This window comes from Thalassospira lucentensis MCCC 1A00383 = DSM 14000, assembly GCF_000421265.1.
Classification (GTDB): Bacteria; Pseudomonadota; Alphaproteobacteria; order Rhodospirillales; family Thalassospiraceae; genus Thalassospira; species Thalassospira lucentensis.
Genome location: NZ_ATWN01000014.1, coordinates 1 through 57,671, shown reverse-complemented (window position 1 = coordinate 57,671; position 57,671 = coordinate 1). Strand labels below are relative to the sequence as shown.

54 protein-coding genes (1 of these 54 running past the window's edge) are annotated in these 57,671 nt (G+C 53.3%); 21 read left to right on the top strand and 33 right to left on the bottom strand.

Annotated features, from left to right (window positions below):
• The 3 genes from K355_RS0121925 to K355_RS0121915 form a co-directional block, all read right to left on the bottom strand.
• On the bottom strand, window positions 1–931 hold the 5' end (the start) of the coding sequence (locus K355_RS0121925) for an ATP-dependent helicase (protein ID WP_028791867.1). Its footprint begins 1,421 nt before the window's first position; only the first 931 of its 2,352 coding nucleotides appear in the window; it begins with the start codon at window positions 929–931; its stop codon lies off the left edge, out of view.
• Between the two features lie 165 nt (window positions 932–1,096).
• On the bottom strand, window positions 1,097–2,272 hold the full coding sequence (wecB, locus tag K355_RS0121920; protein WP_022734317.1) for a non-hydrolyzing UDP-N-acetylglucosamine 2-epimerase: 1,176 nt from the start codon (window positions 2,270–2,272) through the stop codon (window positions 1,097–1,099).
• Window positions 2,250–4,043 carry a chloride channel protein gene (locus tag K355_RS0121915; RefSeq protein WP_028791865.1) on the bottom strand — a complete coding sequence of 598 codons (1,794 nt, stop codon included), beginning with the start codon at window positions 4,041–4,043 and terminating at the stop codon, window positions 2,250–2,252. The genes wecB and K355_RS0121915 overlap by 23 nt, the downstream gene beginning before the upstream one ends.
• A gap of 293 nt (window positions 4,044–4,336) precedes the next feature.
• On the opposite strand from K355_RS0121915, the gene K355_RS0121905 reads away from it, so the two are divergent.
• Window positions 4,337–5,581, top strand: coding sequence for a multidrug effflux MFS transporter (locus K355_RS0121905; protein WP_022734314.1), 1,245 nt, complete (start codon window positions 4,337–4,339; stop codon window positions 5,579–5,581).
• Between the two features lie 123 nt (window positions 5,582–5,704).
• Here K355_RS0121905 and metH read toward each other — a convergent pair whose 3' ends face one another.
• From metH to K355_RS0121885, 4 genes are all read right to left on the bottom strand, one after another.
• A complete protein-coding gene (metH, locus tag K355_RS0121900; RefSeq protein ID WP_022734313.1) occupies window positions 5,705–8,350 on the bottom strand; it encodes a methionine synthase in 2,646 nt (881 codons plus the stop codon).
• 38 nt (window positions 8,351–8,388) lie between these two features.
• Complete coding sequence (locus tag K355_RS0121895) at window positions 8,389–9,453, bottom strand: homocysteine S-methyltransferase family protein (protein ID WP_033369264.1); 1,065 nt, start codon at window positions 9,451–9,453, stop codon at window positions 8,389–8,391.
• A gap of 49 nt (window positions 9,454–9,502) precedes the next feature.
• Entirely contained in the window at window positions 9,503–10,393 is an 891-nt protein-coding gene (gene metF / locus K355_RS0121890) for a methylenetetrahydrofolate reductase (RefSeq protein WP_028791863.1), read from the bottom strand.
• A gap of 82 nt (window positions 10,394–10,475) precedes the next feature.
• Complete coding sequence (locus K355_RS0121885; protein ID WP_022734310.1) at window positions 10,476–11,441, bottom strand: ArsR/SmtB family transcription factor; 966 nt, start codon at window positions 11,439–11,441, stop codon at window positions 10,476–10,478.
• A 394-nt stretch (window positions 11,442–11,835) separates the two neighbouring features.
• On the opposite strand from K355_RS0121885, the gene K355_RS0121880 reads away from it, so the two are divergent.
• Together K355_RS0121880 and K355_RS0121875 are read left to right on the top strand one after the other, a co-directional pair.
• Window positions 11,836–12,534 carry an MlaA family lipoprotein gene (locus tag K355_RS0121880; protein ID WP_114091553.1) on the top strand — a complete coding sequence of 233 codons (699 nt, stop codon included), beginning with the start codon at window positions 11,836–11,838 and terminating at the stop codon, window positions 12,532–12,534.
• A gap of 9 nt (window positions 12,535–12,543) precedes the next feature.
• The gene (locus K355_RS0121875) at window positions 12,544–13,185 is read left to right on the top strand and encodes an MlaC/ttg2D family ABC transporter substrate-binding protein (protein ID WP_028791861.1); all 642 of its coding nucleotides are present in this window, start codon (window positions 12,544–12,546) and stop codon (window positions 13,183–13,185) included.
• Window positions 13,186–13,335: 150 nt separating this feature from the next.
• On the opposite strand, the gene ettA is transcribed toward K355_RS0121875, so the two are convergent.
• A complete protein-coding gene (gene ettA / locus K355_RS0121870) occupies window positions 13,336–15,015 on the bottom strand; it encodes an energy-dependent translational throttle protein EttA (RefSeq protein WP_022734307.1) in 1,680 nt (559 codons plus the stop codon).
• A gap of 612 nt (window positions 15,016–15,627) precedes the next feature.
• Between ettA and K355_RS0121860 the strand changes: the two genes are divergently transcribed.
• The 8 genes from K355_RS0121860 (at window position 15,628) to modC (ending at window position 23,652) form a co-directional block, all read left to right on the top strand.
• Entirely contained in the window at window positions 15,628–15,888 is a 261-nt protein-coding gene (locus K355_RS0121860; RefSeq protein WP_022734306.1) for a DUF4212 domain-containing protein, read from the top strand.
• 25 nt (window positions 15,889–15,913) lie between these two features.
• Complete coding sequence (locus K355_RS0121855) at window positions 15,914–17,680, top strand: sodium:solute symporter family protein (RefSeq protein WP_022734305.1); 1,767 nt, start codon at window positions 15,914–15,916, stop codon at window positions 17,678–17,680.
• 141 nt (window positions 17,681–17,821) lie between these two features.
• Complete coding sequence (locus K355_RS0121850; protein WP_022734304.1) at window positions 17,822–19,690, top strand: DUF294 nucleotidyltransferase-like domain-containing protein; 1,869 nt, start codon at window positions 17,822–17,824, stop codon at window positions 19,688–19,690.
• A 5-nt stretch (window positions 19,691–19,695) separates the two neighbouring features.
• Window positions 19,696–20,385 carry an exonuclease domain-containing protein gene (locus tag K355_RS0121845; protein ID WP_022734303.1) on the top strand — a complete coding sequence of 230 codons (690 nt, stop codon included), beginning with the start codon at window positions 19,696–19,698 and terminating at the stop codon, window positions 20,383–20,385.
• A gap of 62 nt (window positions 20,386–20,447) precedes the next feature.
• On the top strand, window positions 20,448–20,966 hold the full coding sequence (locus tag K355_RS0121840; protein ID WP_022734302.1) for a hypothetical protein: 519 nt from the start codon (window positions 20,448–20,450) through the stop codon (window positions 20,964–20,966).
• A gap of 48 nt (window positions 20,967–21,014) precedes the next feature.
• On the top strand, window positions 21,015–21,836 hold the full coding sequence (gene modA, locus K355_RS0121835) for a molybdate ABC transporter substrate-binding protein (protein ID WP_022734301.1): 822 nt from the start codon (window positions 21,015–21,017) through the stop codon (window positions 21,834–21,836).
• The gene (gene modB / locus K355_RS0121830) at window positions 21,833–22,525 is read left to right on the top strand and encodes a molybdate ABC transporter permease subunit (protein WP_022734300.1); all 693 of its coding nucleotides are present in this window, start codon (window positions 21,833–21,835) and stop codon (window positions 22,523–22,525) included. The genes modA and modB overlap by 4 nt, the downstream gene beginning before the upstream one ends.
• The gene (modC, locus tag K355_RS0121825) at window positions 22,522–23,652 is read left to right on the top strand and encodes a molybdenum ABC transporter ATP-binding protein (RefSeq protein WP_022734299.1); all 1,131 of its coding nucleotides are present in this window, start codon (window positions 22,522–22,524) and stop codon (window positions 23,650–23,652) included. Before modB ends, modC begins: the two co-directional genes overlap by 4 nt.
• Window positions 23,653–23,671: 19 nt before the next feature.
• Here the strand turns inward: modC and K355_RS0121820 are convergent, their stop codons facing one another.
• Both K355_RS0121820 and K355_RS24730 read right to left on the bottom strand, forming a co-directional pair.
• On the bottom strand, window positions 23,672–24,610 hold the full coding sequence (locus K355_RS0121820; protein WP_022734298.1) for a 2-hydroxyacid dehydrogenase: 939 nt from the start codon (window positions 24,608–24,610) through the stop codon (window positions 23,672–23,674).
• Between the two features lie 92 nt (window positions 24,611–24,702).
• On the bottom strand, window positions 24,703–25,497 hold the full coding sequence (locus K355_RS24730) for an IclR family transcriptional regulator (protein WP_022734297.1): 795 nt from the start codon (window positions 25,495–25,497) through the stop codon (window positions 24,703–24,705).
• Window positions 25,498–25,666: 169 nt separating this feature from the next.
• Between K355_RS24730 and K355_RS24725 the strand changes: the two genes are divergently transcribed.
• Together K355_RS24725 and K355_RS0121805 are read left to right on the top strand one after the other, a co-directional pair.
• Entirely contained in the window at window positions 25,667–26,806 is a 1,140-nt protein-coding gene (locus tag K355_RS24725; RefSeq protein ID WP_022734296.1) for an extracellular solute-binding protein, read from the top strand.
• Entirely contained in the window at window positions 26,803–27,936 is a 1,134-nt protein-coding gene (locus K355_RS0121805) for a CaiB/BaiF CoA transferase family protein (RefSeq protein WP_022734295.1), read from the top strand. Before K355_RS24725 ends, K355_RS0121805 begins: the two co-directional genes overlap by 4 nt.
• Window positions 27,937–28,019: 83 nt before the next feature.
• On the opposite strand, the gene K355_RS0121800 is transcribed toward K355_RS0121805, so the two are convergent.
• From K355_RS0121800 to K355_RS0121745, 12 genes are all read right to left on the bottom strand, one after another.
• On the bottom strand, window positions 28,020–28,859 hold the full coding sequence (locus tag K355_RS0121800) for a fumarylacetoacetate hydrolase family protein (protein WP_022734294.1): 840 nt from the start codon (window positions 28,857–28,859) through the stop codon (window positions 28,020–28,022).
• A gap of 31 nt (window positions 28,860–28,890) precedes the next feature.
• A complete protein-coding gene (locus tag K355_RS0121795; RefSeq protein ID WP_022734293.1) occupies window positions 28,891–29,628 on the bottom strand; it encodes an SDR family oxidoreductase in 738 nt (245 codons plus the stop codon).
• Window positions 29,629–29,637: 9 nt separating this feature from the next.
• Window positions 29,638–30,840: a UxaA family hydrolase gene (locus K355_RS0121790; protein WP_022734292.1), complete on the bottom strand. Its 1,203-nt coding sequence runs from the start codon at window positions 30,838–30,840 to the stop codon at window positions 29,638–29,640.
• Entirely contained in the window at window positions 30,837–31,151 is a 315-nt protein-coding gene (locus tag K355_RS0121785; RefSeq protein WP_022734291.1) for a UxaA family hydrolase, read from the bottom strand. Before K355_RS0121785 ends, K355_RS0121790 begins: the two co-directional genes overlap by 4 nt.
• Window positions 31,148–31,594 carry a MaoC family dehydratase gene (locus tag K355_RS0121780; RefSeq protein WP_022734290.1) on the bottom strand — a complete coding sequence of 149 codons (447 nt, stop codon included), beginning with the start codon at window positions 31,592–31,594 and terminating at the stop codon, window positions 31,148–31,150. The genes K355_RS0121785 and K355_RS0121780 overlap by 4 nt, the downstream gene beginning before the upstream one ends.
• A complete protein-coding gene (locus K355_RS0121775; RefSeq protein ID WP_022734289.1) occupies window positions 31,587–32,642 on the bottom strand; it encodes a Gfo/Idh/MocA family protein in 1,056 nt (351 codons plus the stop codon). Before K355_RS0121775 ends, K355_RS0121780 begins: the two co-directional genes overlap by 8 nt.
• Window positions 32,635–32,964, bottom strand: a complete 330-nt coding sequence (locus K355_RS0121770; RefSeq protein WP_022734288.1) for an L-rhamnose mutarotase — start codon at window positions 32,962–32,964, stop codon at window positions 32,635–32,637. The genes K355_RS0121775 and K355_RS0121770 overlap by 8 nt, the downstream gene beginning before the upstream one ends.
• Window positions 32,961–34,079: a mandelate racemase/muconate lactonizing enzyme family protein gene (locus tag K355_RS0121765; RefSeq protein WP_022734287.1), complete on the bottom strand. Its 1,119-nt coding sequence runs from the start codon at window positions 34,077–34,079 to the stop codon at window positions 32,961–32,963. Before K355_RS0121765 ends, K355_RS0121770 begins: the two co-directional genes overlap by 4 nt.
• Before the next feature lie 9 nt (window positions 34,080–34,088).
• Window positions 34,089–35,174 carry an ABC transporter ATP-binding protein gene (locus tag K355_RS0121760; RefSeq protein ID WP_022734286.1) on the bottom strand — a complete coding sequence of 362 codons (1,086 nt, stop codon included), beginning with the start codon at window positions 35,172–35,174 and terminating at the stop codon, window positions 34,089–34,091.
• 4 nt (window positions 35,175–35,178) lie between these two features.
• The gene (locus tag K355_RS0121755) at window positions 35,179–36,045 is read right to left on the bottom strand and encodes a carbohydrate ABC transporter permease (protein WP_022734285.1); all 867 of its coding nucleotides are present in this window, start codon (window positions 36,043–36,045) and stop codon (window positions 35,179–35,181) included.
• Window positions 36,046–36,048: 3 nt separating this feature from the next.
• Window positions 36,049–36,945, bottom strand: coding sequence for a carbohydrate ABC transporter permease (locus tag K355_RS0121750; RefSeq protein WP_022734284.1), 897 nt, complete (start codon window positions 36,943–36,945; stop codon window positions 36,049–36,051).
• 102 nt (window positions 36,946–37,047) lie between these two features.
• Entirely contained in the window at window positions 37,048–38,376 is a 1,329-nt protein-coding gene (locus K355_RS0121745; RefSeq protein ID WP_022734283.1) for an ABC transporter substrate-binding protein, read from the bottom strand.
• Between the two features lie 237 nt (window positions 38,377–38,613).
• Here K355_RS0121745 and K355_RS0121740 point away from each other — a divergent pair, with 237 nt between their 5' ends.
• Window positions 38,614–39,453 carry an amidohydrolase family protein gene (locus tag K355_RS0121740; RefSeq protein ID WP_022734282.1) on the top strand — a complete coding sequence of 280 codons (840 nt, stop codon included), beginning with the start codon at window positions 38,614–38,616 and terminating at the stop codon, window positions 39,451–39,453.
• Window positions 39,454–39,897: 444 nt separating this feature from the next.
• On the opposite strand, the gene K355_RS0121735 is transcribed toward K355_RS0121740, so the two are convergent.
• From K355_RS0121735 to K355_RS0121705, 7 genes are all read right to left on the bottom strand, one after another.
• Complete coding sequence (locus K355_RS0121735) at window positions 39,898–41,520, bottom strand: dihydroxyacetone kinase subunit DhaK (protein ID WP_022734281.1); 1,623 nt, start codon at window positions 41,518–41,520, stop codon at window positions 39,898–39,900.
• Window positions 41,521–41,531: 11 nt separating this feature from the next.
• Entirely contained in the window at window positions 41,532–42,527 is a 996-nt protein-coding gene (locus K355_RS0121730; RefSeq protein ID WP_022734280.1) for an ABC transporter ATP-binding protein, read from the bottom strand.
• Window positions 42,520–43,617, bottom strand: a complete 1,098-nt coding sequence (locus K355_RS0121725; RefSeq protein WP_022734279.1) for an ABC transporter ATP-binding protein — start codon at window positions 43,615–43,617, stop codon at window positions 42,520–42,522. Before K355_RS0121725 ends, K355_RS0121730 begins: the two co-directional genes overlap by 8 nt.
• A 3-nt stretch (window positions 43,618–43,620) precedes the next feature.
• Window positions 43,621–43,809, bottom strand: a complete 189-nt coding sequence (locus tag K355_RS0121720) for a hypothetical protein (protein ID WP_022734278.1) — start codon at window positions 43,807–43,809, stop codon at window positions 43,621–43,623.
• Entirely contained in the window at window positions 43,806–44,744 is a 939-nt protein-coding gene (locus tag K355_RS0121715; protein ID WP_022734277.1) for a carbohydrate ABC transporter permease, read from the bottom strand. The genes K355_RS0121720 and K355_RS0121715 overlap by 4 nt, the downstream gene beginning before the upstream one ends.
• Window positions 44,741–45,688: a carbohydrate ABC transporter permease gene (locus tag K355_RS0121710; protein WP_022734276.1), complete on the bottom strand. Its 948-nt coding sequence runs from the start codon at window positions 45,686–45,688 to the stop codon at window positions 44,741–44,743. Before K355_RS0121710 ends, K355_RS0121715 begins: the two co-directional genes overlap by 4 nt.
• Window positions 45,689–45,816: 128 nt before the next feature.
• A complete protein-coding gene (locus tag K355_RS0121705; RefSeq protein WP_022734275.1) occupies window positions 45,817–47,139 on the bottom strand; it encodes an ABC transporter substrate-binding protein in 1,323 nt (440 codons plus the stop codon).
• 186 nt (window positions 47,140–47,325) lie between these two features.
• Here K355_RS0121705 and K355_RS0121700 point away from each other — a divergent pair, with 186 nt between their 5' ends.
• On the top strand, window positions 47,326–48,348 hold the full coding sequence (locus K355_RS0121700) for a LacI family DNA-binding transcriptional regulator (RefSeq protein WP_022734274.1): 1,023 nt from the start codon (window positions 47,326–47,328) through the stop codon (window positions 48,346–48,348).
• Between the two features lie 229 nt (window positions 48,349–48,577).
• On the opposite strand, the gene K355_RS0121695 is transcribed toward K355_RS0121700, so the two are convergent.
• The 3 genes from K355_RS0121695 to uxuA are packed head-to-tail and all read right to left on the bottom strand — an operon-like array spanning window position 48,578 to window position 52,136.
• Window positions 48,578–49,474, bottom strand: a complete 897-nt coding sequence (locus tag K355_RS0121695; RefSeq protein WP_022734273.1) for a sugar kinase — start codon at window positions 49,472–49,474, stop codon at window positions 48,578–48,580.
• Complete coding sequence (locus K355_RS24720; protein WP_022734272.1) at window positions 49,471–50,925, bottom strand: mannitol dehydrogenase family protein; 1,455 nt, start codon at window positions 50,923–50,925, stop codon at window positions 49,471–49,473. The genes K355_RS0121695 and K355_RS24720 overlap by 4 nt, the downstream gene beginning before the upstream one ends.
• On the bottom strand, window positions 50,922–52,136 hold the full coding sequence (uxuA, locus tag K355_RS0121685; RefSeq protein ID WP_022734271.1) for a mannonate dehydratase: 1,215 nt from the start codon (window positions 52,134–52,136) through the stop codon (window positions 50,922–50,924). Before uxuA ends, K355_RS24720 begins: the two co-directional genes overlap by 4 nt.
• 126 nt (window positions 52,137–52,262) lie before the next feature.
• On the opposite strand from uxuA, the gene K355_RS0121680 reads away from it, so the two are divergent.
• From K355_RS0121680 to K355_RS0121660, 5 genes are read left to right on the top strand one after another with little or no spacing between them, the layout of a single operon-like run.
• Window positions 52,263–52,973: a GntR family transcriptional regulator gene (locus tag K355_RS0121680; protein ID WP_022734270.1), complete on the top strand. Its 711-nt coding sequence runs from the start codon at window positions 52,263–52,265 to the stop codon at window positions 52,971–52,973.
• 26 nt (window positions 52,974–52,999) lie between these two features.
• Window positions 53,000–53,977, top strand: coding sequence for a TRAP transporter substrate-binding protein (locus K355_RS0121675; protein ID WP_022734269.1), 978 nt, complete (start codon window positions 53,000–53,002; stop codon window positions 53,975–53,977).
• 56 nt (window positions 53,978–54,033) lie between these two features.
• A complete protein-coding gene (locus tag K355_RS0121670) occupies window positions 54,034–54,543 on the top strand; it encodes a TRAP transporter small permease (RefSeq protein ID WP_022734268.1) in 510 nt (169 codons plus the stop codon).
• On the top strand, window positions 54,540–55,814 hold the full coding sequence (locus K355_RS0121665) for a TRAP transporter large permease (protein ID WP_022734267.1): 1,275 nt from the start codon (window positions 54,540–54,542) through the stop codon (window positions 55,812–55,814). Before K355_RS0121670 ends, K355_RS0121665 begins: the two co-directional genes overlap by 4 nt.
• A gap of 8 nt (window positions 55,815–55,822) precedes the next feature.
• Complete coding sequence (locus K355_RS0121660; RefSeq protein ID WP_022734266.1) at window positions 55,823–56,866, top strand: L-idonate 5-dehydrogenase; 1,044 nt, start codon at window positions 55,823–55,825, stop codon at window positions 56,864–56,866.
• Between the two features lie 51 nt (window positions 56,867–56,917).
• Here K355_RS0121660 and K355_RS0121655 read toward each other — a convergent pair whose 3' ends face one another.
• On the bottom strand, window positions 56,918–57,097 hold the full coding sequence (locus tag K355_RS0121655) for a hypothetical protein (RefSeq protein ID WP_022734265.1): 180 nt from the start codon (window positions 57,095–57,097) through the stop codon (window positions 56,918–56,920).
• 294 nt (window positions 57,098–57,391) lie between these two features.
• Here K355_RS0121655 and K355_RS0121650 point away from each other — a divergent pair.
• Window positions 57,392–57,671: transposase (locus tag K355_RS0121650; RefSeq protein WP_022734264.1), on the top strand; the 280-nt coding region annotated here is incomplete at its 3' end.

The following is a 57,671-nucleotide window of genomic DNA, read 5'->3' as shown; positions in this document are numbered from 1 at the left end:
GGGTTGAACGATAATTTTGTTCAAGTTTGACAACCTTGGCCCCGGGGAAATCAGACTCAAACCGCAGGATGTTGCCAACCTCGGCCCCGCGCCAGCTATAGATCGCCTGATCATCATCACCGACACAGCAAATATTGCGGTGAACCATCGCCATCGCGCGCAGCCAAAGGTACTGCGCGACGTTGGTATCTTGGTACTCATCAACAAGGATATAGCGGAAGGTGTTTTGATACTGCTTGAGCACGTCGGGGTGCTTTTGAAACAGGGTCAGGCAATGCAGCAAGAGATCACCAAAATCGCAGGCATTCAAAACCTTCAGGCGATCTTGATAAATCTGATACAGGTGCTTGGCCCCGCCGTTGGCGAACTCGACACTTTCATTGACGCGCTCAGGTGTCAGGCCCTTGTCCTTCCAGCGCTGAATGATGCCCATCAGCTGCTTGGCAGGCCATTTTTTTGGATCGATCTGTTCGGCGTCCATGATCTGCTTAAGCAGACGGACCTGATCGTCGCTATCAAGAATGGTGAAATTTGATTGCAGCCCGATCAAATCGGCATGACGGCGCAACAAACGGGCAGATAACGAGTGGAACGTTCCCAACCACCATCCTTCAACCGGACGACCAAGGGCCTGTGCGACACGTTCCTGCATTTCCTTTGCCGCACGGTTGGTAAAGGTCACCGCAAGGATTTGATGGGGATGCAGGCGTTCGCTTTGCGCCTTGGTTTCAAGCAAATGCGCAAGCCGGGTTGTCAAAACCCGGGTTTTCCCGGTGCCCGCACCGGCCAGAACCAGCAACGGCCCATCCAGCGTTTCGACAGCGTCGCGCTGCTCGGCATTCAGGTTGTCAAGATATGCCGGGGCCGGAGCGTCTGATAAGCGCATTTCCGGGCTGGCGGCGAATTCATCAATTTCGAAGGGATCATCCATCATGACGGCATATATATCACGCTGTGGTCAGAGGGCCAGTCTTGCATCCCGACCGGGCGACTGAATTTTTTACATATTGCAACAAATCAGGAACATCGGCCAACTCTTTCCCGGCCCAATGACACTTTTTGCGCCCGTTTTGCCGCATCATCCGTGACACACCACTCAGGAACGAGGCATACGCGCAATAAAATCACGGAGAGCCGCAACAACCCGAGTTGCCGCTTTGCCATCCCATAGCTCAATCGGGGAAGCACCTCGCCTTAAGTCATATGGGTCACACTGTTCAATGGTGGAAATCATATTATCCAGCGTCACCAGTTTATTCGTCCCATGGGTGACAGTCACCGGACGTTCCGTCGTATCGCGCAGCGTAAAACAATCAACACCGAGATAACTGGTTTCTTCCTGTAGGCCGCCCGAATCCGTCACAACGAAACGGGCTGTCAAAATCAGACTGATAAAGCCCGCATAGGGCATCGGCTCGCACAGCTGTAAAGCTATCTGGGGATGGGATGGTCGCCACCCAATCAGACGAAGTGCGCTTTGTGTGCGTGGGTGAACAGGAAAGATAATCGGTTGGCGTTCGGCCAGTTTTTCAAGTTCAGCCATGATCGCAATCAGGCGTTTGGGATCATCAACGTTTTCCGGGCGATGCAATGTTACCAGCCCGTAGCCATCGCGTTCCAACCCCAATGCGTGACACATCCGGGCGGCGTCAATAGCCGGGCGTTGGCGTTCCAGACTGTCGATCATGATGTTACCAACACGCACGATGCGGTCCATCGCAATCCCTTCGTGGATCAGGTTTTGATCTGCATCCGGGGATGGTGTCAGCAACAGGTCCGACAAATGGTCTATTTCAATGCGGTTGGTTTCTTCGATCATGCGCGCATCAAAACTGCGCAAGCCTGCTTCGAGGTGGATCAGGGGAATTGCCAATTCATGGGCAACCGTCGCACAGGCAAGAGCGGAGCTAACATCCCCGACGACCAAAACGGCGTCGGGTCGGTCCGCCTGACACAGCGCCTTATAGGCTGCCCTCATTGCATCGTTTGGGAAAGATGGACGTTCTGTGGTCTGGCCTGCGTCCAAGGGCATCAGATGATCGTCCGGTGCGGGCAGACCAAGGTCACGCCAGACCTCGGACGACATGGCAGAATTTGTGTGCTGGCCCGTATGAACAAAGACCGGCGCAATGTCTGACGTATCTTTTAGCGCATGCCAAAGTGGGGCAATTTTCATGAAGTTCGGGCGCGCACCGGCAATCAGATGAAGCTTTGCGGGTCTATGAACCGTCCCCATAAGCGCACCCAGATCAAAACAGCTTCGGCGGGGCATCCCCGCGTTCTTCGCTTTGCAATTCCAAAAGCGCGTTGTTGTAGGCCATCATCGCATCCTTTTCATGGACGAAACCGATCATTTGGCGTTCTTGATCATCATCGAGAACCGGCAAATGTTCTTCGCCGGTTTCTTCCATTAAACGAACGGCTTTTTCGATGCTATCGGTGCGATAAAGCACTGGTGGCTTGGAACGCGCAACCTGGCCCGCCGTCACTTCATCGCCCAGATTGAGATCAAACGCCGCGTGGCGCAAATCGGTCAGTGTGATCGTGCCGTGCAGCTTTCCGTTTTCGTCAACGACAAACAGTTCGGAATAAGGCGCATTAATCAGCTTTTCGCGCACGGCTGGCAGGCCGTCCGTCAGGGGAACTGTTTCGTATTCGCGTTTCATGATGTCAGCGACCTTCATCATGCGCAGAAGGTTGACCTCCCGGCCCCAGCGGGTCGAAAGGCCGCGACATTTAAGCTGCCACTGGAAGAACGAACCGCCATTGAACTGATCCATGATCACCGATGCCAGAACGGACGCCAACATCACTGCGACCGTTAATTCATAATCGCCGGTCAGCTCAAAGATGATCAGGGTTGTCGAAATCGGTGCGCCCAGAACGGCGGCCGCCACCGCCCCCATCCCGACAAGGGTATAGGCCCCATGCCCGGACGACAGATCAGGAAACACATGGGTCGCAAAAATACCAAACGCGCCGCCCAACATCGCCCCAAGGAACAAGGACGGACTAAACATGCCGCCGGCAAAACCAAGCCCCATACAGATCGCAACGACAAAAGCCTTGGCAAACAACAAACCGATCAGGAAAGCCAAGCTATAGGCTTCATACAGCGCATCATTCATTGCACCGTAGCCAACCCCAAAGACTTGTGGGAAGCCAAGGCCAACAACGCCAACAATCAAGCCGGCAATTGCCGGACGCAGCCAAAGCGGTGCGCGCCCCCGATCAGCAACCTTTTGCACAACGGCGATAGCGCGCACAGTCAGCATTGCCGCAACCCCGGCCAAAAGGCCCAACAGGGCGAAGGCCGGGAATTCCCAGAATGACTGGATTTCATGGGACGGAATTAAAAAGGCAACGTCGGAACCATAATAAAGACGCGTAATCACAGTCCCCATCACCGATGACATGACAATCGGTGCAAATGAGGTCCGGGCATAGTGACCAAGGGCGACTTCATGGGCAAAGAACACCCCGGCCAATGGCGCATTAAAAGAGGCCGCCACCGCCGATGCCACACCACATCCCAAAAGCGTTCGCGCAGCACTGCGGCGTAGATGCAGGATACGCGCAAGCCATGCGCCAAAGGATGCCCCCATATGGACAACCGGCCCTTCACGGCCAAGCGATGCCCCGCTGCCCAGTGACACCGCACTGGCAAGCGCACTTTTGATCCCGCAGCGCGTCGACATGCGCGCATCGTGAAAGGACGCTGCATCAATCACATCGGCCACACCATGCGCCCGCCGTTCGGGTAGAAACTTGTAAATGAAAATACCGACCAAAAGCCCACCCGCCGTCGGGCCAAGGATCAGATGCCAGTTGCTCAGTCCCTTCATATGCTCATGAAGGGACTCTTCACCCCAGCCATAGACAAATGACTGCACAAGTAAAATCCCGTCGCGAAACAGGATTGTCCCGCCGCCAGCCAAGGCACCAACCGCCAAGGCCAGTATCGACAAAACCAATTGCTCGCTTTTAGCCAAACGGCGCATGCGGCTGAGCAAAATATTTGATTTGATAAGTTTTTCAGCCATTTCCGCAACACCGGCGAGCAAATATTGAAAGAACAAGGATCATAGGATCGGTGATTGCTGCGAATAAAGGGTAAAGACCGTAAACACCATGTCTAATTTAGCGTTATGGCATCACCGGCAGCATATATTTTGCGTTTTATGGCGTCGCGCTATTTGGCAGGAAAACACGCATGGCCGCATCGCGTGTTTCAAAAAACGATCATTGCCATCTATAAGTGAAATACGCCATGCTGTGGCCTGCAAACGCAGATATAACTGCGCCACCCCAAACCGTTTCTACGGAATTTCGAATTATGAATGAACCTCAACCAACGGGTGCCCCTCCGGCGCGTCCGCTGCCCGGATTTGCTGAATTTGTCTGCCTGATGGCGATCACCATCGGGCTTGTCGCCCTTTCAATTGATAACCTTTTGCCTGCCTTTGGCCCGATCGCCGACGATTTTGGCATTGAAGACGGCAATCGCATGCAGTTGCTGATTTATGTCTTTATGATCGCCTTTGGCCTGATGCAGATTGTGTATGGCCCGCTTGCCGACAGTTTTGGCCGTCGTCCAACGCTCATTGTCGGACTGGGCATATATTGCGTTGGCACGATCATGGCGATCTTTGCTGACAGCTACGACCATTTGCTGATCGCCCGCTTTGTTCAGGGGCTTGGAGCCGCGGCACCACGCGTTCTGACCATGGCAATCACGCGTGACTGTTTTGAAGGTCGGGAAATGGCCCGTGTCATGTCTTTTGTCATGATGGTGTTTATTATCCTTCCGGTATTTGCACCGGCATCGGGCAGCCTGATCCTTGCGCTTGCCAACTGGCATATGATTTTTGTCAGCACGCTGGTTCTGGCGATTGCCATTGCCTGCTGGTACATGCTGCGTATGCCCGAAACCCTGCATCCGGAATACCGTCACAAATTATCCGTCCGCCGGATTGCACGGGACATTAAAACCACGGTCACCAATCGTCAGACGCTTGGTTATTCAACCGCAATGGGAATGATGTTTGCCTGCCTGATGGCCTATATCGGTTCCGCCCAGCAGATATTTGAGACGGAAGTCTATGGTCTTGGCGTTTGGTTCCCGCTGGCGTTTGGCATGATCGCAGCCTGCATGAGTTTTTCGTCGTTCGTTAATGCGCGACTGGTGCGTAAGCTTGGTATGCGCAAAATCTCGCACGTTGCACTCTTTGTCATGGCGCTTAGCAGCCTGATCAATGTTGTGATTGCGATTGCCTTTGATGGCCAACCACCCCTTCCGGTGTTTGGCATTGGTTTGACGGTGACATTGTTCTGCTTCTCGTTGACCATGCCCAACTTCAATTCGCTGGCGATGGAGCCAGTTGGTGCGATTGCAGGAACCGCATCTTCGATGATTGGTGTTTACAGCACGATCATTGGTGTGGTTGCCGGTGGCATCATCGGCCAGCAATTTAACGGGACCGTTACCCCGCTTGTCGGCGGCTACCTGTCACTTGCGCTGATTGGTATTTTGATTGTTGGCATCACAGAACGAGGTCGTTTCATGGAAACGACAAGATAAACTGAGACTAGACAACCTGAGACTGGATAAACTGAGGCTGGCACCATTTTCATCCGGCCCCAGAGAACGTAAAAACCCCGCAGAGTGCAGTCTGCGGGGTTTTTCATTGCGACCGGTTGGGCTTTACGCCCGACGCGGATCGTAATTCAGGTTCGGTGCCAACCAACGTTCGGCCTCGGTCATGGTCATGCCTTTACGTTCGGCATAACTTTCGACCTGATCGCGTTCGATCTTGCCAAGGCCAAAATATTTGGCTTCGGGGTGGGCGAAATAGAACCCGCTTACCGACGATGCCGGGGTCATGGCACAGCTTTCGGTCAATTCAACGCCGACATTTTTATTGGCATCAAGCAGCTGCCACAACGTGCGTTTCTCGGTATGTTCTGGGCAGGCCGGATAGCCCGGCGCCGGACGGATACCGCGATATTTTTCCGAAATCAGATCGTCATTGGCCAGCGTTTCATCCGACGCATAGCCCCAAAGGTCCTTACGCACATGTTCATGCATGCGTTCGGCAAAGGCTTCGGCGAAACGGTCCCCCAAAGCCTTAACCAAGATCGCATTGTAATCGTCATGCTCGGCTTCAAGCTTGGAAGCGATTTCTTCAACCTGCGGACCGGCGGTGACGACAAAGCCGCCGATATAGTCGGTTTTGCCGCTGTCTTTTGGTGCGATGTAATCAGCAAGTGCGCGGTTCGGACGTTTGTTGTTCTCGCGGAACATCTGTTGACGTAAGGTCCGCAGCATCACCGGTTCATTGTGATCAGGTGCCGGGGTTACCTCGATATCGTCATCGACCGAGTTGGCCGGCCAGATGCCCACAACAGCGCGCGGCTTGAACCATTTTTCATCAACAATGCGTTTGAGCATCGCCTGCGCGTCTTCATAAAGGCTGCGCGCGGTTTCACCGACTTTTTCGTCCTTGAGAATATCAGGGAACCGACCATGCAATTCCCAGGTTTCAAAGAACGGCTTCCAGTCAAAGCGCGACACCAGTTCGGCCAGATCGAAATCTTCAAACACGGTAATGCCGGGTTTTGCCGGAGCAGGAACGTCATAGGCGTCCCAATCAAGTTGCACCTTGTTGGCACGTGCATGGCCAATCGCAAAACGCTTTTTCTGCAACTGCTGGGCCGCGTGCTTTTCCGCCATGGCAAGATACTCAGAACGAAGATCCGCGGTAAACTGCTCGCGGCGGGTTTCTGACACGAGATTGCTAGCAACGCCCACCGCACGCGACGCATCAATCACGTAGACCACTGCGTTGTTATAATTCGGTGCGATCTTAACGGCGGTATGAACCTTGGACGTTGTCGCCCCGCCAATCAAAAGCGGGATGTTCAAACCCTCACGCTCCATCTCGGCTGCGACATATGTCATTTCTTCGAGTGATGGCGTGATCAGACCCGACAACCCGATCATATCAACCTTCTCGGCCTTGGCCGTTTCGATGATTTTCTGGGTGGGGACCATCACACCAAGGTCAAGAACCTCGAAGTTGTTACATTGCAGAACCACACCAACGATGTTTTTGCCGATGTCATGGACATCGCCCTTTACCGTGGCGAGCAGGATCTTGCCGTTGGTTTCGCGCACCCCGTCTTTTTCTTCTTCGATGAACGGGATCAGATAGGCCACTGCCTTTTTCATCACACGGGCCGATTTCACGACCTGCGGCAAGAACATCTTACCCGCGCCAAACAGGTCACCAACGATGTTCATGCCATCCATCAAGGGGCCTTCGATGACGTGAAGGGGGCGCTCGGCCTGCTGGCGGGCTTCTTCGGCATCTTCTTCGGCGAACTCGGCAATGCCGTTGATCAAGGCATGGGCCAACCGCTCATTGACTGGTTTTTTGCGCCATTCAAGATCGGCCTTTTTTTCTGGCCCGCCCGTACCTTTGTATTTGTCCGCAACTTCCAGCAAACGGTCGGTCGCATCCGAACGACGGTTCAGGATGACGTCTTCAACCCGTTCACGCAGTTCTTCGGGGATTTGTTCATAGACCACAAGCTGACCGGCATTAACGATGCCCATATCCATGCCCGCCTGGGTGGCATAATACAGGAACACCGAATGCATGGCTTCGCGGACCGGGTTGTTGCCACGGAAGGAGAACGATACGTTCGACACACCGCCGGAAATCTTGGCATAGGGCAAGCGCGCCTTGATCAGCTTACAGGCTTCGATGAAATCAACGGCATAGTTGTCGTGTTCTTCGATGCCGGTTGCCACCGCAAAGATGTTGGGATCGAAAATGATATCTTCTGGCGGGAAGCCTACCTGATCGACCAGCACCCGGTAACTGCGTTCACAAATCTCGATCTTGCGATCAACCGTGTCGGCCTGACCTTTTTCATCAAAGGCCATGACAACCACAGCCGCACCATAACGGCGCAGCATTTTGGCCTGTGCGATAAAGGGTTCGTCGCCTTCTTTCAGGCTGATCGAGTTAACGATCCCCTTGCCTTGAAGACATTTAAGCCCGGCCTCAATGACATTCCATTTTGAACTGTCAACCATGATCGGCACACGCGAGATGTCTGGCTCGGCAGCGATCAAATTGATGAATTTGACCATCGCCGTTTCAGCATCAAGCATGGCATCGTCCATGTTGATATCGATGATCTGCGCACCATTTTCGACCTGCTGACGGGCGACTTCAAGGGCTGCATCATAGTCTTCGTCGACAATCAGCTTCTTGAACTTAATCGAGCCCGCAACGTTGGTACGTTCGCCGATATTGATGAATCTTGAAATGTCACTCATGGGTCTGTTCGATCTCTTTTTCGCACTCAATATCAGGTTTATGCAGCGTCGAACGGCTCAAGGCCGGACAAGCGCATTTTCGGCTCAATCTTTGGCAACGGACGCGGTTTGGACTGACCAACCGCATCGGAAATCGCCTTGATATGCGGCGGGGTCGTGCCACAGCAACCGCCCAAAAGATTGATCATGCCACTATCGGCCCATTCTTTGACCAGTTCGGCCATTTCCGAATCGGTCTGGTCATACTCACCAAACTCGTTGGGAAGCCCTGCATTGGGATAAACCGAAACGCGGCATTCAGCAATGCGCGATAGTTCCTGAACGTAGGGGCGCAGCTGTGCGGCACCTAATGCGCAGTTAAGGCCGATCGAGAACGGCTTGGCATGACGAACAGAGTTATAGAATGCCTCTGTCGTCTGCCCCGAAAGGGTGCGGCCAGATGCATCGGTAATCGTTCCCGAAATCATGATCGGAACGTCTTCGCCACGTTCTTCCAGAACTTCGTCAATCGCAAACAAAGCCGCCTTGGCATTAAGCGTATCGAAAATGGTTTCCACCAAAAGCGTATCCGCCCCGCCGTCCAAAAGACCGTTTACCGCTTCTTTGTAGGCTGTGCGCAACTGATCAAAACTGATGGCTCGGAACCCCGGATTATTCACATCTGGCGACATGGATGCGGTCCGGTTGGTCGGGCCAATCGCACCATTTACAAACCGCACATCACCGGGATGGGCGGCTTCCCATTCATCGCAGGCCGCGCGCGCAATCTTGGCACTTTCGAAATTGATCTCGTAGGCGAGATCTTCCATGGCGTAATCGGCCTGGGCAATTGTCGTCGCGCTGAATGTGTTGGTTCCGTTCAAATCGGCACCGGCCGCGATATATTGCAGATGAATATCCTTGATGATGTCAGGCTGGGTCAGTGACAGCAGATCGTTATTGCCTTTGACGTCCTGTTTCCAATCAGCAAACCGTTCACCGCGATAATCATCCTCGGTCAGGGTGTGCTTCTGGATCATGGTGCCCATGGCGCCATCAAGGATCAAAATCTTGTTTTCAGCCCGTTTGCGCAGCAGGGCAATGCGTTCCTTGCGATCATTCATCATCTTTATCCAGTCATTTTTATCATGCGTTGCAATTGGCGTGCAGAGTTCAGGCAACAGCCTGTTCTGTTCCGCGAATGCCCAGCGCATGACAGATGGCATAGGTCAACTCGGCTCGGTTCAGGGTATAGAAGTGGAAATCGGTCACGCCTTCTTTCATCAACCCTTCAACCTGTGAAATGGCTTCGTGGAATGCAACCATACGGCGCGTGTCGGGATCATCATCAAGTCCATCAAACCGCCAATGGAAGCGTTTTGGTACATCCGCACCACACATCTTGGCAAATCTCAGAAGCGACCCGAAATTGGTCACCGGCAAAATACCCGGAACGATCGGCGCGGTAATCCCCGCTGCCTGACATTTATCACGGAACCGAAGATACGTTTCGTTATCAAAGAAAAACTGTGTAATCGCCCGGTTGGCCCCGGCATCAAGTTTGCGCTTCAGATAGTCAATTTCAAAATCCGCACTGGGCGCATCGGGATGCATTTCAGGATAAGCCGAAACCGAAATATCGAAATCCGCAATTTCCTTTAACCCGGCAACCAGATCGGCCGCATAGTCATACCCCCCCGGTGTCGGTACATATGTATCACCGGCATCGGGCAAATCCCCACGAAGGGCCACGATGGATCGAATGCCTTCGTCCCAGTATTTGCGCGCAATCTGTTCGATTTCCTGTTTGGTATGTCCCACACAGGTCAGATGGGCGGCGGCCGGAATACCGGTTTCGCCCTGAATGCGCGTCACACTGCTGTGTGTGCGGTCACGGGTGGTTCCACCTGCCCCATAGGTCACGGACACGAATGACGGGCTTAATGGCGCAAGCCGATGGATGGATCGCCACATGGTTTCTTCCATCTTCTCCGTTTTCGGGGGGAAGAATTCGAACGAAACCCGCAGGTCATTTTTTGCTGCCGTATTGTTTTGTGCCGTCATCATATCAATCCTGTCTTCACGTTCCCTTGGCCAGGTCTTTATTATAGGACTGGGCCTTTACTATTTCGGGGCAGGCTGCGGATCATTCCGCCGCCTTGTGTGTTTTTTGTTTTGCTGTTTCCATATCTGCCCTGGCAGACCAGATCCGCACGGTTAGCGGCTTGCCCGGCAGGCTTATGACATCGTCAGGGGCAAGTTCACATGCGCGAAACCACGTACTAATTGCCGCATCATCAAACCCCAGACGTCGGTGTGCGTGTTCTTCGCGCAGTTCTTCACGGTCGTGGGATGCGAAATCGACCACAACCAGACGCCCGCCGGGGGCCAGAACACGTGATGCTTCGTCAATTGCTGCTTCGGGTTTTTCTGCAAAATGCAGGACCTGATGCAAGATCACGATGTCAAACATGCCGCCGGGATAGGGCAATTGATACATGTCGGCCTGACGGACCAAACAATTTGAAAGGTCAGCACGTTGCAAACGCGCACGCGCAACCGCCAACATCTCACGCGACATGTCAACGCCAACGCCTTCTTCCGCACTGCGCCCCAGCAGTTCAAGAATGCGACCGGTGCCCGTACCGACATCAAGAATCCGTCCACCAGCAAGATCACCGACGGCATCAAGCAATGCCTTTTCGACCACGGCCTCGTCAACGTGGAGCGACCGGATACGATCCCAATCTTTCGCATTGGCCCGAAAATACTCGGTCGCGATCTGTTCGCGTTGGACCTTAACCTGATCCAGGCGGGCCCGATCAAGTGACAGCGTTTCATCATCCACGGGAAGGAGATCAAGTATCGGCCTGACCAAATCTGCACCCGCACTATTATGCGGGGTACGATAGAATACCCAAGTTCCTTCACGGAATCGGACAAGCAGCCCGGCTTCGCATAACAATTTTAGATGCCGGGACACGCGTGGCTGGCTTTGACCGATGATCTGAGTGATTTCGCTCACGGTCAGTTCGCACTCGGCACAAATCGCTAACAGACGAAGCCTTGTTGCTTCGGCCGCCGCGCGCAATCTTGCCAGAACCTGTTCCATAGCAACGCCTCCCGTTCACGAAAGACAGATATAAAGATATATTTATATCTACTCAAGCCCTATTTTCCTGTCCAAAAGGGGTATGGCAAAAAAGCCACACCAAAAAAGACGTTGATCCTTTTCAATTTTTTGTTCGCTAGCGTTTAAATTCACCCTATGCTACCCACATGGATATTCGAGGCGAAGGCACGACACGACGCCCTTCTTGAGCAGGAAGTAGGTCGGGTTGCGTTTTTTGTGTTTCTGACACAAAAGCGTCGGCGAATTGGGGACAGTGTACGTATCGAACATCGGTTGGCTAAAAATAATGAAGTTTCGAAATCTTCTTTCACTTTGTGCTGTCGGGTCTCTGTCGTTTTTGGCGGCTTGTGCCTCAACACAACCAGCACAGGACATGAGTGATTACGACCCGATCGAACCAGTAAACCGTGTTGTTCATGGCGTGAACGGTGCAGTTGACTTCATGGTTCTGTATCCTGCTGCAATGTGGTACCGCGACATTGCACCACAACCCGTTAAAACAGCTGTCGGAAGTTTCGTGCGCAACCTGAATGAACCGTTGAACTCCTTGAACGCATTTTTGCAAGGTGATCCGGATCAGGGTGCAGCTTCTCTGCAGCGTTTCATCATGAACTCCACACTTGGTTTGTTGGGCTTCAATGACGTTGCTGCAGATTTCGGCATTGAATATCGCCGCGAAGATTTCGGCCAAACCCTTGCCCATTATGGCATTGGTGGCGGCCCTTACATTGTGTTGCCGCTGCTTGGCCCATCGAACCTGCGTGACACGACAGGCATCGCCGTTGATTACGTCGCCAATCCGTTGACTTGGGGCGCTGAAAACAGCGACACAATCAATGCCATTTACTGGGGTGGATTGGGCGCGACTGCATTGCATGCACGCTACAGCACGATTAATCAGCTCAATGAACTGCAGAAATCGTCAATCGACTATTACGCAGCTTTGCGCAGCCTGTATCGCCAGCAGCGAAACACGGCCATCCGCAACGGCACACCATCGCCGATCTCGGAAGTCGAAGATGAAAGCGCATCTTTTGATTTCGATGAAGCGGTAGAAGCCGCCAGCGAATAAATGATAGCCATGCTGAAAAACAAATTCGCCATTCCCGCCGCCACAGCAGTTCTTGCTTTGGCGGCGGCGTGGCCTTTGACAGTGAATGCTGCAAATAACACCTCTGTTGAAGTTGTTGAGATCGCGGCAGAACAAAGTGCATCAGAAGTTATTCAAGCACTTGCCGATCAGGCACTTGCCGACCTGACCGATCAGACCCTTCCTGACGACGTACGCCGTAAGAAATTTGTTGCTCTTATGGATCGTTACTTTGAAATGGATGTGGTGTCGCGCTTTGTTCTTGGTCGCTACTGGCGGTCAATTTCCCAAGAAGAAATCAGCAACTTTGCCACCCTTCTGCAAAACTATCTGGCCTTGAACTATGCCAACCAGTTCAAGGAACTTAATGGTGAGCAGTTTGTCGTCGGTAACGAGACACAAAACAACAAAGACACGTTCGTTAATTCCCAATTTGTCCGCCCTGATGGTCCTCCGGTGAGCATCGTCTGGCGCATGCGCGAATTTGAAAACGAATTCAAGATCATTGATGTGTCGATTGAAGGCTTAAGCATGGGCATTACCCAGCGCGACGAGTTTACATCTGTCATTCAACAGAATGGCGATGATGTCAGCGCACTGACCAAGGCGCTTAAGGCAAAAACCGGCCTCTAATAAACATTCGCTTTGCGATCTGGATATCAAGGTAAAGCCACCACCTTCGGGTTGGTGGCTTTTTCTCTGCTGAAATCACACGCCCCCAAGTACATAAGAAAAAGGCCACCCGAAGGTGGCCTTTTGTCATTCAAACCCGTTGCGCGCGAGTTAGCGGGTCAACGGTTTGTATTTGATGCGGTGTGGGCGGTCGGCCTGATCACCATAGCGGCGTTTATAATCCGCTTCATATTCCTGATAGTTGCCTTCGAACCATTCGACATGCGAATTGCCTTCGTAGGCCAGAATGTGGGTGGCGATACGGTCAAGGAAGAAACGATCGTGCGAGATAACCACGGCACAACCGGCAAATTCCAGTAAGCCTTCTTCAAGCGCACGGAGCGTATCAACGTCAAGGTCGTTGGTCGGCTCATCGAGCAGCAGTACGTTCGAGCCAGATTTCAGCATCTTGGCAAGATGAACACGGTTACGTTCACCACCGGAAAGCTGACCGACTTTTTTCTGCTGGTCGCTACCTTTGAACGCAAACTGCGACACATAAGCACGCGAGCTCATCGGGCGTTTCGCCAGAAGAATCTCGTCAAGGCCATCTGAAACTTCCTGCCAGACGGTCTTGTTGGGATCAAGTGAGGCACGCGACTGATCGACATAGCCCATCTTGACCGTTTCACCGATCTTCAACGTCCCGGAATCCGGGGTATCATTGCCGGTCAGCATCTGGAACAGGGTGGTTTTACCCGCACCGTTCGGACCGATCACACCAACAATGCCGCCCGGCGGCAGACGGAAGTGCAAATCATCAAACAGAAGTTTGTCGCCAAATGCCTTGGTCAGGCCCTCGGCGGTGATAACTTCGGTACCAAGACGTTCGGCAATCGGAATAACGATCTTGGTTGAGTCCGGCACCGCCTTGGCGGCTTCGGCGACGAGGTCGTCATAAGCACGCACACGGGCCTTGGATTTTGCCTGACGGCCTTTCGGGTTCTGACGGATCCAGTCAAGTTCAGTCGCAAGCTGTTTCTGACGGCTGCCTTCCTGACGGGCTTCCTGGGCAAGACGTTTCTGTTTCTGTTCCAGCCAGGACGAATAGTTGCCTTCGTACGGGATGCCCTGACCACGGTCGAGTTCAAGAATCCAGCCGGTAACGTTATCGAGGAAGTAACGATCGTGGGTCACCAGAACGACGGTACCCTGATAATCTTCCAGATGACGTTCAAGCCACGCAACCGATTCTGCATCCAAGTGGTTGGTCGGTTCGTCAAGCAGCAGAATGTCAGGCTTGTCCAACAGAAGACGGCAAAGCGCAACACGGCGGCGTTCACCACCCGAAAGCTTGTTAACGTCTGCGTCTTTCGGCGGGCAGCGCAATGCGTCCATGGCGATATCAAGCGTCCGCTCGAGATCCCAGCCATTGGCGGCATCGATGCGTTCCTGAAGTTCGCCCTGCTCTGTGAGAAGGTTCGTCATCTCGTCGTCGGTCATCGGTTCGCCGAACGACATGCTGATTTCGTTAAAGCGTGCCAGATCATCAACAATCTGACCACAGCCTTCCATCACGTTGCCAAGCACATCCTTCTCAGGATTAAGGTGCGGTTCCTGTTCAAGATAACCAACACGAACACCTTCGGCTGGCCATGCTTCGCCGCCGTAATCCTTTTCGATGCCCGCCATGATTTTAAGCAGGGTCGATTTACCTGCACCGTTGTTCCCGAGAACACCGATTTTTACGCCGGGCAGGAAGGACAGTGTAATGCCCTTGAAAAGTTCGCGACCGCCCGGAAGGATCTTGGTCAGGTCCTTCATGACGTAGATATACTGGTAGGATGCCATTAAATTCCCCATCCAAAAATGTCGTTGGGTCCGACCACACCGGATCGGAAAACTACGGTACGCAATCTGCGCGCACCTGAAATACTTTGCCCGTTTGTAACCGACCGGCCTTCTACAAACAACTTCAAACCGCGCAAGATACAAAGCAAACAGCAGTGGCCATGCCAGAAGGGGTAAAACACGTCCCCCAATTCCGCCTATAAACGCACGCCAGTTCAGCAAAAATGCCCCACGACGCGAGGACATTCGATGTCTTTTAACGTCGCACGGCATTAACTTTGGCGATGAAATCGTGCATTTACACCCCGCAAAACAAACTTTATGCGTTTATTAGGCTGGAAAAATACACGCCATGATGCACTGCAATGTAAATGGCAAAGCGCTGTGATTTTGTTCATGTTTTTCATTTTTTTCAGCATCTTGCAGTCCAATTTTTCCCATTCTCATACGACTAATGATTAGCTTATGGACGCTATCGAAAACTGGTATCGGATTTTAGTGCCATAATTGGATGATTGCGCCATGACGGCACCGATTACAGGCCGCCGACCGAAAACAACATAACCAAGACGTCGGCAGAGGAAATTGTCATTTCTAGGAAGGAGACGCGCGATGAATGACCAAAGCGCAGCCTACTGGAAGAGAAACGTGAAACTGGTCGCAACCTTGTTGGTGATCTGGTTCATCGTTTCCTACGGTTTCGGCATTTTGTTTGTCGACGCCCTTAATACGATCGAAATAGCGGGCTTCCAGCTTGGTTTCTGGTTTGCCCAACAGGGGTCCATCTATGTCTTTGTCGCATTGATTTTCGTCTATGTGGCCAAGATGAACAAACTGGACCGTGAATTCGGCGTTCATGAAGACGACGATTGACGCTTGATCTGGGGAGACAGACAAGATGGATCTTACCACCCTTACCTACATCGCCGTTGGTCTGAGTTTCGCGCTGTATATCGGCATCGCGATCTGGGCCAAGGCAAGCACCACCGGCGAATTTTATGTCGCTGGCAAGGGCGTTAACCCGGTCGTCAATGGCATGGCGACCGCAGCAGACTGGATGTCTGCTGCTTCCTTCATCTCAATGGCCGGCCTGATTGCCTTTCTTGGCTATGGCGGCTCGGTCTATCTGATGGGCTGGACCGGCGGCTACTGCCTGCTGGCGATGCTGCTAGCACCGTACTTGCGCAAATATGGCAAGTTTACCGTGCCGGAATTTATCGGTGACCGTTACTATTCCAAAACAGCCCGTATTGTTGCTGTGATCTGCCTGATCTTTATTTCGTTTACCTATGTGGCAGGCCAGATGCGTGGCGTTGGGATCGTATTTTCGCGCTTCCTTGAAGTCGAACTTATTACCGGTCTGGTTGTCGGTATGGGTATCGTCTTCATCTATGCCGTTCTTGGCGGCATGAAAGGTATTACCTATACTCAGGTTGCTCAGTATTGCGTCCTAATTGTTGCCTATACCATTCCGGCAATCTTTATCGCATTCCAGTTGACCGGCAACCCGTTGCCCCAACTGGCATTCGGCTCCACGATCAATGGCACGGGCGAATTCATGCTTGAACGCCTCAACAGTGTCGTGACCGAACTTGGCTTCCTTGAATACACAACAACCAACAAATCGACGATCGACATCTTTGCCATCACACTTGCATTGATGGTCGGTACGGCCGGTTTGCCACACGTTATCGTGCGTTTCTTCACTGTCCCAAAAGTACGTGATGCACGTTCGTCGGCAGGTTGGGCGTTGGTTTTCATCGCACTGCTTTACACCACTGCACCGGCAGTTGGTGCAATGGCACGCCTGAACCTGACCGAAACCATCCAGCCTGGCGAAGTTGGTGCAGAAGACGGCAATCTGTCCTACGAAGAACGCCCGGACTGGATGAAACGCTGGGAAACCACCGGTCTTCTATCGTTTGAAGACAAAAACGGTGATGGCCGTATCCAGTACTACAATGATGCCAACGCAGACTTCGCGACCAAAGCAGCCGAATATGGCTGGGCCGGGAACGAGTTGACCGTTGACCGTGACATCATGGTTCTGGCCAACCCGGAAATCGCACAGTTGCCAAACTGGGTGATTGCACTGGTTGCCGCCGGCGGCATTGCAGCTGCACTGTCGACGGCTGCGGGTCTGCTGCTGGTGATTTCGTCTGGTGTGTCCCATGACCTTCTTAAAGGGACATTCACGCCTGACATGACGGAAGGCCAAGAACTTATGGCCGGGCGTATTGCGGCGGCCGCGGCCATCGTGATCGCGGGTTATCTTGGCTACAACCCGCCGGGCTTTGTGGCACAGGTTGTGGCATTTGCCTTTGGTCTTGCGGCAGCATCGCTTTTCCCGGTTATCATCATGGGGATTTTCTCCAAGAAGGTGAACCGCGAAGGTGCCATTGCCGGGATGCTGGTCGGCCTGATCTTCACCATGGGCTATATCATGGCCTATAAAGGGATCTTTATCCCGGTCATGATCGAAAACGTTGAGGCCAACTGGCTGTTCGGTATTTCGCCGGAAGGCATTGGTGTGGTTGGCATGTTGCTGAACTTTGCGGTGGCGTTTGGGGTATCGAAAGTTACCGCAGAACCGCCAGAGCATATCCAGCACATGATCGAAGATATCCGTGTCCCCAAAGGGGCCAGCGGTGCCGTCGACCATTAATCGGTCGGCAGGTTTGCTAAATTAAAATCTGTTGCAGGCCCCCGGATCATCGTTCTGATCGGTCCGGGGGCTTTTCTTTTACCGCTTTGTCAGGCAACAATAAATCCGAGCACTTCTTGCGCGACAGGGGACCGGTCGACCATGAGCATCGAACTTGAAGAAATCGCAGAATTCCTCAAACAGCATCATCCGTTTGATCTGTTGCCTGATGACGTGATTGAAAGCCTGCCCAAACGTCTGACCGCGCGCTACTTCCGGGCCGGAACCAAGGTTCTGTCGCCAGAACAGCAATGCTTGCACCTTTATATTATTCGTACCGGCGGCACCGAAACCCGCGACCCGAACGGTCAATTGCTTGCGCGTCTGTCTGAGGGCGAATGCTTTGGCGTCCGCGCGATGTTTCGCAAAGGACGGGCGGCAAACAACATCACAACACTAGAAGACAGCCTGTGTTATTTGCTGCCCGAAAAAGACTTCCACGATCTGGCGGGAAAATATCCGCAGTTTAACTACTTTTTCGCCCAGATGGGCGGGGATCGCCTGCGCCGCGGCATGCAGATGATCGAAAGCCGCGATGATGACCAACTCAAACTCATGAGTGTCAAGGTCGCCGATTTGATTGCACGCGATCTGGTCAGCATTGATCGCAGTGCAACCATTCTCGATGCAGGCAAACTAATGTGCGATGAACGGGTATCGTGCCTGCTGATCACGCAAGACGGTGATGAAATTGCCGGTATCATAACCGATCGCGATTTGCGTAATCGCGTCATCGCGCAAGCACGTAGCTTTGACGAGCCGGTTACAGCGATCATGACCGACAAGCCGATTTCAATTCATCCCGACGATTACGCCTTCGATGCGCTTTTGACCATGACGCGCAACAACATCCGCCACCTGCCCGTCCTTAAGGACGGCAAGGCGGTCGGCATGATCACGACCAACAACCTGCTCGCGCGCCAATCGCTTTCGGCGGTCTATATGGCCGGAAAAATCAGCAAGCTTAACGACCCAGCCGATATGGCAAAGGTCATAGCACAGGTGCCCGAACTGCTCAGCCATTTGATCGAAGCTGGTGCAACGTCACAGAATGCCGGACATATCGTCACAACTCTGTCGGATGCGGCAACCGTGCGGCTTCTTCAGCTGGCCGAGAAAAAGCTTGGCCCACCGCCCGTGCCCTATGTCTGGATGGCTGGTGGATCACAGGGCCGTCAGGAACAAACCGCCATTTCAGATCAGGACAACTGCCTGATCCTTGATGATGCCTACGTTGAAGAAGCACACGGGGCATACTTCAAGGCACTCGCTGAATTCGTCTGCGATGGCTTAAACGACGTCGGGTATGTGTTCTGTCCCGGCGACATGATGGCCAAAACCGCCGAATGGCGACAACCGGCAAAAGTCTGGCAGAACTATTTCAACAAGTGGATCGAACAGCCCGAACCCAAGGCCTTGATGCTGTGTTCTGTCTGGTTTGATTTGCGGCCCATTCACGGGACCAAATCCCTGTTTGATGACCTGCATCGCATCATTGTTTCCAGAGCCAAGGACAACCGTATTTTCCAGGCGTATCTGGTTGGCAATGCGATGACCCATCACGTGCCACTCGGCTTTTTCAAAAACTTTGTCATGATCCGGGGCGGCGAACATGACAGTACGCTTGATCTAAAACATAACGGTGTGGTGCCGATTGTCGATCTGGCCCGTATTCACGCCTTGGCCAACGGTGTTGATGAGGTCAATACGTTTGATCGCCTGCGTGCGGTAAAGGCATTCCCATCCATCAGCACGCAAGGGGCGTCTGACCTTTTGGATGCATTTGAATTCATCAGCATCACCCGCCTTAAACATCAGGTCCGTCAAATTCGTCAGGGCCACGCACCAGATAACTTTTTACACCCCGAAAGCCTGTCGGCGTTTGAACGCACCCACCTCAAGGATGCATTTTCCGTCATCAAAAATCTTCAAAGTGCGCTTGAAACCGCCTTTGGCAAAAGCGGGACCTGATCATTATGGGCCTGCGCCAAAAAATTACCGACAGCCAGTTCTACCGCGACTTGGTTCAACGTCGTGCCACCGGGGCACTGCGCACGTATTATGACGTTCCGGCGGCGGATCCAACGCGACCGATCATGGATACGGAGTTTATCGCCCTTGATCTTGAGACCACCGGTCTTGATCCCAAACGCGACGAAATCGTCAGTCTGGGCTGGGTGATCATTCGTCAGCTTGGCGTTGATTTTTCCAGTTGCGAACATATTCTGGTGCGCCCGACCAAGGAACTCACGGAAAGTTCGGTGGTAGTGCACCGGATTTTTGACAGTGACGTCGCAAATGCCCCGAACATCAAAGCAGCCCTCGAACTGCTTTTACCGCAGATGGCCGGACGTGTTTTGATTTCCCATCATGCCCCGATTGAGCTTGGTTTTCTGGGCCATGCCTGCAAACGATGCTTTGGTGCGCCGCTGCAAATCCCCACCGTTGATACTCTTGTTCTGGGGTTGCGGGACCTTCACCGTCAAGGACAGCCGTTTAAATCAGGGGCTCTGAAACTTGATAACCTGCGACGATCACACAACCTGCCGCCCTTTCGCGCACACAATGCCCTTTCTGATGCGATTGCCGCATCGGGGTTGTTTCTGGCACAGGTGTCAAAACGTGATCCCAAAGGCGTACTTGAGCTTCGCCGTGTCCTGCGATAACTCGATGACAGGACATACCAAGTGTCTTTAAACCAAAATAGAATTTAGGGAGGCACGGTCAGATGTATGTCTTTATTTTTACGACAGTTGTTATCGGCTTTGCCGCAGCAGGTGTCATCATGCTGCTGTTTCGTCTTTTGGGACGAAAGGTGCCGAAGTATGTCATTCCCTTCACCGCAGCAATCGCGATGTTCTGCTATATGATATGGGATGAATATAGCTGGTTTGATCGATATGCATCCCGCCTGCCAGATACCGTAATCATCATCCAGACATTTGCCGATGAAAACGTCTTTGCGCCCTGGACTTTGATCACGGCTCCGATCAATCGCTTTACCGCTGTTGACCGGGAAAAAGTTATCATCAACCCGCAAGCCCCGGATGAAAAGCGCGTCACGACCTTGTTGCTTAAAAAAGGCAGCACCACATTGGCTCTGACCCATCTGGTCAATTGCACTACCGGCAAACGTGGTTACATCACCGATCAGACCAGCCTTGATCAAAGTGGCTTTCCTACCGCCATTGATGAATGGTTTGACCTTAAACCCGACGATCCATTGCGCGCAGCCGTTTGTGGTTGATCACCTACCACCAGTTGTCTTTTGTTTTGTCATGTAAAAGAGTTCAGAATGCCTCACCTGCGTCGGTTACTGGTAGTGCCCTTGTCGTTGCTGTTGCTTGGTCTGGGAAGCATTGCAGCACCTGCGTGGTCAGAGGACATCACCGTCTTTGCCGCAGCCAGCCTGACCAATGCAATTGAAACCGCCGCACAGCAGTATGAGGAAAAAACCGGCACCCATGTTCGGTTATCGCTTGCCAGTTCGTCGACACTCGCACGCCAAATTGCCGCAGGCGCACCAGCAGACATATACATCTCGGCCAATGAGAAATGGATGGACTGGCTCAATGATCAGGGCGTCATCCAGACCAACAGCCGTCAGGATATTTTGGCCAATAGCCTTGTTCTGATTGCACCTGCCAACAGCACAACGCCGCCGACCGATATCACCAAAAGCACTAAAATCACCAACCTGATCGGTCATGACGAACGCATTGCCGTTGGTGATCCCGATCATGTCCCCGCAGGTATTTACGCCAAACAGGCGCTGACAACACTTGGTCAGTGGGACGCGGTCAATCCCCGGCTGGCGCGTGCAGATAACGTCCGTTCTGCACTTGCACTTGTTGAGCGCGGCGAGGCGCCACTTGGTATTGTTTACCGCACGGATGCGATGATTTCCGATGGGGTTAAAATTATTGGGACCTTCCCCGCAGACAGTCATCCGCCAATCACCTACCCGATTGCACTTATTGATCCACAAGACGGCGCCGCAGCCATAAAATTCCTCGTTTGGCTTTTGGGGGATGACGCGGCGACGATTTTTGCCGACTATGGCTTTGACGCCATCGCAACCAGTGTAACCATTACCCCGGATACAGCGGCACAATGATCACTTTGACGCCTGCAGAAATCGACGCATTGTTGCTCAGCCTGCGCATCTCGGGTGTTGCGGTTGCCTGTGCGCTTCCGCTTGCGGTCTTAACCGCTACGGCCTTGGCCCTTGGACGGTTTCCCGGGCGTTTTATTCTTGATGCCTGTGTTCATCTGCCGCTGATCCTGCCGCCGGTGGTGATGGGCTATTTGCTGTTGATCGGATTTGGCACGCGTGCCCCGCTTGGGGCGTGGCTCTATGAAACGTTTGATATCCGGTTTGTCTTTAGCTGGACCGGGGCGGCACTGGCATCAGCAATTGTCAGCTTCCCGTTTCAAGTGCGCGCCATCCGGCTGAGCTTGGAAAACGTCAATCACGGCCTGTATCAGGCGGCTGAAAGCCTTGGCGCGGGGCCAATCGACCGGTTCTTTTCGCTGACCTTGCCACTCGCCTGGCCGGGCATTATTGCCGGTGCGATTACCGCCTTTGCCGCAAGCCTTGGTGAATTTGGCGCGATCATTACCTTTGTCTCGAACATTCCGGGCGAAACACGCACCCTGCCGCTTGCGATCTATACCGCCATTCAAACACCCGGCGGTGAATTGGCTGCGGCCCGGTTGGCTGCACTGTCCATCGGGTTGGCCTTCACCGGGTTGCTCCTGTCCGAACTTGCCATGCGGCGTATCCGCAAGAGGAACGCATCATGAGCATTTCTGTCAGCATCTCGCATCAAATCGGGAAATTCGCACTTGATGCTGATTTCAGCATCGAAGAACCGGGGATCACCGCCCTGTTTGGACCGTCGGGCAGTGGCAAGACAACGATCATTAACATCATTGCCGGACTAACCCGGCCACGGCGCGGACGCGTGCAGCTTGGTGATCGGGTTTTGTTTGATCACGCGCGCAACATCAATCTTGCCATTCGCAAACGCCGTGTTGGATATGTGTTTCAGGATGCCCGCCTGTTTCCGCACATGTCCGTACACGACAACCTTTATTACGGTGCCAAACGCAACCGGTTGAAACTGCCTGCATCTGATCAGCAAGACATCATCGAGATGCTGGGCATTCATAAATTGCTGCATCGTCAGCCGAACAATTTGTCTGGCGGTGAAAAGCAACGTGTTGCACTTGGCCGTGCGCTTTTGGCCAATCCGGATGTCTTGTTGCTTGACGAGCCGTTATCGGCCCTTGATCAGGCGCGTAAGGAAGAAATCCTGCCGTATTTTGAAAGCCTGCGTGATCAACGCAAACTGCCGATCCTGTATGTCAGCCACGCAATTGATGAAGTCGCGCGTTTGGCCGATCAGATGGTGGTGATTGATAACGGCAAAACGCTGGCAAACGGATCGGTATTTGACATGCTGGGCCGAACCGACCTTGCCCCGCTTGCCGGGCAGTTTGATACCGGTACGGTTCTTCCGGCACGGGTCGCCAGCCGCGATCCCAAGGCACAGGTCAGTTTTCTCGATTGTGCCGGGCAACGCATCGTCGTGCCATACCTTGGTCACGCAATAAATACACCGGTGCGTCTGCACATACGTGCGCGTGACGTGATGATTGCCCGCACCCCGCCAGCCGGGATAAGTGCCAACAATGTCATCCCCGTCACCATTACCAGAATGGCCGGAAGCAACAACGACACCCTTGATATCAGTCTGGCCTTTGGCCATGACTTGGACGCCATTCATACCGGCCCGACATCAGACCGGCCAAGCATTCATGCCCGGATTACCAGTTGGTCGGCAAACCGGTTGAACCTTGGATTGCATCAAAAGGTCTTTGCCGTGATCAAATCGGTCACGGTCAATGGGCATCTGCGCGAGCAATAGACCGCAGCGCAATCCGCTATTAAACGACTGGTGTTACAAGTTCGCCACGTTGGTCCCACGCATCAAGATTATCAACAACCAACTGCGCCATGGCATCGCGGGTTTCAACCGTGCCGCTGGCACTATGGGGATACAGAACCACATTGTCGAAATCGGCAAACGCACGGTCCATATTGGGTTCATTGTGAAACACATCCAACCCGGCACCGGCAATCACGCCGTTGCGAAGGGCGTCAATCAGAGCCGGTTCATCGATCACCGACCCACGGGCAATGTTGATCACATAGCCATCTTTGCCCAATGCAGATAATACCGGCGCATTGACAATCCCCTTGGTCGCGTCCCCACCGGGACAAGCCACCATCAGAATATCCGCCCATTGCGCCAGGGCAACCAGATCATCGAAGTACCGATAATCGACCTGTTTGGGGCTGCGCCCGAAATAGCCGATTTCAACCCCACTTGGTTCGGCGCGTGATGCAATCCCCTGTCCGATCCGGCCAAGCCCGACAATGCCAAGCTTTTTACCCCGCACCGACCGCGTAAGCGCCATTGCACCTTTTTGTGCCCATTGACCACTACGTGCCCAATGATCCCCAACCACGATACGGCGCAAGGTGGCATACATTAGCATGATGCCGGTATCGGCAACATCATCGGTCAAAACATCAGGTGTGTTTGACACACGGATACCCCGTGCGCGGCAGGCTTCGACATCAATCGAGTCATACCCGACACCAAAACTTGTAATCACCTCAAGGTTCGGCAAATCGTCAATCAATCCATCGGGCAGTCCAAAACCAGCCGAAGTCACAAGAGCGGTGATGTCTTTGCCGGTCTGGCTCAGGAACCCTTGCTTGTCATCAAGTAGGTCCCAGCGATGTAGGTCATATTTTTGGGCTAGCATTTCCGTGTAGGCCGGACGGACATCCAAAAGGGCAAGAACGGACCGTGACATGAGAGGCTACTCCGATGGGGCAAGGACCTTCAGACTAGTCAACGCATACTTGTAAAACAAGTTGTTAAAACCGTTTACACCACAGTTTCATCTTAACTGCTGCCAGCCCCAGCACCGAGCCTGCGCGATATATCGGCACATAGCGCGACCAGACGTTCCCGGCATTCATCGACGGTAACAATCGAGGTTCCCGACAGACGATGGATGAAGGGGATCGTCAGGGCGGCGACAACCTTGCCCGAGAAATCAAAGATCGGGGCGGACAGGTTCAAAACGCCCCCGATGGTCAAAGATTGGGATTCACAATATCCGGCTTCTCGCACGTCACGCAAATCGGCAAGGAAGGCTTGGTGTTCCTCTTTGCCTTCTCCACCGGCTTCCTGAAGCAACATGTCACGCGCGTCTGGTGCCATCCATGCCGCCAGAACCCGGCCTGATGCCGTGTCATAGATGTTGATCTGCGCGCCAAGGCGTACCGCGGTGATGTTATTATCCGGGCAGTCAACCTGCGCGATGACAAGGACTTTGCCCGAATGAATGATCGCCAGATGCATTGACTGGTTCACATCATTGGCAAGGCGTTGCATCGCCTCCCCCGCGATGGAGGTCAGGCGACGGATTGGCGGATGACGGTGTGCGACTTCGAACATCTTGGTCGTTAACAGATACCGGTCATCATCTTCGCGCTGTTCGACATATCCGCGCTGGCACAGCACCATGAGCATACGGAAAATTTCCGAGGTATTGCGCCCCAGTTCCTTGGCAATGGCGATCTGCGATAACCCATCCGCCTCAGAGGCAAGAAGCTCAAGAATATCAAGCCCTTTTGACAATGCCGGGGCGCGGTATTTTTCTTCTTCCGTTGGTACTTCGGCTTTGCCGTTCATAGGTCCTCTCAGGGGTTTGCGAACCGCTTTTTACATTAGGCGGAGTATATGCGCGCGGGTTGCTTTCTGGCAACCGAACCTGCGTTAGCATAAACACAATATCAAATATAAAATACTCTTTCATTTATAAATCATCACCCTTAAAGTGACGGCAGGAGGAAATTTTTCTATGCCCGACACAATACGCCTCAGGGGAATGACGTGGTCTGATCCGCGTGGCTACGATCCATTGGTTGCTGCGAGTTCTGTGTTTCGTGAACGCCATCCCAATGTTGAGATCGTTTGGGACAAGCGATCTCTTCAGGAGTTTGAAAGCACCCCGGTTGAGGAACTGGCAAGCGCCTATGACCTCATCATCATTGATCATCCCCATGTCGGTGCCGTGGTTGAAAAAAACTGCCTTCTTCCAATCGATCGCTTTGGCGACCAAGACAAGCTGGCACAGTTGTTCGCCGAGACAGTTGGCAAAAGTTTTCAAAGCTATTTTTACAAAGACCATCAATGGGCCTTACCCGTTGATGCCGCCTGTCAGGTGCAGGCATTGCGCCCGGACCTTTTAACCGGCCCCGTCCCCCGGTTTGACGATGCCCTTGCCGAGGCAAAAAAGGGTCGTGTGGTCTGGCCACTGCGCGCCCCCCACGTGCTGATGTCGTTTTTCACGTTACTGGCAAACCATGGCGCACCTTTCCCGGTCACGCGCCACGCACAGATTGACAGCACCGCCGCACGCGACGTCATTGCCGCCATGCAGGCATTGGCCAATCTTGTCGATCCGGCCTGTTTTGACATGGATCCGATTGCCGCCCTTGATGCGCTTGCAGATGGTGATCAATTTGCCCTGTGCCCATTTGTTTACCTGTATGCGCCTTATGGCCGGGTGGGATATCGTTCCCATCGCATAGCCTTCCACGATATGCCGTCACTTGGTGCGTCTGGCCCGCTTGGATCGGCCCTTGGGGGAACGGGGATTGCGGTTTCATCTGGTACGAAACACCCCGAAATTTGCACCGAGTTCGCGCTTTGGGTGGCATCGTCTGACATCCAGCGCGGACTGTATTCCCAGAACAATGGTCAACCGGGCAATGCAGTTGCCTGGGGCGACACGTCGGTGAATGCTCCGGTTGGTGGACTTTATAACAATACCCGCATGACCCACGAGGCGGCATGGCTGCGCCCGCGTCACGCCGGATATATGGCTTTTCAGGAAGACGCATCCGAAATCCTGCTGGATCTTCTTCGCGAAAAAACCACCCCGGATGCTGCCCTTCCCGCCCTTCAGAACCGATTTGACGAAAGCTTCTGCGCATGACTGAACTGTTGCCCCTTGATGGCCTTAAGGTCCTCGATTTTTCACAATTCCTGGCCGGGCCCTATTGCGCCTTAAAACTGGCTGATCTTGGCGCGGATGTGGTCAAGGTCGAACGCACCGGACTTGGTGACCTGTCGCGGTATCTGTATCTGACAGACACCAAGATCGGCGGCGAAAGCACGATCTTTCACGCGATCAACCGTAACAAGCGGTCGGTTGCGGTGGACCTTAAATCAGATGAAGACAAAGCCCAGCTTCGAAAGCTTGTTGCCGACGCGGATGTGATCTTGCAGAACTTCCGCCCGGGTGTGATGGAACGGCTTGGATTTGGCTATGAAGATGTAAAAAAGATCAACCCGACTGTCGTTTACGGTACTGTCACCGGCTATGGGTCTGATGGTCCATGGGTGAACCTGCCCGGACAGGATCTTTTGGCCCAGGCGCGGTCCGGCGTTATGTGGCTTTCGGGCGGGCAGGATGACGGCCCGGTAGCGATGGGGCTTCCGGTGGCCGATGTGCTTGCTGGTTCCGCACTCGCACATGGTGTTTTGGCCCTGCTCTATCGCCGTGCGACCAAGGGGATCGGCGGCTGTGTCGAAACGTCATTGATCGAGGTTCTTGCCGATCTGCAGTTCGAACTTCTGACGACATGGTTCAATGATGGGAAGCGAACCCCGAAACGTTCAAAGAACAACCCGGCCCATGCCTATCTCGCGGCTCCCTACGGTGTTTACCAAACCGCTGACGGCTATATCGCCATTGCCATGGGAAAGCTTGAAATTGTGGCCGAAATCACCGGTATTGGTACAGACATCACAAAGATGGATGCCTTCAAACATCGTGACGAGATCAAGGCCACCCTTGCCGCACGCCTAAAGACATCAAACAGTGCCGACTGGATGGAGAAATTCGTCGCCAATGATATCTGGGCGGCCCCGGTCATGGATTGGGATGGTGTGGTTGAAAGCGGTATCTTGCAGAACCTTGATATGGTTCAGGACATCCGACGGGGTGATGTCGAAATGAAAACGACAAAACTACCCCTACGGATTGATGGCAGCCGCCCGGCATCCTCAAAGGCCGCCCCCAAACTTGGCGAAGCAAATGACCTGCTTGAAAGCGGTTGGTAAGAGGCGAAAGATTACTCCCTAAACTCATAAAGCGCGGCTCCGTTGGGAACCGCGCTTTACTTTTGTCTTCGCTTAAAAGACGCTTAGTCGTCCTTAACGCAAACCTGACGCTGCGTACCCAGCTTGTCGATGCCGAGCTCAACCACATCGCCCTCTTTCAGATAGCGCGGCGGTTTGAAGCCAAGCCCCACACCGGGAGGTGTTCCGGTCGAAATGATATCGCCCGGATGCAGGGTAAAGAATTGCGACAAGTATGCGATCAGATGCGGCACCCGGTAGACCATGGTCGCGGTCGATCCGTCCTGAACGCGTTCGCCGTTCACATCAAGCCACATGCCAAGCTTGTCAAAATCGCCAACTTCGTCCGGGGTCACAAGCCACGGACCGGTCGGACCAAAGTTGTCCGATGATTTGCCTTTGGACCACTGGCCTGCGCGTTCGATCTGATAGGCGCGTTCGGACACATCATTGATCAGGCAAAAACCGGCAACGTGATCCAGTGCATTTTCTTCAGAGACGTATTTTGCGGTTTTGCCAATGACAAAGCCCAGTTCAACTTCCCAGTCGGTTTTTTCCGAGCCACGCGGAATGATGATCGGGTCATTCGGGCCGCAAATCGCCGAGGTATATTTGGCAAAGATAACCGGCTCTGGCGGTACTTCCATACCAGACTCAGCAGCGTGATCGGCATAGTTCAGACCAATACAAATGAACTTTCCGGTCTGCCCGACGCAGGCACCCAGACGTTGCCCGCCATCAACCAGCGGCAGCGATTCTGGATCAATCGATTTAAACGTATCGAGACGGGTAAGAACGTCACCAGCGATGTCGCCAACATGCGCAGACAGATCGCGCAGATTGCCGTTTGCGTCCACAAGTGCCGGCTTCTCTGCCCCGCGTTCTCCATAACGTGCGAATTTCATCTTACTTCACTTCCTTCTTTTCAATTTTCGCTTAGGCAGTCCAGCCGCCATCGACAACGTGAACGACACCGGTGGTAAATCCGCTCTCTTCAGAGGCCAGATAGGTTACCAGTGCTGCTATTTCTTCGGGCTTGCCAATCCGGCCCATCGGCTGACGCCCGATAAAGGCCTTAAGCGCCCCGTCGTAATCCCCGGTCGCACGCAACCTTTCATGCAAGCTTGGGCTGTCGACCGTTCCGGGTGCTATGGCGTTACACCGAATACCCTGTTTGACATAATCGTTGGCAATCGCCCGTGTCATGCCCGCAACGGCCGCCTTGGACGCAGAATAGACCAACCGGTTTACAGGACCAGTCACCGGTCCCGCGACCGAGGACATATTAATGATCGACCCGTGACCTTTTTCAATCATTCCGGGCAGCACGGCACGGATCATGCGGAACTGTGACTTCACATTCAAGTCGAAAGCAAAGTCCCATTCTTCTTCGGTCGCCTCAAGGATCGTACCGTTATGGACAATGCCCGCACAGTTGAACAGAACATCAACGGTGCCAATGTCATCAATCAACGACGTGATCGCCGCCTTATCGGTGACATCCAGCTTTCTGGCCTCGATACCGTCAATGGTGGCCAGTTCCGCAAGGGCTTTGTCGTTGATGTCGGTTGCGATCACATGACCGCCTTCGGCCGCAAGACGTTCTGCCGATGCGCGACCGATCCCCTGCCCGGCTGCCGTCACCAGACACAGCTTTCCTTCAATTCTTTTCATGTTTCCTCCTCAAACGGTCGGCAGGCACGAAGGCCCGATTGGTTCAAACGTTTTATATGTCAGAATGAATTCGCGATGGCCGAGGATCTCGGATTTGGTTTGGGCGCCTTTTGCGACCGAAATCACCAGATCGTGGATTTCCTGTCCGACTTCCTCAATCGAGCGCAGGCCTTCGATGATTGCGCCTGCGTTCACATCCATGTCGTCTTCGAGCGCGCGGTACGTATCTGGATTGGCGCAAATTTTGATCACGGGTGAAATGGCCGAACCGACAACCGACCCGCGCCCCGTGACGAAAAGCGTCATATGCGCACCACTTGCGATCATCTCGACGATTTCGGCATTGTCCGAAATATTCGGGAAGCCAAACCGCACTTCGCCATCGGGCACTACATCCATCAGGTACAAGCCCCCCTTGGGCGGTACATCACCGGGCTTGATCAGCCCCATGATCTGGCTGTCACCGGATTTGACATAGGCGCCGAGGCTTTTTTCCTCGATCGTTGAAAGCCCGCCTGCGGCATTGCCTGCCGCAAACGATCCATATCCAAGGGTTGCGTAATACCGTTCAGCCTTTTCGACGGCCGCCCGCAACTCTTTGCCCAATTCGGGTGTTGCCGCGCGTTCGACCATGATGTCTTCGCAACTGATCAGCTCGCCGGTTTCTTCAAAGATACAGGCCGCGCCTTCGCCGATCAAAAGATCAAAGGCCTTGCCCGCCGCCGGATTTCCCGAAATGCCAGACGTTCCGTCCGATCCGCCACAAATCGTTCCGATAATCAGCTCATCAACACCCATCGGAGCACGTTCAACCTGTGCCACCTTGGTCAGGGCCGAACGCACCCATCCTTTGCCGGTCGCAACCGTTTTTGCGGTTCCACCAGATCGCTGGATCACCAAGGTTTCGACCGGACGGTTGGAGTCAGATACGGCCTTGGATGCGCGAACTTTGTCGAAACTTTCGCAGCCAAGCGACACAAACAGCACCCCGCCGACATTGGGATGGGTACACAAACGTTCCATCATGCGCGCGGCATATTCATTCGGAAAACAGCCGGGAAATCCGATCAGCTGCACGTCGTTGTCATCAAAGCCCGCAACAATTTTGGATGCAACGAAATGGGCACATTCAACAAGGTAAGCCACGACAATCGTGTTTCGGATGCCCTTGCGCCCATCGGCACGAAGATAGCCCTGGAATTGTTGTTTCATGATGACACCTCTGCGCTTTGCCCGTTTGCATCCTGCAATGCATAGGTTGGTGTATAGGCCGAACGAATGTTGTGAACATGAACATGTGCACCCGCCGCGATGGCGTGTGTCGTAATGCCGATGGGCATGCCGTATTTCAAGATACGTTCGCCCTCGGCAATATCACGACAGGCAATCTTGTGGGCCAGTGGGATCGCCTGTGTCAGCGTAATCGTACCGCTGGCAAGTTCCACGTTGGTCCCTTCTGGTGCCAGTTTTCGGGCGACCAGCACATTGTCGTTCGGATGTAAAAGAATGAAAGGTCCTGTCACGGTCGCATCTCCACCATATAGATATGATCAGCAACAAGGGCGGTCTCGTCCTTTTGGTTTGTCACGGTCAGGCGTTCGGTAACCCGGCCATAACCGGGCCGTTTTTCCATCACTTCTTTATCCGTGATTTCGACACGCGATTTGATCGTGTCACCAATAAACACCGGTTTGACAAAACGCAGGCGGTCATAGCCGTATGAAAATGCGACTGGATTTATAACCGTTGCGGTCAATCCAACCCCGATGGTGAAAACCATGGTGCCATGGGCAATACGCTGACCAAAAGGCAGTGTCTTGCAAAATTCGGCATCAAGATGATGGGGAAAGAAATCGCCTGAGTGCCCGGCATGAACAACGAAATCAGTTTCCGTGATCGTACGCCCCGTGGTTTCGCGGCCATCGCCGATTGCGTAGTCCTCAAAATAGGTAACCTGCTCAAGCATTCGGGGCCTCCTTGATCGGATGCATCGGCTGGGCGGAGCTTTCATAGGCAGCTTCGACCAAGGCCATCGTATGCCATGCGTCCTCAGCCGAACCTTCAAGGTCCGCGTCAAGTCCACACGCAAACCGCTGAAGCTGTGCGAAACGCCCCTTGAATGCGGCGATGAACCAGTCACCGACCAGTTCGACCTGCCGCCATTCGCCGTCCGTATTGAGCCAAAGTTCATCCGGCTCGCCCTTGGGATAGTCCAGATTGACCCCAAGCTTCATATAAGCAGCCCCTTTGGTGCCGCAAATCCGAAACTCGCAGGCCTGAAATTTCCGGCCAAAAGCATGGTTGTGATTGATCGAAAGATTGCAGCGGATCTGATCACTGTAATCAAGCATCATGGCACTGCGCGTGTTCGACATACTTGATGACGGATGACCAAGTGTACGCGCATGAATGCCTTTGGGGTTGCCCAAAAGGTCGCGCACAAAATCAAGATAATGGATCGAGTGCAAAAGAATTTCGACGCGCGGCAGATTGGCAAGGAATTCCCACAAATGCCAGGGCGTATCAAGCGCAAGCCATGCATCAAAATCAACGACATCACCAAGCAATCCTTGTGCGACCGCATCCTTAAGCGCCAATGAGTTGGGCGCAAAACGCAGCTGGAAGTTAACCGCCGCCTTGATTTTCTTGCGCCGTAAAACAGAAATAATCCGGTCGGCTTCGGCCAAGTCCGATCCAAGCGGTTTTTGGATCAGGGCGATGGCGCCATCCGGCAAGGCTTCAAGCACACCGACAATTGCCGCGGGCGGCACGGCAAGATCAAAGACAACCCCGGTTTGTCCTGCTGCCTCTTTGACCGTGTTAAATGCCTGAGTGTCGGCACCAGATGCGACTTTTTGCGCCTTGGCAGTATCAGGATCAAATATCCCGGCAACCGGGATACCCAATTCGCGATAGGCCGGAAGATGCGCATCGGTCACGATGGAACCCGCACCAAAGATCACGACGGGCATCGGTGTTTTGGGCATTTCAATTGTCTGGCGTAAATCAGTCATGATGAAATACCTCCTCCATCTCGGCCCACCATTCGCCTTCGTTGCGGCTTTCAAGTGGACGCTGTAGCGGTTCACAGAAAGACCACCAGCGCTGTGTTTCGGGATCAGCCGCCATTTTTGCCATGTCGGCATCAAAATCCGTGCCGACATATTCGAAATAGGCAAACAGCAGGTTTTCCGGTTCTTTCAGGAAAATTGAATAATTGCGGATATTGCATGCGGAAATCTTGGCAAGCACGCCGGGCCATGCATCGGCATGAAGACGCTTGTATTCCGCGATGGCATCCTCACCAATGCCAATCAGTTGTCCGTGGCGGTTCATTGCTGCCCCTCCTTTATTTCGAATGCGCTGCCCGCAAGAGTTAGGGCAGCAAGTTTTTCGTGATCCCAGTCGATGCCAAGCCCCGGAGCGTCAGGGGCAACTGCCATCCCACCTTTACGCGACATAGGGACCGCGATGTCTTCAAGCTGGGGAATGTATTCAAGCCACGGTGCATTGGGCACGGCACAGACAAGACTGACATGCAGTTCCATTAGAAAATGCGGACAGACCGACATGTTATGTGCTTCGGCCATGTGTGCGACCTTAAGCCACGGCGTAATCCCCCCCACACGGGCAACATCGACCTGTACGATCTCGCACGCATTGGCACTGATATAGTCGGCAAACTGCCCCAAGCTATACAGGCTTTCTCCCACCGCGATGGGAACACGCGATTGCGCCTGTAAACGGGCATGCCCGGCAATATCATCAGACGGCAACGGTTCTTCGAACCATGCGATGTTAAGCTGTTCAAGCATCGGCACACGCCGTTTTGCCTCGGCCGCGGTCATCGACTGATTGGCATCGGTCATGATCTCGTACTCATCGCCAAGCGCACTGCGCACCGCTTCGAGCCGGGCGGCATCACCGGAAACAGTTGGTGTTCCAATTTTGACCTTTGATCCGCGAAAGCCGTCTGCCTTTGCGGCCTTGGCATCTTCGACCAGTGCCTTTGGCGGCAGGTGAAGCCAACCGCCTTCGGTCGTATACATCGGCACCGTACTTTTGGCCCCACCCGCCAGAACATGAAGCGGAAGATTGGTTTTGTGACCGCGCATGTCCCAAAGGGCCGTATCAATCGCCGCAAGCGCAAGCGACATGATCGGCCCAACCGCTGTCGCATGTGAACAGAACAAAAGATCACGCCAGATGGCTTCGATGTGGTCTGCGTCCTGTCCCATCAGGCGGGGCAGTAACGTTTTTTGCAACAGTGCCAGAACCGATGGGCCGCCATCCCCGATGGTGTAGCTGTATCCCATGCCCTGTGCGCCGTCCGCGTCATGGAGCACGACAAAGATCGTTTCTTGTGACTTGAACGACTGGATCGCATCGGTGCGCACGACCTTTGGTTCAAGATCGACCAGAAATGCGTTTGCGCGTGTAATTCGTGCCATCAGATGACCTCAGCGTTTCAGTGCCGCGCCGGTTTCGGCGTCAAACAGGTGACATTTGTCGAGCATGATCTGGAATGTCATACGCTCGCCAGTTTGGACCGGACGCGGGTTGAACATCTTGGCCTGTACTTCTTTACCCGCAAGCACCGAGAAAAGCAGTGTTTCTGTGCCCAATGGCTCGGTGAGGTTAACTTCCATCTCGACCTCGGCCATATGTTCACCGTGCGGAAGCGCGTGGCCCACCGGCATGATGTTATCGGCCCGTACACCAAAGGTAACAGCCTGTCCTTCGGCCTGAGAATAGCCCGGCGGCATGGCAATAAGGGTACCATCGGAAAACGCGAGCTTCCCGTCTTTGACAACCGCATCCAAAAGATTCATCGGCGGCGAGCCGATGAATGTTGCAACAAAGGTGTTTAATGGATTTTCAAACACCTCAAGCGGTGTTCCGACCTGTTCGATATGGCCGTCGCGCATGATGACAATACGATCAGCAAGCGTCATGGCCTCGACCTGATCATGGGTGACGTAAATGATGGTCGATTTTAATTTCTGATGCAATTTTTTGATCTCGACCCGCATCTGGGTCCGCAATTTTGCATCAAGGTTTGAAAGTGGCTCGTCAAACAGGAAGACTTCCGGGTGACGGACAATGGCGCGCCCCATCGCCACACGTTGACGTTGCCCGCCAGAAAGTGCACCGGGCTTTCGATCCAGAAGCGGTGTCAGCGACAGGATTTCTGCCGCCTTGTCGACCGCATCGTCGATTACCGGCTGCGCCTGTTTGGCAACCTTAAGCGAAAAGCCAAGGTTTTCACGCACCGTCATATGCGGATAGAGCGCGTAGTTCTGAAACACCATCGAGATGTTGCGTTCGCGCGGCGGAAGGTCGTTAACAACCCGTCCGCCAATCTGCACCTCGCCGCCTGAAATCGCTTCAAGTCCGGCGACCATACGCAGTGTTGTCGACTTTCCACAGCCCGACGGCCCTACCAGAACGACAAATTCGCTGTCGGCGATTTCAAGGTTGATGGAATGAACGACTTCAAGAACGCCGTATTTCTTCACCACATTGCGAAGGGTGACATTCGCCATTTTCTTATCCTTTCACGCCGCCAAAGGTCAGGCCGGCTATGAGGTGTTTCTGCACGAGGAAAGTAAGGATCAGCGCGGGGATAATCATCAAAACCGCAAGCGCACACATCCCCCCCCAGTTAAGGGTAAATTCCGAAGTGAAATCTAAAAGTCCAACCGGCATCGTCTTTGACGTGGTCGAACGCGTCAGCTGGGACGCCAGCGCATATTCGTTCCATGACGTCAAAAAGGCGAAGATACCAGCAGAAGCAATGCCGGAGCGCGCGACGGGAAATTCAACCCGCCAGAAGGCTTGCCACCGGGTACAGCCATCGATCTCGGCGGCTTCGGCCAGTTCCGGGGGAACCTGCCTGAAAAAGCCGTCAATCAGCCAGATCGTAAAGGGCACATTCAACGCGACATAGGCCATCACCATACCCAGATGTGTATCGATGATGCCAACCCGCGCAAAGATGATGAACAGCGGCAAGGATAGCGCCACGCCGGGCACTGCACGCGTCACCATCAGGGCGACAAACACGCCGCCCTTGAACTTGAATTTATACCGGGCAAAGGCATAGCCCCCCGCCATCCCGATCAAGATCGCGATCACAGTCGAGGTCACCGAAATGATCAGCGAGTTGGTAAAATAAGTCAGGACAGGTACGCCCCCCTCGCCAATCCCGCCAAACATTGCGCGGTAATGGTCAAGGTTCAGCTCGTTGGGGATCCAGACAGGCGGTTTTGCCATGATCTCGACCGTTGGACGGAAAGAATTCAACACGATCCAGAGCCCCGGCACACACAGGACCATCATCGCGGAAAACAAACCAAAGAAATGCAATCCCTTAAGGGAATGACGGCGGATGCGGTGGTTCATATTGGTCGCCATTGCTTACGCCCCCATCCCAAGTTCACGCCGGGACTGTGTCAGTTTCTTAAAGAAATACACGGTGAAGAAGATCGCGAGAAAGATCGAGATATAGCCCATCGCATTGGCATACCCCATGCGCGCATCGACATAACCCGTCCGGCCAATCAGGGTCCACAAAAGCTCTGTCCGGCGTGCAGGCCCCCCATTTGTCATGATCTGAACGATGTCATAGGCGCGCGCCACATCCAGCGACCGGATCGCCATCGCGATGTATATGAACGGCATCAAAAACGGCAATGTCACATAGCGAAAAGATTGCAAAGACGTACAGCCGTCAACCTTCGCAGCTTCGAGCGGATCGCGTGGAATGGCATAAAGCCCGGCAAGAATGAGAATCCCAAACACCGATGTTGCCGTCCAGACTTCCGCAAAGATGATCGAAAACATCGCAAGGTTGCCATCGACCAACCATGGGATGGCCTGATCGGTAATGCCCAGCGACTGAAGCGCATTGTTCACAAGACCGACATTGTCGTTAAAGATGAACTTGAACTGGAAACCGACCAGGATCGGCGAGAACATCATCGGGAACATCATCATCGTGCGCAAAAGGCGTTGGCCGCTGGTGACTTTCGACACCATCAGCGCAAGACCAAGGCCCAGCAGCATCTCAAGATTAAGGGCCACGGCCAGCAACAGAACGGTTCGCCCGAAAGCGGCCCAGAACTTCACATCGGTCACGGCTTTTTCGTAGTTAAACAATCCGACCCAGTTAAAAATACTGTCTGGCCGGGTCAGCCGATAGGACGTGAAACTCGAATAGAGCGAGAAAACGAGCGGGATCAGCACGACGGCCGATAGAATGATGATGGCTGGTAATAAAAGAACCAACCACGGAGGGAGCTTCAAGCGCTTCATGAGGATGTCCCGTAGAGCGGCACGGATGACCCGTGCATTTCAGGCGGATGGAAGATTGGACCGGACGACACAGACAAAACCATGCCGTCCGGTATTTCTGGCTTAGTAGACGCCTTCTTCCTGCATCAACTCGTCAACGGAGTCTTGCGCATCGGCAAGCGCCTCATCAACGGTTTTGTCACCAAGAATGGCGGCCTGAAGTTCAGGATAGATGATGTTGGTGGTTTCAACCCAAAGCGGGGTTGGCGGCACCGCAAATGCGGTTGCAGCCGTTTCCTTGAACGCTGCCAGAACTTCGCTGCGATACGGATCGCCTTTTGCCTGTTCGGAAACGTAATCCCAAACAGCGGTTCGTGACGGCAATGGACCAGCTGCACTTTCAAGTTTCTGACTGTCTTCGTTGGTCAGGAAGTCAACAAGTGACGCCGCTGCTTCCTTGTTTTCGCAATCTTCGGTTACAGAGAAACCATGGAACCCGGACCAACCGGTACGCACACCAGCCGAACCCTTGGGTGCCGGGGCGACACCAACATTACCGGCAACTTTCGATGCTGACGGATCGTTAAAGAACCCGGCCCAGCCCGGCCAATCAAGGTTTAATCCGATTGTCCCGGATGCGAACCCGTTTCCAAGGTCATCCCAAAGATAGTTGGTCGTACCAGCAGGAACCGCGCCTGCGTCATACAGATCAACAAACCACTGCAAGGCGCGTTTGCCTTCTTCGGAATTGAAAGCCGGCGAGAAGTCGTCGTTAAACAGCTTGCCGCCTTCGGCAACGACCATTTCGTAATAACGACCAACGATGGCTTCGTCTTTACCGGCATACTGGGTGCCATAGAAGTTCGGCGGATCCGCAAAGAAGATCGCCTGATCTTTTACCTGCGCCCAGGTTTCGGGCACAGCAAGCGGATAGCCGTACTTGTCTTCGAATGCCGCGGCCTTCTCGGCGTCTTCATAAAGGTCTTTCTGATAGTAAAGTGCCGAAACATCAAACTGAGCACGCGGCAGCATGACCAGCTTGCCGTCAAAAGTGGCGGCTTTGATGTTGGCCTGCACAAACTCGGCAACCGTATCCTTGCTCACCAAGTCGCCCAGGTCGGTATAAAGTGCCGAATACTGGGACGCGAAGGATGAGTGGTTCGATCCAACACACCAGTCGGTCGTGCCTGCTGCAATGTCGGACTTGAATTCCTTATCCAGTTCGAAGTGGTTCTTCTTGGATATGATGTTCACTTTTGCGCCGGTCGCGGCTTCCCATTCAGGAATGCGGGCATAAAGTGCTTCATATTGCTGCCCACCGATCAGTTTGGCTTCGATGGTCACCCCATCAAATTCAGCCGCCTGTCCGATGCTACTGACGCTGACAACTGCGGTTACCGCTGCCGCTGTGGCAAGTATGGCGCTCGACGCGCCCTTTAAAAACGTTCTCACTATTTCCTCCCTAAATGGAACGGTCTTCTCCAACTGGCTTTGGCTTCCGCTGCCGTTATTTTGTTAATTTCATATTCGGAAGCATCTTTTATATTTAAACTTGACTTCGATAGTGAGTCAAGTTGAACTCACCAAAGAAATCGCTTAGCCCGTGAAAAAACACAGGATATCCTGCATATCCCACGTAAAATCCCCAATAAGGCCACGCAAAAAAGATCAGGACAAAGAGGAACCTTCATGTTTATCGACACCCATCTTCATCTGGTTTCCCGTCAACTCATCACATACCCTTGGTTGACGGATGTCCCCGCGCTCAACCGTGACTGGACCTATGATGAGTATGAAAGCACGGCCAAACGGATTGGCATTTCAGGTGTCCTGCACATGGAAGTTGATTGCGCGCCGGAATTTATCGAAACAGAAAACGCCTTTGTCGCCGACCTGATGGCGCGACCGGGGAGTTTGATGCGCGGGGCCATTTCATCGGCCCGGCCCGAAGCAGAAGATTTTACCAGCTTCCTCGATCGCCTCGATCCGAAAGTGGTCAAAGGCATCCGCCGCGTATTACACGTCGTTCCTGATGAACTCTCACAAGACACCGGCTTTCGTGCGAACGTTGGACTGATCGGTAAAAAGGGCCTGCCCTTTGACATCTGTGTCAGCCAACGCCAACTTGAATTGGCAATCGATCTTGCCGATGCCTGCCCCAATACGGCCTTCGTTCTCGACCATTGCGGTGTCCCTGACATTGCCGGGGATGGGTACAAAGATTGGGAAAAATCAATCACACGCCTTGCTGAACGCCCGCATGTAAATGCAAAAATTTCTGGCATTTCGGCCTATGCCGCCCCCGACTGGACGCTTGAGACGCTGCGCCCCTATGTCGAACATATTATTGAAAGTTTTGGCTGGGGTCGTGTGCTGTGGGGATCAGACAGCCCGGTTTGCACGCTGAATTCGTCGCTGGACCAATGGATGGCCGCAACGCAGGCCCTGATTGCAGGGGCATCAGAAACCGAACGCGCCGCATTTGCCAGCGGCAATGCTAAACGCATCTGGAACATTGAGCATTTATGACTCTGTTATTTCTTCCGAGCTACGGCTCACCGGCGAACCCGATATATTCTAATACATTGGATTATTTCCAATAACATCCGTTTTGACACCTAAAATGCGGGCTCAGGACTCTCAACCGCAACCATTGTCGCTACACGTCTAATAAACGTGGCGTCAATTGCACAGTTAATCTCTATAATTTTTGTGGCTCAACTGAAATCCTCGAACGCGATCTCAAGTCCTAGCTCGGTCAATCTCCTACTTCCCAAAGAACCTAATTTTGTATCAATCCTCGACGTCAAACAGCTAATTGGGCGTAAAAACATAACCGTATGTTCGGATAACGTTACCGCGTAAGATGACCAAGATCTGATCATTCTCCCGTGGAACATTCCTCCGGGAAGTTCCAAAAAGTGACTGAAATGCCACTGAAGCACAGTGTCTGCCGATAAACCACTAAGGCATCTAATCGCTCAGTTGTTCGAACAACCGGGCAACAGCTTCGGCACCCGGATCGATATGCCCTTCGAGCTGTTCCGCATTGATATAGGATGCGCGTCCTGCCTTGGCCTTAACGATGGTTGAGGTATGCACCGCCCCTTTGCGCGCAGCACTGGCAGCATCCGCCATGCCATTTGTCTCTAGTGCGTCGAGTGCCGGTTTCAAGGCATCGACCATGGTCCGATCCCCCAATTGCGCACCGCCGATCTGCTGCATGCGTTCAAGTCCGTCCTTAAGGGCAGCAACCATGGCCCGGCCGCTTGATGCCGCGTCGCCTGCCGCTGTAAAGAAAATGGCGAGAAGAACACCGGAAGACCCGCCCATTGTCTGGCTAAGTTCCTGCCCGATCGCACGCAAAAGCTGGGTGTGGTCGGCCAGCGGAAGACGGTCGAGTGCGCCGATCAAAGCACGCGCCGCCCCGGCCAATGTCGAACCCGTATCACCGTCGCCTGACTTGGCATCAAGCCCGTTTAGGTCAACTTCGGCGTTGATCAGGATTTGGCAGCACTTGGTCAGAAAGGCCGCCGTTTGTGCATGCTCGGACGGAATCGGCTGGATCGGCGTCAATCCATCAGGAAGTTCGATGATGCTGACCGGCTTAATTGGTGTACACCCCGGCCAAGCCGATGGCGCACATGGGGCCGATAGCCATGCATGGTCCTCCGCACTCAGCGGATAGACCGAGACCGAGAACCCGCGCATATCGAGAGATGTCATCATCGCTGCAGGTCCAACAATCATCTTCAGGTTCTTGGCGATAGACGATTTGGTCAAATCGTTTGTCAGGATCGCCATCTCAAGCACAGATGTTCCACCAAGATTGTTGAGCAACACCACATGCGGTTTGTTTTCCATCACTGCGGCAAGCTTGGCCGTCACCGCCGCCATCGCCTGTTCTGCGTTGTGATAATCGATCTGCTGCGCACCTGCTTCACCATGGATGCCAAGCCCCAACTCGGCCTTACCCGCACCAATGCGGTTTTCCTTTGGTGATCCCGGCACCGTACAGGTGTCAAGCGACATGCCAATCGACTTTGTGCCGTCAATCACGCGTTCGGCCGTCGTCGTGATATCCTCAAGCGACGCACCGCTTTCGGCCATCGCACCCGCGATTTTATGAACAAAAAGCGTACCCGCAAGACCGCGCGGCTGCGGCAGGTCGGGCAGCGCAATGTCATCATCGACAATAACAATGCTGACCTTAAGCCCAAACGCACGCGCACGTTCGGCGGCCAGTCCGAAATTCAACCGGTCACCCGTATAGTTTTTGACAATCAGCAAGCATCCTGCCGGTCCCGTGACTGACAGAATCCCGGCAAGAACCGCGTCAACCGATGGTGATGCAAAGACATCGCCGCACACGGCTGCGGTCAACATCCCCGCCCCGACAAACCCGGCATGTGCCGGTTCGTGTCCCGATCCACCACCGGAAACAAGCGCCACTTTGGATTTATCCCAATCGTTACGAACCACAACACGAATGTGCGGATAGCCGTCAATCCTTGCCAGCTTACCGCCAGAAGCTTTGATTACGCCGTCGATGGCCTCGGTAACGGTTGCGTCTTTGTTGTTTATGAATTGAGCCATGGTCTTCTCCGTCAGGCCACCCGAGCGCCATCGGCGCCAAAGTAGAATGGTTTATTGGGGCGGATCTTTACGATGTCGCCCGTTCTAAGCTCGGTATGTGCATCGGTAACAGTGATGATGTCATGCGACTTGAAGTTCAGATGCAGGCGCGTCTGATCGCCCAAATGCTCAACCCTTTGCACGAAACTATCCTCACCCTCGCCCTGCATGATTTGTTCGGGACGCAGCCCGATTTGGTTGGCCCCCTCAGGTGCCCCCACAAAAACGTCCGCCGGCAACACATTGATCCGCGGCAGCCCCAAACGACTGGCAGCATAGATGCTGACCGGGTCTTCATAAATTTCACGTGGCGAGCCAAACTGAACCAGACGTCCCTTGTCCAGAACCCCGACATGAGTTGCCATGGTCATGGCCTCGATCTGATCATGCGTGACATACAGAAGCGTTGCCCCCGAGTCAGCCTGAATGGATTTCAACTCAACCCGAAGGTCTGCTCGCAACTTGGCATCGAGCGAGCTTAGCGGCTCATCCATCAAATAGACTGACGGTCTGCGCACCAATGCGCGCCCGATGGAAACGCGCTGCATTTCCCCTCCCGAAAGCTCGGTCGCCTTGTTATCGAGTTTGTGAGAAATCTGCAAGATCTCTGCGATTTCTCCAACCTTTTGATCGATCACATCTTTTGGTGTTTTCAGGATCGGAGATTTCAATGGAAATTCCAGATTCTGGCGCACAGTTATATGTGGATACAGCGAGTATTGCTGAAAAACCATCGCGACGTTTCGCTGGGCCGGGGTTAAACCGGCCATGTCGCGCCCATCAATACAAATCTGGCCACGATCAGGCTTATCAAGGCCTGAAACCATCCGCAAAGTTGTGGTTTTACCAGCCCCTGTGGGTCCTAAAAGCACCACGAAGGAACCATCAGGGATCGTCATCGTGACATCGTCAAGTGCGACGTCCGACCCAAAGTTTTTGGCAATACCCGCCAAAGTTACCTCAGCCATGGTTTAGCACCCCTTCATTTGCCTCTGAACGCAATGCGCCGCCGTGTGTGGCATCAAACAACGTGATCGTACGGGGATCAAACCGAAGTCCAATTGCCTGTCCGGTATTGATCACTTCGTGACTTGCAACTCTGGCCTTAAGAAGGCCATTGGGCGTATCAAAGGTAACGATCTGGGTCGTGCCAAGATATTCCGTCGCAATGACCCGGCCACGATAGGCGGCACTGTCATCAAGCGTCACATGCTCGGGACGGATACCAAAGGTCAGCTTGCCATTGGCACCTTCGATACTTTTGGGGACCGGCAAGATCACATCATTTAGCCGCACCTCAGTTCCGCCTGTGCCAATCATCCCGTCAAAATCAAGGAAATTCATCGGAGGAGACCCGATGAATTGGGCAACAAACTTGGTCGCAGGCCAGTCATAGATATCTTGCGGAACACCAAACTGTTCGACCACACCATGGTTCATCACAACAATCTTGTCACCCATCTGCATGGCTTCGAGTTGGTCATGGGTGACGTAAACAGTGGTCGCCCCCATTCTGTCATGTAAGGCACGCAGTTCTTCGGACATATGTTCGCGAAATTCGGCATCAAGAGCGCCAAGCGGTTCATCCATAAAGAACGCCTTCGGATCCCGTACAATTGCGCGACCAAGGGCAACACGCTGACGATCACCACCCGACAATCCGCCAACAGGCCGATCAAGGATATCGGTAATGCCAAGGATTTCAGCGACCTCTTCGACCTGCTTTTTCACCGCAGATGATTTCATTCCCTGACTTTTCAGCGGGTAGCTGATGTTGCCACGGACATTCATGTGCGGATAAAGCGCAAACATCTGAAAAACAAAAGCAATATCGCGCTGACTGGCTGGCTTCTGACCAACTTCCTCACCGTCAATATAGATCTGTCCACTGGTCGGCAGGTCAAGCCCGGCCATCATCCGAAGGGTCGTGGTCTTGCCACAACCCGACGGCCCCAACAGCATAAAGAACTCACCATCTTCAATGGTGAAACTTGACGACTGAACAGCGGTAAACGGCCCGAATTCCTTGCGCACGTTTTCAATTCTAATCTGTGCCATGGGTCACTCCGGGAAGTGGCTGACAACGATGAACATGACTGTTCCTGTCAGCGTGGTGATGAACGAATAGGTATAGAGCGTGATGGCAAAGGGCTGCATCAGCATGACGACACCCAAGGCAATAAGGGCTGATGCCACCATCTCCCATGGGCCACGGCGCAGCCGCAACAGTCCGTTGATGAAATCACTCATTTGCGTACTGCTCCAAATGTGATCCCGCGCAGCAAATGTTTACGTAGCAAGATGGTAAAGACCATAACCGGCACGAGGAAGATCGTCGCACCCGCCGCGACAGCGGGCCAATCCTTACCCCCGACCCCGATGATCGTTGGAATAAACGGCGGTGCGGTTTGTGCTGTGCCCGATGTCAGCAAGACGGCGAAGGCATATTCGTTCCACGCAAAGATCAGACAAAAGATCGCGGTCGATGCGATACCCGTTGCCGCCTGCGGCAGGACCACTTTGTAAAAGGCCTGAAACCGCGTGTAGCCATCAATCAGAGCGGCTTCTTCGTACTCCACCGGAATTTCATCGATGAAGCCCTTAAGCAACCAGACCGACAGCGACAGGTTAACTGCGGTATACAGCAGGATCATCCCCAGATGCGTATCGTTAAGTCCAAGATTGCGAAACATCAGAAAGATCGGAATGGCCACCGCAATGGGCGGCATCATGCGGGTCGACAGGATGAAGAACAGCAAGTCATCCTTGAGCGGCACGCGAAAACGGCTAAAGGCATATGCCGCTGCCGTGCCCAGCACCATACAAAGTGCGGTCGACCCAAAACCGATGATGATCGAGTTCAGGAAACGCTCGCCATAGCGTGACGGGCCGCTGATGATGGTCCCCTGATCACGTGCGATTTGCTCGTACCAGGTTTGCGGCTCCCCCTTGGCTTCAAGCATGTCGTCCGTTGCGCGGGTACGATCGGTGAAAAGATTGACGTATCCTTCAAGCGACGGATCAAAAATAACTTTAGGCGGATAAGAAATGGAATCGGTCGGGGATTTGAACCCGGTTGCGATGATCCAAAGCAGCGGTGCAATGGTAATCAACGCATAGCCAACAACAAGGACCCCGGCGAACCACTTGGTCCCCTTTTTTGGTTCTGTAATCGAAAAACTCATCTTTCTTTTACCTTGTTCAGGGCTTTGACGTAGATTGATGCAAGGCCGAAGACGGTGACAAAAAGGATGACGGCATAGGCCGACGAATATCCGGTTCGCCATTTCTCGAACGCTTCACGTTTCAAGTCGATTGACGTGAGTGTTGTCGTGTTTCCCGGCCCCCCTCCGGTCAGTTGAACGACAAGATCAAACATCTTGAAGTTCTCAATCCCGCGGAACAAAACGGCCAACATCAGGAACGGTAAAACCATGGGAATGGTGATCGTCCAGAACTGCCGCCACTTGGACGCACGATCACATTCTGCAGCCTCATAGATGCTGTTTGGAATGGATCGCAGCCCGGCCAGACAGATCAACATTACGAACGGCGTCCACATCCAGGTGTCGGCAATGACAATCGCCCAAGGTGCCAAATTCACATCGCCGATCATCGAAAAGCTCGCCGGGTCCACCCCGGTAAAGAAGGCAATCACGTAATTAAACAGGCCAATTTGCGGCTGATAGAGAAAGGTCCAGAAATTGCCGACAACAGCGGGTGACAACATCATTGGGAAGACGATAATCGTCGTCCAAAGATCATTCCCCCGGAATTTCTTGTTAATCAGGAACGCGAGGAAAAACCCGATCAGAACCTGCAAAACGATGGTCCAGATCAGGAAATGCGCTGTTGCCTGCATCGTGTTCCAGATATCGGAGTCTGACAGAATGCGTTCGTAATTACGCAAGCCAACCCACTCAACATCCCGGTTAGGACGGTTTACCCGGCTGTTTGTAAAGCTCAGCCAGATGGTCCAGATCAATGGGAAAATGTTGATCGCCAGCAACAGGAAGATCGTTGGTGCCACGAAAATCCACGCAATACTTCGGTCAGACAGACCCCGAATGCGTTGGGCTACGGTTTCCGGCGTAGCCGCGGCGATCTTTTCGATCGGAATATTCTTCATTATTGACGCCCTTAGCCGTGCGGCAGATGCCACGCGGTCTTCACTCGGTCGGAAGGTTGACCCCGACCATCCATTACAGCATGGACGGGGTCGGTTCAGAGCCAGTCATTTCTGACAGTGATAAAGGCTTAGAGCTTGCCTTCGTCTTCAAAGACCTCTGTCCAATCTTCCACCAGACCGTCAAGTGCTTCCTGTGCGGTACCCTGACCCGCAACCACATAATTGTGGATGCGTTCTTGCATCGACAAAAGCAGATCGGCATAGGCCGGTTCAGCCCAAAAATCCTTCACGATGGCCATGCTATCAAGGAAGGTCTGTGCGTAGGGCTGGCTATCGGCAAAGCCCGGATCCTCGACCACCTCACGCAGTGCGGAATACCCGCCAAGTTCCCACCAGCGTGCCTGAATTTCAGGCTGTGCGAACCACTTGATGTATTCCAGTGCGGCTTCCTGCTTTTCAGAATACGCAACAACCGAAATTCCCTGTCCGCCAAGCTGGGCAAACTGCCCGGCGGGACCGGCTGGGTTCGGGAAGTATCCCGACTTACCGCCGCCAACGTTAGGGTCGGCTTCAACGCCCGGCCAGATGAAGGCAAAGTTCATCTGAAGCGCAACCTGCCCGGATTTATAGGCATCAATATTTTCGCTCATGTACCAGTTTGATGATCCCGGAGGCGTCGCGGTATCATAGAGCTCCTTGTAAAACTCCAGACCTTCTGCAGCACCTTTGGAATTCACAAAACCGTCAAGATCATAGGGCTTGTCAGGGTTTTCATACTGAAAACCATAGTTATAGAGCGCATTCGTCACCCCCATGGTGATGCCTTCAGACCCGCGCTCGGTATAGATAGCAGCCCCATAGACGGTCGTGCCATCAATGTCACGTCCCTGGAAGAATTGCGCGATATCCTTTAGTTCCTCAAGCGTTGCCGGCTCGCCGAGTTCGCGACCATACTTTGCCTTGAAAGCTTCGCGAATTTCCGGGCGCTCAAACCAATCCTTACGATACGTCCAACCGACCACATCGCCAAAGGCCGGAAGCGCGTAGTAATTTGGTGTATTCTTTGGCCATTCAGCGTAACCGGTCACAGTTGCCGGAATAAAATCGCCCATGTCGATGCCATTGGCATCGAAAAAGTCATTCAACTTCACATAGTGACCGTTCTCGGCACCGCCGCCAATCCACTGGCTGTCGCCAATCATAAGGTCACATAACTGACCGGCGGAGTTTAGCTCATTGAGCATGCGATCAGCAAAGGACGTCCATGGGACGAACTCAAAGCTCACGCTGTGACCGCTTTTGGTTTCGAAGTCTTTGGAAAGTTCGACCAAGGCATTCGCTGGGTCCCAAGCTGCCCAGCACAGTGTTAAATCTTCTGCGGCTGCCGCATTCGGAAGCGAACCGGCAACGATTGCCGAGGCCACTACCGTCATCAAATGTTTCGACTTCATTTTATTTTTCCTCCCTTTGAAACGTCGCGGCTTCCCAGCCACGGAAGCACTTCTACCACAAGTTTTTGAGGTACGCACCTCAAAAAGAGTATTTTCTGAGTTACGCACCTCAAATTTCTTGCAGTCACGCGCCAAATAGTTGAAAGTAACCTAAGAAAACCCAAGCGATTTAGGCCTGAATAACCAATGAGACCGACCACCAAAGACCTTGCCAAGGCGGCTGGCGTCAGCCTTGCAACCATAGATCGGGTACTCAACGGACGTTCCGGTGTACGACAGAAAACAGTCGATGCCGTCAACGAGGCGATTGAACGCACTGGCTTTCAAAGAAATCAGGTCGCCGCCACCCTGGCCCGCCAAAAAGGATATCGTTTCGGCTTTGTCCTGCCCCGAACGGGCGATGAATTTCTGGATGTGATTATCAAGCACATATCGGAATTTGATCAGGCCAGCCGGGCGGAAATGATCGCGACCAAGGTTGTCCGTATTGATGACCATGATCCGCATCGCGCAGCCAAAACCCTGTCGCGATTATCAGCAGAGGATTATGATGGCATCGCCATTATGGCCCCGGAAACCCCGCAGATTCGCGATGCGCTTTATCGCATGAGGGAACGGGGCATACAGACCGTGGCCTTCATATCCAACCAGCAAGAAGAAGGCAGTCAGCCGTTTGTTGGCATAGATAACATTGCCGCAGGTGCAACCGCCGGGCGCCTGATGGCGCGGTTCCTTGGCCATACCACGGGTTCAATTCTGGTTCTTGCGGAAACCATGCAATCACGCGACAGCCTTGAGCGACGCCTTGGTTTTGATAAGGTGATGAGCCGCGAATATCCGCAATTTGATGCCCTGCCGACGCTTGAAACACACGGGACAGCAGAAAGAACCCGACTTGTTTTGGCAAACGCCTTTGCAGCCCATCAGGATATTGTCGGGCTGTATATCATGGGGTCCGAAGCACGCGTTGCGATCGACCTTGCGCAAAATCTCTGCGGTGAAGAAAAAATCATCACCATCGCCCATGAACGCACACCGTCAACAGAACACGCACTTCGGGCAAAGACCCTTGATGCACTGATTAACCAAGACCCGGGACACATCATCCGCAGTGCCGTGCGAACACTCAGAGCTCAATGCGAAAACCGCGAGACACTGGCGTCCCAAGAACGCATCCGAATAGAAATCCTCATCGCGGAAAACCTGTGAGGCCATTGCAGCACCAAACACGGTAATGCTCTGACGAAGCTGGTCTATAGCAAAAGTCATGCACGATCCGGGCTCAGCTAACCAGGATATCCTGCGGATCGCACATGACTCGAGAATGCGAACAGTTTGACAAACCTACCACTTGAATGACGCGGAACAATCTCACATGCGCCGCAGTTGAGGGCAAAGGCGTTGTTGATTCGTACTGAGTGCACCCGTATTTTCATACTCAGACTACCAACGCGCCGTGGGTTTGGATGACCTTGGCGGATAATGCCTGCCCGGCCCGGATTGCATCGACACAACCCATACCGGAAAGTCGCGTCGCCAAAAATGCCGCATTAAAAGAATCGCCCGCCCCAGTTGCATCGACAATCTTTGACACCTGAGGTGTGGCAATGGTTTTCACCTGATCCTCGCTTAAAAATGTGCAAGGGTTGCCGGCGTTTTTGACGACGACCTCGCGCACTCCAAGGTCGCGATATCTCGCAACAGTTTCTTCTGGTGAATGATCGCCAAACAGGGCGGCTTCGTCGTCGAAACTTGGCAGGATAAATTCGGACATTGCCGCAACGCTTGATATCGCGGCTTTGCAAGCTTCCTCACTCTCCCAAAGGGCGGGACGAATATTGGGATCGAACGCAATACGGGTACGTTCCGACAACGGCTTAAGCAAATCGATAAAGGCCGCACGCCTTTCCGGAGCCAAAATTGCGAGCGTTATCCCCGACAGATACAAAACATCTGCACCATTTAACGCAGACGCCAAAGCGGTCAGGTCGTCGGCCATGTTGCGGGCAGCCGAGTTCTCGCGCCAATAGGTAAAGACACGGTCGCCACCTTCCTGATCAATAAGATACAATCCCGGTCGCTTGCCAGACAGTCGCCGAATGGCCCTGGTGTCAATCCCGGCATCCGAAATAAACTGTGCAATCCGATCAGAATATCGATCACCCCCAAGTGCTGTGACATAGCGTATATGCCAATCATCCGCCGGCGTCGCATTGCGGAAATGCCATGCGGTGTTCAGCGTATCGCCCGCAATGCCCAACTTCCATTGGTCACCTGCACCCCCCGACATCTCGATCATGCATTCGCCAATGGCGACGAAATGGTGTGGTGTCATGGTTTAAGCTCGTGCCCGATGGCCTCAGCCACACCGTCAGACAGCAACACAGATAAACGCGCAATCACACCATCACGCCATAACGGATCGGATAGAAGCTGCTTGGGCATCCAGTCGGGCAGCATCGCGAGGCGATCGTAAATCGATGCCGTATCCTGATTATTTCCCAGTGCGTGAATGATTTCATCGGCACGCGGATCGTTTAGAATTTCTGCTGCTGTGCTTGGTTCAACCTCATTGAGGTGTTGACGCGCAACCGCCATCCATGCGGCAAAGCATAAAGCAAAGGTGCCCAGTTCTACACTGCCGCGCGGCAGGTCACACGCGGGGGCAAAAATGCGCTGGGGCAGCTTTTCGGTGCCATCCATCGCAATCTGGCGGATTTCATGGGCGATTTCAGGGTTGCGGAACCGCGCCAAAAGATCTTCAGCATATTGGGTAAAATCAATCCCCGCCAAAGGCTGCATAGTTGCCGCCGCGTTTTCCATATGCCGAACAATTAGCCGAGATAATCCCGCATCAGCCATGACATCGCGGACATAGCGATATCCGCCAAGTTGCCCCATATAAGCAATGAGAGAATGACTGCCGTTGAGCATACGCAGCTTCATACGTTCGTAGGGCTCAACATCATCCACCATCACCGCACCGCCGGCCTCCCAGGCTGGTCTGCCGTTTGGAAAATCGTCCTCGATCACCCATTGCGAAAACGGCTCCGTCTCGACCGCAGCCGGGTCTTCGAAGCCCAAAAGAAGCTTTGCATCCGCATATGTTGCCGCGGTTGACGCCGGGGTGATCCGATCGACCATCGTTGACGGGAAAGAAACCGTTTGCGCGATCCACTCTGCGAGCTCTTTATCAATGCGCTTTGCGAAATCAATTACGCCGGTGCGCAACAGGACACCGTTTGACGGCAGATTATCGCACGAAACAACCGTAAACGGCGGAAGACCAGCCTGCTTTCGCAATCGCAATCCTTCAACCAGCAGCCCCAGAAGGCCTGCGGGTTGGCGAGGACTTGCAAGATCATACTTAATCGACGGATGCTCGGGAACGACCCGCCCTGAAACCCGATCTATGCCATAGGCCTTTTCGGTTACCGTTATTGTAATGATCCGAATGGCCGGGTCGGCAAGCGCATCAAGGACGGGTTGAATATCACGGGCTGCGGCAAGTGCCTCCGACATGCTGGTGATCCGGTATGCTTTGGGCCCGTCAGAATGGCGTTCGACGACCGTGAATTCACCGTTTTGCGCATTAAGTGCGTCAACAATATCGGTGCTGCGCAAACTGACACCGATGATCTGCCAATCACCGCCTTGAGCCTTCATCGCCGCATCGGTATAGACCGCCTGATGGGCCCGATGAAACGCGCCAATCCCGATATGAACGATGCCGGGGCGCCCTGCTTTTTGACGGTTTTGTGCCTCAGGCATGGCCGATACTGTCATTCTGTCGCCTCCAAACGGTGCGAAAGGGCTTTGATCACGCCGCGCAGCTCCGCCAGACCTTTGAGGCGGCCAATCGCGGGATAGCCCGGCTGTCCTTGTTTATTCAAGTCATCGAGAATGTCGTGACCGTGGTCCGGGCGCATCGGGATATTCCAGTCAGCGCGACCGGCGGCCTTACGACGCGCTTCTTCGAGCAAAACCTGCTCGATCAATGCGACCATATCGGTGTCACCGTCCAGATGCTCCGCCTCATGGAAACTGCATGGCAATCCGTCACTTTCGCGTTTGGTATTGCGCAGATGAATGAAATGAACACGGTCGCCCAGACGTTTCATCATGCCCGGCAAGTCATTTTCCGGATGGACGCCAAGAGACCCAGAACAGAGCGTTATGCCATTTTCGGGCAGATCAATCGCCTGCATGATGAGCGCATAATCGGCCTCGGTCGACATGATGCGCGGCAAGCCCAAAAGTGCAAAGGGCGGATCATCGGGATGGCAGCACATGCGAATGCCGACTTCGCGTGCAACCGGCACGACTTCCTCCAAGAACGCCACCAGATTGCGACGAAGAAGATCGGCATCAATATCGGCATAGGTTGCAAGCAGCGCGCGCAAGTCATCCAACGACAGATTTTCGACCGAACCGGGCAACCCAAAGGCAACCGTACGTTCAAGTTCGGCCCGACGATCACCTGACATCGCGGTAAACCGATGTTGCGCATCTGCGACAATCCCCACAGGGTAGTCATCGCTCGCACCTTCGCGTTTGAGGATAAACAAGTCAAAGGCGACAAAATCAGCCAAATCAAACCGCATACAGGTCGCACCGTTTGACAAACGCCAATTCAGATGGGTTCGTGTCCAGTCAAGAACCGGCATGAAGTTGTAACAAACGATACGGATTCCGGAATCGGCAAGGTTGCGAAGACTTTGTTTATAAACCTCGATATGATCTTTCCATGGGCCAACCTGACGTTTGATTGCTTCGGAAACGGGAAGACTTTCGACCACATCCCATGTCAAACCGGAAGACGCGCCGTCTTGCATGACAGCGATTTCACTGTGACGTTTCGCAATCTCGGCTGGCGTCCAGACGGCACCACTTGGGACATGATGCAGAGCGGAAACAACTCCATGCGCACCAGCTTGGCAAATATCGTCAATGCTGACCAGATCGCTCGGACCGAACCATCTCCAAGTTTGTTTCATGGGTCTCTCTCTGTATTGGCTTGGTGTCTTAAACACCGACTATAAGGGTATAAACAGTATCATGTCATAATTTTGTTGACTAGTATGGTAGTATGCATCATGACTCAGAAAAGCAAGGAGAGATTAATGGGCGATCCTGAACAGAACGACTGGGAAATCACACATGATCTGGCCGTCGGCCCACAGATCCACCGCATCATTCGCGAACGGATTGTGTGCACAGACCTGCTGCCCGGTGTGCGTCTGTCAGAAGCCGAACTTGCAAAGCACTTTAATGTCAGCCGCCAGCCTATACGGGAAGCTTTTATCAAGCTCGCCGACGAAGGCCTTCTGGAAGTACGTCCCCAGCGGGGTACCTATGTGCGCAAGATTTCGGTGGCTGCGGTTCTCGATGCACGGTTTGTCCGAGAAGCAATCGAGGCAGATATTGCTCGCTTCGTTGCAAAGGAACCCAATGATCGTTTTCTCACCCGTCTCGAACAGCTGATCATTGATCAGAAAAAAGTCATGAAAGGCGATGCGCAATCTTTCCTAAAACTCGATCATGATTTTCATCGCTGCCTCGCAGAAGCGGCTGGAAAAACATATGCGTGGAAGATTGTCGAGGATGTTCGCGCACAGCTCGATCGGGTGCGTTACCTCAGTTACTTCCAGTTTCCGATGGACGAAATTATCGATCAGCATGTCCAGATTGTTTCGGCAATCTCATCACGCGATCCCGAAACAGCCAGTGCCGCCATGCGTGAACACCTTCGTGAGATTCTGCATACGCTGCCTGACATTTCATGCTCCAGATCGGAGCTTTTTGACGACGCCAATCCTGCGCCGTCACTCTAAGGCATCAACCAAACAGGGAGGAAAAGATGCTTACAATAAAAACCACCAAAAAACTCATTATCGCCGGTGTAGCAGCCATGTTAATGGGCAATTCTGCGATTGCGGCTGAAATGACCCTTAAACTTGGCCATCTCGCCAACGAACAGAATGCCTGGCACAAAGCTGCGGTTAAATTCGGCGAAGAACTTTCGACCCTTACCGATGGCCGCATCGAAGTTCAGGTTTTCCCGAATGAAACACTCGGCAAGGAAATCGATCTGATCAACGGCATGCAGCTGGGATCTGTCGATATGACAATTACCGGCGAAAGCCTTCAGAACTGGGCACCGATGGCAGCACTTCTTGCTGTGCCCTATGCGTATCCGACACTTGAGGATATGGACGCGGTTGCCAACGGCGAAATCGGTGACAAGGTTGAACAGCAGATTATTGAAAAGGCACGCATCCGCCCGATTGCGTATTTTGCTCGCGGCCCGCGTAATCTGACATCGAACCGCGAAATCAAGAACCCTGATGATTTGAACGGACTGAAACTACGCGTTCCAAACGTGCCGCTTTTCGTTGACGTATGGAAATCACTTGGCGCGCAACCCACACCGATGGCCTTCTCCGAAGTCTTTACCTCGCTTCAGGCTGGCGCAATCGACGCACAGGAAAACCCTCTGGCCCTGATTGAGTCAGCAAGCTTCGATGAAGTACAGAAGTTCGTGAACAAGACCGAGCACGTCCGCTCGTGGATCTATCTGACCATTTCGGAAATCACCTGGGGCAAGCTGTCAGATACCGACAAGGACGCCGTGATGGAAGCAGCCAAACGTGCACAAGCCTATGAACGCGAACTGTTTTCTGCTGATGAACAGCGTTTAACGCAGGAACTGCAAGACAAAGGCATGACCTTTGTTGAAGTCGACACGCAGGCCTTTGCCCAGAAGGCAAAAGATGCTGTTCTTGCAAATGTGTCCGACGAAATCCGACCGATTGTCGAAAACCTTTTCGCAAAATGATTTCGGCCGGTTCGGTCGCTTAGCCGCGACCGAACCTTTTCCGACGGGGAAGTAACGTGTTTTCTGCCAGATTATACGCATTCATCATTGCACTTTGCCGGATCGGAACAGGTGCTGCCTTTGGTCTTCTGATTGGCACGGTTCTGATACAGGTATTTTCTCGATCCTTTATGTCGAGTTCACCTGTCTGGACCGAAGAACTTACCCGGCATGCCTTACTCTTTATGGCAGCGTTTGGTGTCGGACTATCGTTTCGCAATGGTGAATTGGTCAATGTCGACATTGTATGCGACATGCTGCCGAAGCCTGTCCAACGCGCGTTGATGTTTCTTTCTGCCGGATTGACTGCTGCTTTTTGCCTTGTCTTGCTGTCACCCGCCTGGATGTTCGTGTCGATTGGCGTTCTTCAAACCTCTCCCGCGCTTGGTGTACGAATGGACTTTATTCATGCCACCGTTTTCATTCTTCTTGCTGTGCTCGGTCTTTTTGCCGTTTTGCGGATGATACGTGTCATCACAGGCGTATCAGACGGAAGACCTGAAGATACGACGAAGGACGTCCCATGAGCCTCGCTATTCTCCTTGGTGTTTTTGCCCTGGGTCTTGTTATCAGCCTTCCGGTTGCTGTAACACTTGGCCTTTCCTCGCTCTGCTATCTCTTGCTTGAAGGCATTCCTCTGGTCGTCATCCCGCAAAAGATGTTCGCTGGGATGGATGTGTTTGTCCTTCTTTGCATTCCGGGCTTTATCCTTGCGGGCAACCTGATGAATAGCGGCGGGATTACCCCACGCATTGTAAGGTTTGCCAATGCCATGGTGGGGTGGATGCGCGGTGGACTTGGCCTGACCAACGTCGCCGGATCCATGCTGTTTGGTGGTATTTCGGGAACCGCTGTCGCAGATGCGGCATCAATTGGTGGCATGATGATCCCGGGCATGGTGCGCGCTGGCTATACGCCTGCATTTTCTGCTGCAGTTACTGCCGCCTCTTCCACCGTTGGCCCCATCATTCCACCGAGCATGCCAATGATCATTGTTGGCGCACTTTCGGGCATATCGGTCGGAAAAATGTTTATCGCCGGGGCTATTCCGGGCCTATTGATGGGTCTTGCGATGATGGTGACCTGTTACATCATCGCCGTCAAACGTGGGTTCCCCCATCAGCCGTGGCAAGGCGTTGGCGAGCTTGCGCAATCCTTTACCGGCGCCTTCTGGGCACTGGCCATGACCGGCCTGATCATTGGCGGCTTGCTCAGCGGGATCGCTACCCCAACAGAAACAGCCGTTATCGCCAGCATTTACGCCTTTGTTGTTGGATGTTTTATTTACCGTGAACTTCCCTTACGCAAGGTTCCAAAAATCATCATCGACAGCGCAGTGACGGCGGCGGCTATTCTCGCCCTTGTTGGATTGGCGAACGTGTTTGGCTGGATTCTTGTTTCTGAACGCATTCCCCAAATGATCTCGGACGGGGTACTGTCGATCACCGATAACAAATATGTCGTTATCTTGCTGATCAATCTGGTCCTGCTGATAGTCGGCATGTTTATGGAAACCATCGCCGCCCTGATCATTCTGTTTGTGCCCCTTTTGACGCTCGCCACCAATGTTGGTGTCGACCCGATCCATTTTGCCGTTTTCGCCGTTCTTAACCTGATGATCGGCCTAACGACCCCACCGGTTGGCATCTGCATGTTCATTTGTGCGAACATTGCCAAGGCTCCCGTCACCACGGTAATCAAGGCATTGATGCCGTTTCTCCTGACCAACATCCTAATTCTATTCCTTGTTTCCTACATCCCGGCGCTGTCGACCTGGCTGCCGTCTCTGATGGAGTAATTTTTTCAATGCAAACCCGCGTTTGCCGACTTTACGGCCAAAATGATCTCCGTATTGAAACTGAAACCGTCGCGCGTCCGGCAAAGAATGACGTACTGGTCCGCGTTGGTGCGGGCGGCGTGTGCGGTTCGGATATGCATTATTACTTTGACGGTGGCATTGGTCTGATCAGGGTGCGCGAACCCATCATTCTCGGCCATGAGGCTGCCGGAACAATCCTTGATACAGGTTCCGACGTATCTGGATTGATTCCCGGACAAAAGGTCGCAATCAATCCAAGTCGCCCCTGCGGAACGTGTCAATATTGCGCGGAAAAACTACACCAGCATTGCTTGAACATGCGCTTCTTCGGGTCTGCGATGCCCATGCCCCACATGCAGGGATTGTTCCGTGATCTGATAAATGTTCCGGCCAGTCAATGCATCCCGCTCAACCCGGAAATTAATCTCAACGACGCCGCGTGTGCCGAGCCGCTGGCGGTTTGCCTACATGCAGTTTCCCGTGCTGGCGACCTTCATGGCAAGAAAGTGCTCGTCACCGGCGCAGGACCAATCGGCAGCCTATGTGTCGCGGCAGCAAAACGCGCTGGTGCGGCCAAAATCGTTGTCACGGACTTGAAGGATTTTGCCCTTGATATTGCGCGACAAATGGGCGCGACGGATACGATCAATGTCGCAAGCGACGCTGACGCAATGACAACATACGAGGCCAACAAAGGGCACTTCGATGTCTGTCTGGAATGCTCGGCAGCACCTGCTGCACTTGGCTCGGCGATATCGACCCTGCGCCCGCAAGGTATCCTTGTGCAGGTTGGTGTAGCTGGCGAGTTGCCCGTATCGTTCAACGCGCTCGTTGCCAAGGAAATCACTATTACCGGCAGTTTCCGTTTTCACCACGAATTTGCCCAAGCCGTTGAATTGATCAATACCGGCGCCATAAATGTAAAACCAATTATCACTGAGACATTTGACATGGCCGACGCACAGAAAGCCATTGAGATAGCCCGCGACCGGAACAAGTCGGTTAAGGTTCAGCTATCTTTTGCAAGCTGACGTACAAGTATACTCAATAACGTATCAACCAATGAAATGTTGGAAAATTTCCTAGACGATTCCACCACCGCTGCCTTTGCTTGCGGGTCGGATTTGCGCGACCTGTGCACGATACTCCGCGTTACGATAAGTAACAACCGGATCAATCGCACCATTGCAACGATGACGGACCATCGCAAGTATCGGCAATACGTCAGCATTATAGGCGGGCCTCAATGTCCGATTGGCCATCACGACATCATCCTCATCGGGATAACCCTTTCACGAGCAAGTTTTATTCATCATATTCTATTATTTCTATGTAAAATGCCGCAAAAGGCGACACTTCCTATCTATATATGGATTGTTTACCGTCAACTTGGCGCTGCCTTTCGCCGGAACCAAAGAAAGACCGTAAATCGAGGAACCTTAAGCGGCAATCGACCCTCAGCAGCAGGTACTTTCCGTTTGATTCATCTAGGGTTAGAACTCATTAATCTTTAACAGATTCAATGATCTGGAACTCAACATGTGGAGTTCCGTAACATGAAGGGTCAATTCTGGCTTTCCGACGAGCAATGGGCGCTGATTAAGCCGCATCTGCCATACCGTGCGGCGGGTCGGCGGCGCGAAGATGATCGGCGCATCATCAGCGGGATCATTCACGTGCTTCAATCTGGCTGTCGTTGGCAAGATTGCCCTGCCGATTACGGTCCATCCACCACGGTCTACAATCGTTATAACCGCTGGTCGCAAAAAGGCATCTGGCAATATCTGTTTGCTGAGTTGACGGCCATCTTGGCGGGCACGCCCGAGGAAATTTCCG

What these genes read in the sequence shown, in the direction of transcription:
- wecB (WP_022734317.1), bottom strand. Translation starts at nt 2,272, where the DNA reads ATGCCCCGCCGAAGCTGTTTTGATCTGGGTGCGCTTATGGGGACGGTT.
- K355_RS0121915 (WP_028791865.1), bottom strand. Translation starts at nt 4,043, where the DNA reads ATGGCTGAAAAACTTATCAAATCAAATATTTTGCTCAGCCGCATGCGC.
- K355_RS0121905 (WP_022734314.1), top strand. Translation starts at nt 4,337, where the DNA reads ATGAATGAACCTCAACCAACGGGTGCCCCTCCGGCGCGTCCGCTGCCC.
- metH (WP_022734313.1), bottom strand. Translation starts at nt 8,350, where the DNA reads ATGAGTGACATTTCAAGATTCATCAATATCGGCGAACGTACCAACGTT.
- K355_RS0121895 (WP_033369264.1), bottom strand. Translation starts at nt 9,453, where the DNA reads ATGAATGATCGCAAGGAACGCATTGCCCTGCTGCGCAAACGGGCTGAA.
- metF (WP_028791863.1), bottom strand. Translation starts at nt 10,393, where the DNA reads ATGACGGCACAAAACAATACGGCAGCAAAAAATGACCTGCGGGTTTCG.
- K355_RS0121885 (WP_022734310.1), bottom strand. Translation starts at nt 11,441, where the DNA reads ATGGAACAGGTTCTGGCAAGATTGCGCGCGGCGGCCGAAGCAACAAGG.
- K355_RS0121880 (WP_114091553.1), top strand. Translation starts at nt 11,836, where the DNA reads ATGAGTGATTACGACCCGATCGAACCAGTAAACCGTGTTGTTCATGGC.
- K355_RS0121875 (WP_028791861.1), top strand. Translation starts at nt 12,544, where the DNA reads ATGCTGAAAAACAAATTCGCCATTCCCGCCGCCACAGCAGTTCTTGCT.
- ettA (WP_022734307.1), bottom strand. Translation starts at nt 15,015, where the DNA reads ATGGCATCCTACCAGTATATCTACGTCATGAAGGACCTGACCAAGATC.
- K355_RS0121860 (WP_022734306.1), top strand. Translation starts at nt 15,628, where the DNA reads ATGAATGACCAAAGCGCAGCCTACTGGAAGAGAAACGTGAAACTGGTC.
- K355_RS0121855 (WP_022734305.1), top strand. Translation starts at nt 15,914, where the DNA reads ATGGATCTTACCACCCTTACCTACATCGCCGTTGGTCTGAGTTTCGCG.
- K355_RS0121850 (WP_022734304.1), top strand. Translation starts at nt 17,822, where the DNA reads ATGAGCATCGAACTTGAAGAAATCGCAGAATTCCTCAAACAGCATCAT.
- K355_RS0121845 (WP_022734303.1), top strand. Translation starts at nt 19,696, where the DNA reads ATGGGCCTGCGCCAAAAAATTACCGACAGCCAGTTCTACCGCGACTTG.
- K355_RS0121840 (WP_022734302.1), top strand. Translation starts at nt 20,448, where the DNA reads ATGTATGTCTTTATTTTTACGACAGTTGTTATCGGCTTTGCCGCAGCA.
- modA (WP_022734301.1), top strand. Translation starts at nt 21,015, where the DNA reads ATGCCTCACCTGCGTCGGTTACTGGTAGTGCCCTTGTCGTTGCTGTTG.
- modB (WP_022734300.1), top strand. Translation starts at nt 21,833, where the DNA reads ATGATCACTTTGACGCCTGCAGAAATCGACGCATTGTTGCTCAGCCTG.
- modC (WP_022734299.1), top strand. Translation starts at nt 22,522, where the DNA reads ATGAGCATTTCTGTCAGCATCTCGCATCAAATCGGGAAATTCGCACTT.
- K355_RS0121820 (WP_022734298.1), bottom strand. Translation starts at nt 24,610, where the DNA reads ATGTCACGGTCCGTTCTTGCCCTTTTGGATGTCCGTCCGGCCTACACG.
- K355_RS24730 (WP_022734297.1), bottom strand. Translation starts at nt 25,497, where the DNA reads ATGAACGGCAAAGCCGAAGTACCAACGGAAGAAGAAAAATACCGCGCC.
- K355_RS24725 (WP_022734296.1), top strand. Translation starts at nt 25,667, where the DNA reads ATGCCCGACACAATACGCCTCAGGGGAATGACGTGGTCTGATCCGCGT.
- K355_RS0121805 (WP_022734295.1), top strand. Translation starts at nt 26,803, where the DNA reads ATGACTGAACTGTTGCCCCTTGATGGCCTTAAGGTCCTCGATTTTTCA.
- K355_RS0121800 (WP_022734294.1), bottom strand. Translation starts at nt 28,859, where the DNA reads ATGAAATTCGCACGTTATGGAGAACGCGGGGCAGAGAAGCCGGCACTT.
- K355_RS0121795 (WP_022734293.1), bottom strand. Translation starts at nt 29,628, where the DNA reads ATGAAAAGAATTGAAGGAAAGCTGTGTCTGGTGACGGCAGCCGGGCAG.
- K355_RS0121790 (WP_022734292.1), bottom strand. Translation starts at nt 30,840, where the DNA reads ATGAAACAACAATTCCAGGGCTATCTTCGTGCCGATGGGCGCAAGGGC.
- K355_RS0121780 (WP_022734290.1), bottom strand. Translation starts at nt 31,594, where the DNA reads ATGCTTGAGCAGGTTACCTATTTTGAGGACTACGCAATCGGCGATGGC.
- K355_RS0121775 (WP_022734289.1), bottom strand. Translation starts at nt 32,642, where the DNA reads ATGACTGATTTACGCCAGACAATTGAAATGCCCAAAACACCGATGCCC.
- K355_RS0121770 (WP_022734288.1), bottom strand. Translation starts at nt 32,964, where the DNA reads ATGAACCGCCACGGACAACTGATTGGCATTGGTGAGGATGCCATCGCG.
- K355_RS0121765 (WP_022734287.1), bottom strand. Translation starts at nt 34,079, where the DNA reads ATGGCACGAATTACACGCGCAAACGCATTTCTGGTCGATCTTGAACCA.
- K355_RS0121760 (WP_022734286.1), bottom strand. Translation starts at nt 35,174, where the DNA reads ATGGCGAATGTCACCCTTCGCAATGTGGTGAAGAAATACGGCGTTCTT.
- K355_RS0121755 (WP_022734285.1), bottom strand. Translation starts at nt 36,045, where the DNA reads ATGGCGACCAATATGAACCACCGCATCCGCCGTCATTCCCTTAAGGGA.
- K355_RS0121750 (WP_022734284.1), bottom strand. Translation starts at nt 36,945, where the DNA reads ATGAAGCGCTTGAAGCTCCCTCCGTGGTTGGTTCTTTTATTACCAGCC.
- K355_RS0121740 (WP_022734282.1), top strand. Translation starts at nt 38,614, where the DNA reads ATGTTTATCGACACCCATCTTCATCTGGTTTCCCGTCAACTCATCACA.
- K355_RS0121735 (WP_022734281.1), bottom strand. Translation starts at nt 41,520, where the DNA reads ATGGCTCAATTCATAAACAACAAAGACGCAACCGTTACCGAGGCCATC.
- K355_RS0121730 (WP_022734280.1), bottom strand. Translation starts at nt 42,527, where the DNA reads ATGGCTGAGGTAACTTTGGCGGGTATTGCCAAAAACTTTGGGTCGGAC.
- K355_RS0121725 (WP_022734279.1), bottom strand. Translation starts at nt 43,617, where the DNA reads ATGGCACAGATTAGAATTGAAAACGTGCGCAAGGAATTCGGGCCGTTT.
- K355_RS0121720 (WP_022734278.1), bottom strand. Translation starts at nt 43,809, where the DNA reads ATGAGTGATTTCATCAACGGACTGTTGCGGCTGCGCCGTGGCCCATGG.
- K355_RS0121715 (WP_022734277.1), bottom strand. Translation starts at nt 44,744, where the DNA reads ATGAGTTTTTCGATTACAGAACCAAAAAAGGGGACCAAGTGGTTCGCC.
- K355_RS0121710 (WP_022734276.1), bottom strand. Translation starts at nt 45,688, where the DNA reads ATGAAGAATATTCCGATCGAAAAGATCGCCGCGGCTACGCCGGAAACC.
- K355_RS0121705 (WP_022734275.1), bottom strand. Translation starts at nt 47,139, where the DNA reads ATGAAGTCGAAACATTTGATGACGGTAGTGGCCTCGGCAATCGTTGCC.
- K355_RS0121700 (WP_022734274.1), top strand. Translation starts at nt 47,326, where the DNA reads ATGAGACCGACCACCAAAGACCTTGCCAAGGCGGCTGGCGTCAGCCTT.
- K355_RS0121695 (WP_022734273.1), bottom strand. Translation starts at nt 49,474, where the DNA reads ATGACACCACACCATTTCGTCGCCATTGGCGAATGCATGATCGAGATG.
- K355_RS24720 (WP_022734272.1), bottom strand. Translation starts at nt 50,925, where the DNA reads ATGACAGTATCGGCCATGCCTGAGGCACAAAACCGTCAAAAAGCAGGG.
- uxuA (WP_022734271.1), bottom strand. Translation starts at nt 52,136, where the DNA reads ATGAAACAAACTTGGAGATGGTTCGGTCCGAGCGATCTGGTCAGCATT.
- K355_RS0121680 (WP_022734270.1), top strand. Translation starts at nt 52,263, where the DNA reads ATGGGCGATCCTGAACAGAACGACTGGGAAATCACACATGATCTGGCC.
- K355_RS0121675 (WP_022734269.1), top strand. Translation starts at nt 53,000, where the DNA reads ATGCTTACAATAAAAACCACCAAAAAACTCATTATCGCCGGTGTAGCA.
- K355_RS0121665 (WP_022734267.1), top strand. Translation starts at nt 54,540, where the DNA reads ATGAGCCTCGCTATTCTCCTTGGTGTTTTTGCCCTGGGTCTTGTTATC.
- K355_RS0121660 (WP_022734266.1), top strand. Translation starts at nt 55,823, where the DNA reads ATGCAAACCCGCGTTTGCCGACTTTACGGCCAAAATGATCTCCGTATT.
- K355_RS0121655 (WP_022734265.1), bottom strand. Translation starts at nt 57,097, where the DNA reads ATGGCCAATCGGACATTGAGGCCCGCCTATAATGCTGACGTATTGCCG.